The sequence below is a fragment of the Kluyvera genomosp. 2 genome (assembly GCF_036759865.1).
Taxonomy (GTDB): domain Bacteria; phylum Pseudomonadota; class Gammaproteobacteria; order Enterobacterales; family Enterobacteriaceae; genus Kluyvera; species Kluyvera ascorbata_B.
The window spans coordinates 1-55,886 of sequence record NZ_JAPKIA010000019.1 but is presented as its reverse complement, the minus strand read 5'-3'; the positions used below and the strand labels follow the sequence as shown (position 1 = coordinate 55,886).

The following is a 55,886-nucleotide window of genomic DNA, read 5'->3' as shown; positions in this document are numbered from 1 at the left end:
ATTGACGGCGTGCAGGGCAAGCGTTCGCTGGAGCTGATTACCGCCATTTATCAATCCTCAATAACCGGGCGGGTGGTGACGCTGCCCGTCAGCCCGGATGAGCCCTGGTATAAAACCGGAGGCCTGGTTTCCCTCGCCCCTCATTTCTATGAAAAAGGCGCGTCGGTGGAAAATTTCTCTGAGGTGGGCGCAATCCCGCTGGGTAAAGATTTGGACAAAGGAGCATAAACATGAGCATCAAAGACGGTATGAACTACGCCCCGGTGGGCAAACCGCAGCCGGTCGTCGGCGAAGGCGAGTTTATTATTGCCGCCGCCGCGCTGGACCATGGCCATATCTACGGCATGTGTAACGGGCTGATTGAAGCTGGCGCCACGCTCAAGTGGGTTTATGATCCCGACCCCGCGAAAGTTGATAAATTTGTTCAGCAGTACCCGCAGGCGCAGATTGCGCCGACGCTGGAGACCCTTCTCAACGACAGCAGCGTGCAGCTGGTTGCCGGTGCCGCCGTACCGTCCGAGCGCTGCGCGCTGGGGCTAAAGGTGATGGACGCCGGGAAAGACTACTTTACCGACAAAGCACCGTTAACCACCCTCGCCCAGCTGGAAGCCGCTAAACGCAAAGTGGCGGAGACCAGGCGGAAATATGCGGTCTATTACAGCGAGCGTCTGCACGTCGAGAGCGCGGTGTTTGCCGGGCAACTGGTGCAGCAGGGCGCGATTGGCCGGGTGATGCAAACGCTCGGCGTCGGCCCGCATCGCGAGGGGGAAGGCCGCCCGGACTGGTTCTACGAAAAGGAATTCTTCGGCGGCATCCTCTGCGATATCGGCAGCCACCAGATTGAACAATTTCTGTTTTACACCGGCAACAGCGATGCGCGTATCGTTGCCAGCCAGGTGCGTAACGTCAACCATCCGCAGTACCCGCAGTTTGAAGACTTCGGCGACGCGATGCTGGCGGGCGACAACGGCGCAACCGGCTACTTCCGCTGCGACTGGTTTACGCCAGACGGCCTTTCCAGCTGGGGAGATGGCCGTCTGACGCTGCTCGGCACCGAGGGCTACATCGAAATCCGCAAATACGTCGACATCACCCGCGGCGAGCAGGACGTGGTGTACCTGGTCAACAGAGAAGGCGAGTTCCGCTACCCGGTGGCCGGACAGGTGGGCTTCCCCTACTTCGGTCAGCTGATTCAGGACTGTCTGCACCGTACGGAGAATGCCATGACCCAGGCGCACACGTTTAAAGCGGCCGAGCTGTGCGTGAAAGCGCAAATGCTGGCGAACGCAGTGGAATAACAGGAGGCGGCGATGAAAACACGTCATGCAGCGATTATTGGCTGTGGCGCTATCCACACCTGTCACGTGGATGCGCTGCGCCACGTACCGGGCGCGGTGGTGCGCGCGGTAGTCGATATTGATAGTGAAAAAGGGAGCCGGCTGGCGGCCGACTATGGCTGTCAGTTTTATCAGGACTATCATGAAATGCTGCTGGATGCCGCCATTGACGTGGTACACATCTGCACGCCGCATTATCTGCATAAGCCGATGATCCTTGCCGCACTCGCGGCTGGGAAACAGGTATTCTGCGAAAAGCCAGTGGTGATGAACCCGCAGGAGGTAGCCGACATTCAGGCCGCCGCCGCGATGGCCCAACGCCACGTGGGCGTCTGTTATCAGAACCGCCTTAACCCCACGAGCCTGGCGATTCAACGCTGCGTTGAGGAAGGACGGCTTGGCAACCTGCGCGCCATAAAAGCGGTGCTCACCTGGTCACGTTCCGGCAACTACTACGCCGCCAGCCCGTGGCGCGGCAGTTTTGCCACCGAAGGCGGTAGTCTGCTGATTAACCAGGCCATCCATACACTAGACCTGATGCAGTGGTTTGGTGCAGGCGTGCGGTGCCTGAAGGGCGTGGTCGACAGCACTCTGCTGGCCGATGAAATAGAAACCGAAGACAGCGCGATGGTGACGCTGTGCTTTAACAACGGCGCGCGCGGGCTGTTTTACGCCAGTAACTGCCACACCAGCGACTCACCGCTGCTGCTGGAGCTGGAGTTCGAGCACGGTATGCTGCGCCTGACTGACGACGCGCTGTGGCAAGTCTGCGGCGATACGCGCACGCTGATAGCCAGCGATGCCTCGCCGGACGGTATCGGCAAAAGCTACTGGGGGATTGGCCACCAGCAGGCGATACAGCATTTCTACCAGGCGCTCGACAACACCGCCTCCGCCACCTTCTGCGATATTCGCGAAGCGGCAAAATCATTACAGATGGTTAATGCCATTTACCAATCGTCACTATTGAGGAAATGGGTGAATATCACCGAGTGATCGTTATCCGATTTTTCCTGCTGTCAATAATATAAGGTGCAGGGGCAACTCTGCACTGACACCCTACCAGTACAGGAATAATAATATCATGGTGAAACCAACCGAGCGTCGCGTTGGCTATGGCACTGCCATTGGCTACGGCGTGACCGATTTATTTGGCGGCGGCGCCTTTGCCGTTATAGGAACATGGCTTTTATTTTTTTACACTACGTATTGTGGCTTAAGCGTATTAGAGGCCGGCTCAATATTTGCCATTGCGCGTATTATTGATGCTATTTTAAGTCCAGTGATGGGCTACATCACGGATAATTTCGGCAATACCTGGCTTGGTCGTAAATTTGGCCGCCGCCGTTTCTTCCTGCTGATCGGCTCACCGCTGATGTTCCTCTATGCCCTCGTCTGGATAACCGATATGAACTATTGGTACTATCTGGGCACCTATCTTTCTATTGAGCTGCTGTCCGCCATGGTGCTGGTACCCTGGGAGACGCTGGCCGCTGAGATGACCAACCGGTTCAGCGAACGCACGCGACTGTCCGGCGTGCGAATGATGTGCTCCTCGCTCGGCGGCTTTCTGGCCGTGTCGGTTCCCGGCATTATTATGCAATATACCGGTAAGGATAATGCCTTCACCTACACCCTGACTGGCCTCGTTTTCGCAGTCATTTACTGTGTTGCGGTATTAGCAACCTGGGCCTGCACCTGGGAAGCCAAAGACGTACGCGAAGAATATGAATTTCAACCGGATAATCAACGCAGCCGCGGTCTTTTAAATCATTTAAAGTACCTGGTTATTGATCTTATTTCCTCTTTCAAAATAAGGATATTTCGTCAGCATATTTTAATTTATATTTGTTCTTTTACCGCCATGGACGTATTTGGTTCAGTATTTACCTATTACGTTGTTTATGCGCTGCACCGTGATGCGGAAATGGTTTCCGGGCTATTAAGCATTGCCGCTTTTGTCTCTATCCCCGGCACCTTCGGCTTCATGATGCTGATGAACAAATTTAATCTCACCCCTTCCGGCGCGCTGCGGCTTTCCTACAGCAGCATTCTACTCGTTCTGGCGTTTCTGTTTACCGTCTATATCGGCCATCTTCAGGTACCCATGCTGCTGTTCTCTGCGGTGTTCATCCTGCTGGGGCTGGCAAAAGCCGGGCTGTATTATATTCCATGGAATATCTACAGCTTCATCCCCGACGTTGATGAACTGGTCACCCGTCAGCGCCGCGAAGGGATTTTCGCCGGGGTGATGGTCTTAACCCGTAAAAGCACGGTTGCACTAGCCATTATGCTGATTGGCATCGTGCTGGAAGAGAGCGGTTTTGTGAAAGGCGGCGGTACGCAGCCCGCCAGCGCGCTGCACGCCATTATCGGCCTTATGGTGTTCGCCACCGCCGGGCTGCTGGCCGTCAGTTTTTACATGACCTATCGCTTTAAGCTGACGCAGAAAACGCATAGCATCCTGATCAAAGAAGTGGCGCGCCGCAAGCTCGGCGGCCATGCGGAAGACTGCGATGCGGAAACCCGTGAAGTCATTCATGCGCTAACCGGCTATACCTACAACCGAGTATGGGATGCCGACGCGAAAGGGCACCTAAAAACCCACCCGCAACCGACTAACGGTTAACCTCTGGCAGCTTTACAGTCCCTTACGCTATACTAACCTCTGAAATTGCCGGCCCATCTCCTTCGGGCCGGTTTTCAATGTGTATTTCACACGGATTTATCAACTTCCCTTCCGAGGATCTGGCCCCACGGGTTAGATAAAATATGTTAAACAGTATATTCATCATACTTTGCCTGATCGCCGTCAGTGCGTTCTTCTCAATATCTGAGATTTCACTTGCCGCATCGCGCAAAATCAAACTGAAACTGCTTGCCGATGAAGGCAACATCAACGCCCAACGCGTGCTCAAAATGCAGGAAAACCCGGGGATGTTTTTCACCGTGGTGCAAATTGGTCTGAACGCGGTCGCCATTCTTGGCGGTATCGTCGGCGACGCGGCGTTCTCTCCGGCGTTCCACTCGCTGTTCTCTAACTACATGTCGCCGGAACTCTCCGAGCAGCTGAGCTTCATCCTCTCCTTCTCGCTGGTGACCGGTCTATTTATTCTGTTTGCGGACTTAACTCCGAAACGCATCGGTATGATTGCGCCTGAAGTGGTGGCACTGCGTATCATCAACCCGATGCGCTTCTGCCTGCTGGTCTTCCGGCCGCTGGTGTGGTTCTTCAACGGTATGGCCAACATCATCTTCCGCATCTTTAAGCTGCCGATGGTGCGTAAAGACGACATCACCTCCGACGATATCTACGCTGTGGTAGAAGCCGGCGCGCTGGCGGGCGTGCTGCGTAAGCAAGAGCACGAGCTGATTGAAAACGTGTTTGAGCTGGAATCACGTACCGTGCCGTCGTCCATGACGCCGCGTGAAAACGTCATCTGGTTCGATCTGCACGAAGATGAGCAAAGCCTGAAAAACAAGGTTGCCGAACACCCGCACTCCAAGTTCCTGGTGTGTAACGAAGATATCGATCACATCATCGGCTACGTTGACTCCAAAGACCTGCTGAACCGCGTGCTGGCGAACCAAAGCATGGCGCTGAACAGCGGCGTGCAGATCCGCAATACGCTGATCGTGCCGGACACGCTGACGCTGTCTGAAGCGCTTGAAAGCTTTAAAACCGCCGGTGAAGACTTCGCGGTTATCATGAACGAATATGCGCTGGTCGTGGGTATCATCACCCTTAACGACGTAATGACCACGCTGATGGGCGACCTGGTCGGCCAGGGCCTGGAAGAGCAGATCGTCGCACGCGATGAGAACTCATGGCTGATTGACGGCGGCACGCCGATCGACGACGTGATGCGCGTGCTGGATATCGACGATTTCCCGCAGTCGGATAACTACGAAACCATCGGCGGTTTCATGATGTTTATGCTGCGTAAAATCCCGAAACGCACCGATGCCGTGAAGTTCTCCGGCTACAAGTTCGAGGTGGTGGATATTGATAACTACCGCATCGACCAGCTGCTGGTCACGCGCATTGATAACAAGCCAACGGTACTGGTACCGAAGCAGTCGGATATTGTCGAAAGCGGCCAGGGTGCGGCCTGAACTAGCGTGGGCGCCGGCAGATGCCGGGCCTGAAAACATCAACGGCTCCCATAGGGAGCCGTTTTTAATTCTACCGTGTGGTGCCTGCGTTACGCCATTTCGGTCTGGAGACGCAGTACGTGACGGTTTACTTCAGACATCACAGAAAGGTGCTGGATGTCTCTGACTTTTGGGATAAGAATTTTACCCTTATCAAATTCAAAAGCGCCAACGTCCTTGATATACAACCGTCCACGAAACAGGGTTTTAACATACTTCGCAACCTGAAGCGGGTTGTAGCGTTGGAAAATTTTCATTCTAATCTCCTGCGAGTACTACGCCCTAGTTGATCCACATTTGGCTTCAACGCTCCGGGGCGCAAAGTGAAGTACTCGTTAACTATAGTCCATAACAACAGAGGCCCCCTATCGTAGCGGTCCTAATTTACCTTTTTATTACATTAATTCAGAATTTTCTTTTCAGCTATACGACGAAGACAGTATAAGGCTTCATTTTCATAAGATTGTGTGCGTTCCTCCACAAACTGGCACCGTCTTTGCGGGAAAACTTCATCAATCGCACTTATGATTAAAACTATCGGCCAAGTGGTCGGATCACCTGCATAAAAAAAGGAAAAACCATGACTCTACGTACGCTACTGGCGGTTTCATGCCTGTTAATGCCGTTAATGGCTGCCGCACATAATTTCACAAACGGACAACGTGTTGCGCCTGTCGGCGTGGCCGATCGCGGGGAACTCATTCTCGATAATGATAAGTTTAGCTATAAAAGCTGGAATAGCGCGCAGCTGCCTGGCAAAGTGCGGGTAGTGCAACATATTGCCGGACGTTCCTCCGCAAAAGAGAAAAATGCGTCGCTGATTGAGGCGATTAAAGCGGCCAACCTGCCGCATGACCGCTACCAGACCACCACAATTGTGAATACTGACGATGCCATTCCCGGCTCATCAATGTTTGTCCGCAGCAGCATCGAAAGTAATAAAAAGCTGTTCCCATGGTCACAGTTTATCGTCGATAGCGACGGCGTGGTGCGGAAAGCCTGGCAGCTGGATGAAGGCAGTTCGGCCATCGCCGTGCTGGATAAAGATGGCCGAGTACAGTGGGCAAAAGACGGCGCGCTGACGGCCGCAGAAGTGCAGCAGGTGATTGCCCTGCTGCATAAGCTGCTGAATTAATCCAGCACAGATTCGGGAATGCGCTGCGGCCAGCGATAGCCTATATTGACGGCAGACAGCAGCGCGTTCATATCCGCGTAACGCCCTTCATTGCTTGACGAGTGCATCACCACGCAGATCAAATCGCTATCGTCCGGCGCCCGCACGTGCAACAGCAAATGGTTTATTGCCTCCCCTAACGTCCCGGTTTTCCCGCCTACGATATCACCGTTCATCTCATCTACCCCCGTCAGAGAAGTCATGATGATCTTTTTGCGCGCGCGCGCGCCAGTTAACTCTATTGTATGCAAGCGCTTACTCCAGATATCGGTAATTGCCGGATAGCGTAGCGCCGCTATGCCCAGACGGGCGATATCCCGTACACACGAGACCTGCCCTCTGGTCGCCAGACCGTGAGCATTAATAAAATGGCTGTTAAACATGCCAATTGACATTGCAACGCGGTTCATCTGCCGAACAAAACGCTGCTGCGCGTCACCGGTTCCACCTTCAAACCCCAGCAGACGCTCACCCATTGCTCGGGCAACAATCGTCGCCGAAACGTTACTGGATGGGAGCAGCATATTATGCAACGCGTCCCATAGCGTTAACGTGTCACCTGGGCGCAGGTTATTACCTGATCCCTGCGTCTCTTCCCCCTCCAGCATCATGAGCTTCATTCGGATATCAGGCTGAATTTGCAGCGCGGTAATGATCGCCAGCAGTTTTGTCAGCGAGGCTGGCTGCCTGGGGAGCAGTGGATTGTAAAGGAAAAGAGGTTTGCACACCGAACTGGCCATGTAGCAACAGGCAGCGCGCGCGCTCAGTGTTGAGGCAAGTACATGATTCCATTGCGCAGACATTTATCATCTCCATTGATATTGCGCTTCAATAAGCAAAGACGCGAGCTATGCACTCGCGCTCTGCCATTGGTCGATCAAAAAATCGAGACGCGGAAACCGGGGTTGAGGAACGACTCGCGCGGGGTGTAATCCAGCGTTTTACCCTGCCAGTCGTTCACGTGCGCGCCGGCGGCGACCGCGACCGCGTGCCCTGCTGCGGTGTCCCAGATATTGGTCGGCCCGAAGCGCGGATAAAGCTGCGCTTCGCCTTCCGCCACCAGACAGAACTTCAGCGACGAACCAATCGCAGCCGTATCATGCTCGCCAAGCTGCTGCAGATACTCTTTGAGTTCATCATCATTCGCATAGTGAGAGCGGCTCACAACCACCTTCGGCGGGTTTGCATCGCGAACCTGAATCGGCTTGCGCACGCCGCATTCTTCTTTCCACGCTTTGCCGTTGGCCGCGCTATACATGACCTTCAGCACCGGTGCGAACACGACGCCCATCACCGCTTTGCCGTTCTCAATCAGCGCGATGTTAACGGTAAATTCACCGTTGCGCTTAATGAACTCTTTAGTGCCGTCCAGCGGGTCAACCAGCCAATAGCGCTGCCAGTGCTGGCGGACATCCCAGCCCGGCGGATCTTCTTCTGAGAGGATCGGCACGTCCGGCGTCATCGCCTTCAGGCCTTTAACAATCACGTGGTGTGCGGCGATATCGGCCGCAGTCACCGGTGAGTCATCTTTCTTGCTGGCGACGTCTAACGGCTGCTTGCCATCGTACACATCCATGATGGCATCACCCGCGTCGCGCGCAAGTTGACAGACTTGTTCTAACATTTTCCACCTCGTTAAAATTACAGTGGTGTTAACTTATTGTTTTATTTATATCGTATTGCCGCGCAATTCGCTATTCCCATCATTGGTCCGGATAACTGTGAACCGCTGCCGATTTCCCATCCTGATTTTCTGGCATGATTCACATCCTCATAAGCAACAGAAAACAAATACATTTAAATCTGTGTCTTAGATCGATAAAAAGGATGCCTCTGATGATCAAGTTTAGCGCAACGCTTCTGGCCACGCTGATCGCTGCCAGCGTCAATGCCGCCACGGTGGACCTCCGCATTATGGAAACCACCGATCTTCATAGCAATATGATGGATTTTGATTACTACAAAGATACCGCGACCGAGAAGTTCGGCCTGGTGCGCACGGCGAGCCTGATCAATGCCGCCCGCAGCGAGGTGAAAAATAGCGTACTGGTGGATAACGGCGACGTCATTCAGGGCAGCCCGATGGGCGACTATGCGGCTGCGAAAGGGCTGAAACAGGGTGATACCCACCCGGTATACAAGGCGATGAACCTGCTCGACTATACCGTGGGTAACCTCGGTAACCATGAATTCAACTACGGTCTGGATTACCTGCACAAAGCGCTGGCTGGCGCGAAGTTCCCTTATATTAACGCCAATATTATCGACGTTAAGACCCAAAAGCCGATGTTCACACCGTACCTGATCAAAGAGACGGAAGTGACCGATAAAGACGGCAACAAGCATCCGCTGAAAATCGGCTATATCGGCTTTGTTCCGCCACAGATCATGACCTGGGATAAGGCTAACCTCAGCGGTAAAGTGACGGTCAACGATATCACTGAAACTGCACGCCACTATGTACCAGAGATGCGCGCGAACGGCGCGGACGTCGTCGTGGTGATTGCCCACTCCGGCCTCTCTGCCGATCCGTACCAGGCGATGGCGGAAAACTCGGTATATTACTTAAGCCAGGTGCCAGGCGTTGACGCCATCATGTTCGGCCATGCCCACGCCGTGTTCCCAAGTAAAGACTTTGCCGACATCAAAGGCGCGGATATCGCCAAAGGCACCCTCAACGGCATTCCTGCGGTGATGCCCGGCATGTGGGGCGACCACCTCGGCGTTGTCGATCTGGTGCTGAATAACGACAGTGGGAAATGGCAGGTCACCTCCGCCCAGGCACAGGCGCGCCCGATTTACGATGCCGCGACCAAGAAATCACTGGCAGCAGAAGATAACACGTTGGTGCAGGCGCTGAAGGCCGACCACGACGCCACCCGCGAGTTCGTCAGCAAGCCTATCGGTAAATCATCCGACAACATGTACAGTTTCCTCTCACTGGTGCAGGACGATCCGACCGTACAGGTCGTCAACATGGCGCAAAAAGCCTACGTTGAGCACTATATTCAGGGCGACCCGGACCTGGCGAAGCTGCCGGTGCTGTCTGCCGCTGCCCCGTTCAAAGCGGGCGGTCGTAAGAACGATCCGGCCAGCTATGTTGAAGTGGAAAAAGGTCAACTGACCTTCCGCAACGCTGCCGATCTTTACCTCTACCCCAACACTCTGGTAGTGGTTAAAGCCAGCGGCAAAGAGGTGAAAGAGTGGCTGGAGTGCTCCGCCGGGCAGTTCAATCAGATTGACCCGCACAGCAGCAAGCCGCAGTCGCTGATTAACTGGGACGGTTTCCGCACCTATAACTTCGACGTTATCGACGGCGTGAACTATCAGGTTGATGTGACCCAACCGGCCCGCTACGACGGCGAATGCCAGAGCATTAACCCGCAGTCCGAGCGTATTAAGCATCTGACCTTCAACGGTAAGCCGATCGACCCGAACGCCATGTTCCTCGTCGCGACCAACAACTATCGCGCCTACGGCGGTAAGTTCGCGGGCACCGGCGATAGCCATATCGCTTTTGCCTCACCGGATGAGAACCGTTCGGTGCTGGCCGCCTGGATTAGCGCAGAATCGAAGAAAGCGGGCGCAATCCATCCGGCCGCGGACAACAACTGGCGACTGGCGCCTATCCACAGCGACAGCCAGCTGGATATTCGCTTTGAGACCTCACCGTCAGAAAAAGCGGCGGCGTTTATTAAAGAGAAAGCGCAGTATCCGATGAAGCAGGTCGCCACCGATGATATTGGCTTTGCTATTTATCAGCTGGATTTGAGCAAGTAAAAACCGTACCGGGTGACGGCTACGCCTTGCCCGGCCTACTCTTCAGGCCGGATAAGGCGCTGCCGCCATCCGGCAAAAACCTCACCGGGACAGGACGCTCACGCCGGGATCTGCTGCGCCATCACCTGCGGCAAATTCACCTCAATCCAATCCGCCAGCGCCGCCACCTTCTCACTGACCGCTTCGCCGAGCGGTGTCAGGCTATACTCTACGTGCGGCGGCACCACCGGGTAAGACATGCGGTTGATAAAGCCGTCCTGCTCCAGAGCCTGAAGCGACTGGGCGAGCATTTTTTCGCTGACGCCGCCCATTTTCCGGCGCAGATCGCTAAAGCGGTGCGTACCCTCACGCAGCGCCACCAGAATCAGCACGCCCCAGCGGCTGGTCACGTGCTTGAGCACCTCCCGCGACGGGCAGTTGGCCGAGAACAGATCGCCATCGCGCATCTTTTGCGTCAGGGTCGCATTACTTTCTTTCATACTTACCTTTTTGTACGTACTTACTAAAAGTTAGTTATGGTGTTAGCTTACCACAACACCCGATGAACACGAAGGAGAATACCCATGATCGCCATTACCGGAGCCACCGGCCAGCTGGGCCAACACGTGATTGCCAACCTGCTTAACACCACCGCCGCCGCACAATTGGTTGCCGTTGTTCGTAACCCGGCGAAAGCCGCCGCGCTGAGCCAGCAGGGGGTTAGCGTACGCCAGGCCGACTACGGCGACGAAACCGCGCTAACGCAGGCGCTACAGGGCGTCGAGAAGCTGCTGATTATCTCCTCCAGCGAAGTCGGCCAGCGTGCGCCGCAGCACCGTAATATCATCAAGGCGGCAAAGGCGGCGGGCGTTAAATTCATTGCCTACACCAGCCTGCTGCATGCCGACACTTCACCGCTAGGCCTCGCCGTCGAACACATTGAAACCGAAAAAATGCTGGCCGATTCCGGTATCCCTTATGCCCTGCTGCGTAACGGCTGGTATACCGAAAACTATCTGGCCAGCGCGCCGGCAGCCCTGGAGCATGGCGTGTTTATCGGCGCAGCCGGTGAAGGCAAAATTGCCTCTGCGACCCGCGCAGACTACGCCGCCGCCGCCGCACGCGTGATGACGGAAGACGGCCACGCAGGAAAAGTGTATGAACTTGCGGGCGATAACGGCTGGACGCTCAGCGAGCTGGCCGCCGAACTGGCCAAACAGAGCGGCAAAAACGTGGTTTACCAGAACCTGGGCCAGGCCGATTTCGCTGCGGCGCTGAAGAGCGTAGGCCTGCCTGCCGGGCTGGCGGATATGCTGGCTGACTCAGATATCGGCGCCGCCAAAGGCGGTCTGTTTGACGACAGCCATACCCTGAGCACGCTGATTGGTCGCCCGACCACCTCGCTTGCCGACAGCGTCAAAGACCTGCTGTAAGCGTTAAATAATCGTTAAAGAGGGTAGCGCCCCCACGGGTCATCTCGGATAATACAAAGAGGGCCCAGGGGGAGTTTAACGTGCAAGGTGTACCGGAACAGTTCAGCGACGAGAAAGACAGCGCGCGCTTTCGCCACCTGGCGCAGGTGCCGGGTGTCGAGCTGTACCATGCGCATATTTCGCGCTATGCCTTTGAACCCCACACTCACGAAGCCTTCGGCATTGGCGTCATTGAGGCCGGGGCCGAGCGTTTCCGCTACCGCGGCAGCCAGCACGTCGCCCCCGTTCATTCAGTGGTGACCATGAACCCCGACGAGCTGCATACCGGCGAGGCGGAAACCGCCGACGGATGGCGCTATCGGATGATTTATCTGCAGCCCGATCTGCTTGAGGAAGTGACCGGTATCCGCCATTGGTGGTTTGCCGATGCCACCCGCCACGATCCGCAGCGTTCTTTGCTGATTGGCCGCCAAATCCACGCCCTGTGGCATACCGACGATCCGCTGGCACAGAAAGGCCTGCTGCTGGAGATGATCGACACCTTCCGACCGCTCGCCTGCCACGCCCCTGTGCGAACAGAAGCCGTCCATCGCTTTGCCCGCGTACGCGATTATCTTTACGACAACTACATGCATCCCATTACCCTTGATGAATTAGCGGGCGTCGCGGCGCTCAGTCCGTGGCACTTCCAGCGTCAGTTTAAAGCCCATTTTCACGTTACGCCGCACCAGATGCTGATGGCGGTGCGCCTGTGGCGAGCAAAAGAATTTCTCACCCACGGCATGCCCGCCGCCGCCGTTGCCGCCGCGACCGGGCTCACCGATCAGTCGCATCTGACCCGCGCCTTCACCCAGCGCTACGGCATAACCCCGGTGCGTTACCAAAAACAAGTGATCCGTCGCTAATCAGCAATCTCATACAATACGCCGCGCGCTTCACCTCCTACACTTTGCGCATGTTTAACATATCAGGATGTGATGATGATTAGCGGTGTGCTGTACGCCCTGTTAGCCGGTTTAATGTGGGGACTGATTTTTGTCGGACCGCTTATCGTGCCGGATTATCCGGCTGTCTTGCAGTCGATGGGGCGCTATCTGGCGCTCGGGCTGATTGCCCTGCTGTTGGCCTGGCTCGGCCGCGCCCGTTTACGCCAGCTCACGCGCCAGGATTGGTGGACGGCGCTGGCGCTCACCCTGGTTGGCAACCTTATCTATTATGTGTGTCTCGCCAGCGCGATTCAGCGGACCGGCGCGCCCGTTTCCACAATGATTATTGCTACCCTGCCGGTAGTGATCCCCATTTTCGCCAACCTGCTGTATAGCCAGCGCGACGGCAGGCTGTCCTGGCTACGCCTGATGCCTGCGCTGGTGCTGATTGCGAGCGGACTGCTGTGCGTCAACGTGGCCGAGCTGCGTCAGGGCCTGCCGGACTTTAGCGGATGGCGCTATGGCTCAGGCATTGCGCTGGCGACGGTGTCGGTGGTGTGCTGGGCGTGGTATGCGCTGCGTAACGCCCGCTGGCTGCGGGAAAATCCGCATCAGCCGCCGCTTATGTGGGCCACCGCACAGGCGCTGGTGACGCTACCGGTTTCGCTGTTCGGCTACGTTGCGGCCTGCCTGTGGCTACACGCTCAGACGCCCGATTTCGCACTGCCTTTCGGTCCGCGTCCGACGGTATTTATCGGCCTGATGATCGCCATCGCCGTACTCTGTTCATGGGTGGGCGCGCTATGCTGGAACGTGGCGAGTCAGCGGCTGCCGACGGTGATCCTCGGGCCGCTGATTGTTTTTGAAACGCTGGCGGGGCTGCTTTACACCTTCCTGCTGCGCCAGGAGATGCCGCCGATATTAACGCTGAGTGGAATAACGTTATTGGTGATTGGGGTCGTCATCGCGGTTCGGTCAAAACCGCAGAAACCGGCGGTGGTGCCGATTTCAGGTGATGCCTGATGGCGCTTGCCTATCGGGCCTGCACGATTAATATAGGCCCGATAAGGCGTTTACGCCGCCATCCGGCAATCAAGGACCGGCACTCATGCCGGTCTTTGATGCTGGGCCTTAGAACGTTTCCCAGTTTGCTTCGGTCAGCGGCGCCGATTTAGCCGCTGGTGCGGACGTTCTTTTCACCGGTGTTTTCTGCATCGTCTGCTGGCGGCTGATTTTAAACACCGCCACGGTTTGATTCAGACGCGCGGCCTGTTCTTCCAGCGCGGCGGCGGCGCTGGCAGACTCTTCCACCAGCGAGGCGTTTTGCTGAGTCACGCGATCCATCTCGGCGACCGCCTGGCCGACCTGATCGATGCCGCGGCTCTGCTCATCGGAAGCGGAGGCAATTTCGCCCATAATATCGCTCACGCGGGTTACCGCATTCACGATCTCAGCCATCGTCTCTCCGGCCTCGTGCACCAGCGCGGAGCCGGCGTTGACGCGGTTGCCCGAGTCATCAATCAATCCCTTAATTTCTTTTGCCGCCTGGGCGCTGCGCTGCGCCAGCGTGCGGACTTCGCCTGCCACCACCGCAAAACCACGACCCTGTTCACCGGCGCGGGCGGCTTCCACCGCCGCGTTCAGCGCCAGAATGTTGGTCTGGAAGGCAATGCCATCGATCACGTTGGTAATTTGTGCGATTTTGCTGGAACTGGCAGCGATTTCATCCATCGTTCGCACCACGCCGTCGACCACGTTACCGCCCTTCTGCGCGGTCTCGGAGGCATTCTGCGCCAGCTGCGTCGCCTGACGCGCGTTGTCGGCATTTTGTTTCACCGTCGCGGTGAGCTGCTCCATGCTGGCCGCCGTCTCTTCCAGCGATGCCGCCTGCTGCTCGGTCCGCGAAGAGAGATCGTTGCTGCCTGCGGAAATTTCACCCGCGCCGGTATAGATGGTGTCGGCGCCTTCGCGCACCACGCCCACCGTATTCGCCAACGACTGCTGCATGTCGTTGACGTTACGTGCCAGCAGCGCCATTTCGTTACTGCCTTCGGTATTGATGTTGTTGGTCAGATCGCCTTCGGCAATATGGCGGATATGCGCCATCACCTTATGCAGCGGCTTGAGCAGCACGCGTTGCATCGCGACCCAGCTCATCACGATGACCACCACAACCAGCAGCATAATGGCGCCCAGGGTCCACATAATACGCACATAGTCGCTTTCGTTCTGTTGGATGCCAGCGTTGGTCAACGATGCCTGTGCCGCACGCCACTCCTGGTACACCGCCTGCATGGCCTGCTGTTTCTGTTCGGCGTTTTGCTTGAACATCTCTTCCAGCTTGCCCTCTGCCAGCAGTTCGTTCATGCGCGCCAGCGTCGCGGAGTAGATGCCGTATTGCTTCTCAAGGCTGTCCGAGAGATGGCTATTCAACCCCGGCGTTTCCGGCAGCGCGTAATATTTGTCGTAGTGGCGTTTAGCCTCTGCCAACAGGTTGTTCGCCGTATCCACCAGCGTTTTCAGCTCCCCGCCGTTGACGCTACTTGCCATCGTCCCCTGCAGGCGCAGCATGCCACGGTTCAGGGTCACACGTGCCTGGTTAAGGCTAATCCACGCATCGGTAAACTCGGCCACGTTCTGGCTGGAGAGCTGCGAGACGGTAAAGTTCTGCTTGTCGTTATTCAGCGCGCGTACAAATACGCCCGCTGATATCAGCTGCATCGCGCCCAGCGCGACCAGCACGACAATCAGTACGGTAATCACTTTTATTCGTTTAAACATCATTTGCCTTTTTGTGCAGGTGGTCTGAAGTCTCACTATCGGCAGCCCAGCGGGGTTATTTAATCGATTCAGGTCCTACCAGCATGATTATCAATAAGATTCAGCACGTTAAAGGCACAATAATTTTTTGTGACGGCCATCACCTATATCCGCTCCCCATAAAGGGGTATATCCTTGCTGTAAAGATGCATTTAAAATACATCTTATATTATTGATGACGAGGTAACTGCTATGGCCTTTCGCGACCAACCTTTAGGCGAGCTGGCGCTCTCCATCCCGCGCGCATCCGCGCTGTTCCGTAAATATGATATGGATTACTGCTGCGGCGGTAAGCAAACGCTGGCTCGCGCAGCCGCCCGCAAGGAACTGGACGTCGACGTGATTGAAGCCGAACTGGCAAAACTGGCCGAGCAGCCGGTTGAGAAAGACTGGCGCACCGCATCCCTTGCCGAAATCATCGATTACATCATCCCGCGCTACCACGACAGACACCGTGAACAGCTGCCGGAGCTGATTTTACAAGCGACCAAAGTGGAACGCGTTCACGCCGACAAACCGAACGTGCCTAAAGGCCTGGCAAAATACCTGACCATGCTGCACCAGGAACTGTCCAGCCATATGATGAAAGAAGAGCAGATCCTGTTCCCGATGATTAAGCAGGGCATGGGCAGCCAGGCAATGGGGCCTATCAGCGTGATGGAAAGCGAACATGACGAAGCGGGCGAACTGCTGGAAGTGATTAAGCACACCACCAATAACGTCACCATTCCGCCGGAAGCCTGCACCACCTGGAAAGCAATGTATAACGGCATTAACGAAATGATCGACGATCTGATGGAGCACATCAGCCTCGAAAACAACGTGCTGTTCCCACGCGCGCTCAAAGGCGAATAAGATGACTCAGCGCCTCTCCTTGCGGGAGGCGTTTTCTATTACAGCAGCCCTTTCTGGCGGAAGGTTTCCCGCGTCGCCACGTTCAGGTCCATGTCGGCCAGCGCTTCGGGTTTCACCCAGGCGATCGCCTGAAATTCTTCATTGAAAGTGATATCCCGGTTGGCGCTCACGCAGTCAAAGATAAGATAAATCATATAGATCTGTTCGGTCGTTCCGTCGGCGTAGGTTTTTACCCGCACGTCATCGCGGAAGGTCCATGGCTTCACCTCGGTAATCTCCAGCGCTTCGCCCAGCTCTTCACCAATTTCGCGTCTCAGCGCCTCTTCCATGGTTTCGCCCGGCTCCATCCCGCCGCCGGAAATCGCCCACTGGCCGGGAAAAACGCCGCGGTCATCGGCCATTTTACACAGCAGGTATTCGCCCTCGTTTTGAATCACCGGGCAGACAATCGTTCTCTGACGCATTTCATCTCCATACGCTATCCGTTTGTGGCGGGGACGTTAGCACGTTGCGAAAAGTGGGGCTACGAGGCGGGGCTCAAAAATAAAGAAAGCGCCACGATGGGCGCTTTGTGTCGTTTCCCCTCACCTCGTTGGGTAGAGGGTTAGGGGGGAATTTGATTACTTAGCCAGCTTGTTCTTACGCAGGAACATCCAGCCCAGGCCCAGCACGATAAACCAAATCGGCGTTACCATCAGCGCTTCGCGGGTATCCGCTTCCAGCGTCAGCAGCACCAGTACGAAGGCGAAGAACGCCATGCACACCCAGCACATCACTTTGCCCAGCGGCATTTTGTACTTTGAGGATTCGTGCAGATGCGGGCGCTGTTTACGGTACACCAGGTAAGAGCACAGGATAATCGTCCAGACGAACATAAACAGAATCGCCGATACGGTGGTGATCATGGTGAAGGCCGCAATGACGCTAGGGTTCACCATCAGCATAACGACGCCGCCCAACAGACAGATACAGGAGAAGGTCAGCCCTTTCGCCGGTACCGCACGTTTAGACAGCTTGGCAAACAGGCTCGGCGCCACGCCATCCTGCGCCAGGCCGAACAGCATACGGCTGGTAGAGAACACGCCGCTGTTAGCAGATGAAGTGGCGGAGGTCAGCACGACAAAGTTGATGATGCTCGCCGCCGCCGGCAGACCGACCAGCATGAACAGCTCAACGAACGGGCTCTTATCCGGCACCACGGAGCTCCACGGCGTCACCGACATAATGACGATCAGCGCGAAGACGTAGAACATGATGATACGAATCGGAATGGAGTTAATCGCGCGCGGCAGCGATTTTTCCGGATCTTTGGTTTCTGCGGCGGTGGTCCCCACCAGCTCAATACCCACGAAGGCAAACACCGCTATCTGGAAGCCGGCAAAGAAACCGCTGATACCTTTCGGGAACCAGCCGCCGTCGTTCCACAGGTGGGCGAACGACGCTTCGACGCCGGTCGGCGATTTGAAGTGCATCATCACCATCACCAGGCCAACGACAATCAGCGCCACAATAGCGACGATTTTAATCATCGCAAACCAGAACTCCATCTCGCCAAACATCTTCACGGTAGCGAGGTTGAGGCCCAGCAACAGCAGCACGACTGCCAGCGAGGCAACCCAGTCGGAGAGCCCGGGGAACCAGAATTGGGCGTAGGCGGTGATCGCCACCACGTCCGCCATGCCGGTCACCACCCAGCAGAACCAGTAGGTCCAGCCGGTAAAGTAGCCTGCCCACGGACCGAGCAGATCGGCGGCAAAATCGCTGAACGACTTATATTCCAGATTGGACAGCAGCAGCTCGCCCATTGCGCGCATCACGAAGAACAGCATAAAGCCGATGATCATATAAACGAAAATGATCGACGGCCCCGCGAGACTGATTGTTTTTCCGGAGCCCATAAACAGCCCGGTGCCGATGGCCCCACCGATGGCAATCAGCTGAATATGCCGGTTAGTAAGGTTGCGCCGTAGCGACTGTTCAGCCGGCTCCTGCTCTGCGGCAGTAGCGACTTTTATCTGATCAACCATGTGATTTTCTTCCTGTTGTTTCTGTCTGTGTTGTGCGGGCTCTACTGGCCCTTTATGTCGTCATGCAAGACGATCCCATCTATAGGATGTCTCGATATTAGGTAAGAATCGGAGGGATGAATACTATGATTTAAATATAATGTTAATTATATGTTTAAAGTGAGTGTTATATCACCTCACCAATGGGAAACAGCTCACAAAAATACACGCAACAGCGCCATTTGCAAGATAAAATCCCAGGATATATCAAACTTAAGAATTTTGTGCCCTCTCCCCCAATGGAGAGAGGACAAAGGCAGGGCTTACAGGATTTCCAGCAGCTCAACCTCGAAGACCAGGGTGCTGAACGGCGGAATGGAGGCACCCGCGCCGCGCTCGCCGTAGGCCAGGCTGTGAGGGATAGTCAGTTCCCACTTCGAGCCAACCGGCATCAGGGTCAGCGCTTCGATCCAGCCTGCGATAACGCCGTTAACCGGGAACTCAGCCGGTTCGCCGCGCGCGACGGAGCTATCAAACACGGTGCCATCGATCAGTTTACCGGTGTAGTGTACGCGAACGTGGTCGGTACGCGCCGGGATCGGGCCTTCACCCTGAGTCAGTAAGCGGAACTGCAGGCCGGATTCGGTGCTGTTCACGCCTTCTTTCTCACGGTTTTCTTCCAGGTATTTCACGCCATCTTCCGCCATTGCGGCAAAACGCTCGCGACGCACCGCGTCAGCACGTTCATGAATTTCACGCAGCGCGCGATGAACAACGTCAACCGGCACAGCCGGCTGTTTGCCTTCCAGCGCATCGGCGATACCGGCAACCAGCGCTTCCGGCAGTAAACCCTGCAAACCGGACTCGCTCAGCTGCTGTCCTACCTGCAGGCCAATGCCGTAGCTTGCCTGTGCTTCAATGGTGTCAAAAGTCGGGGTGGCCATCGTCTTTCCTTTCTTCGGGTATAAAGTAGCGGGCAGCATAGCAGCCGCGCCGCACAGGGTAAAACTTTGTGTCAGGAAAGATGACAAATTGCCGGGAAAAAGAAACAATACGCTAAGCCCATAGGATATGATGAACATACGCTTTGCCACGTTCATCAGGCAGTTATCTATAATGGATAGCAATGACACGGAGCAGGAGGAAAGCCATGCCCGGGAGATTTGAATTAAAACCTTTGCTGGAGAAAATCTGGCATGCGCCGGACAACCTTCGCATCCTGGATCCGCTGCCGCTCGCGCACCGTCGTGGCGTGATTATCGCTGCTCTGGCCGTCATTGTGGGCTTCTTGTTGCCTTCCGCTGACGACACGCCGGTCGCACCGGTCAGCCGTAGTGCGCAGCTGGACTTCCAGTCACAATCGCAGCCGCAGCCGGATGCGCAGCCGCTGCATGCCCAGCTGATTACGCCGTCGAGCGATCCGGACCAGGTCGCACCGGTCGCGCCAGAGCCGATTCAGGATGAGCAGCCGAGCGAACAGGCTCCTGCGCCGCGCACTCAGCCGTACCAGGAAAGCCGCAGCAGCGGCAACGAATGGCGCACCTATCAGGTAGAGGCCGGCAAAACGCTGGCGCAGCTGTTCCGTGACAATAATCTGCCGCCGACCGATGTCTACGCGATGGCGCAGGTTGAAGGCGCGGGCAAGCCGTTGAGCAACTTGAAAAATGGCCAGAAAGTGCAGATTCGTAAGAACGCCAACGGCGTGGTCACCGGGCTGACCATCGAATCCGACAACGGGCAGGTGCTGTTTACCCGTCAGCAGGACGGTAGCTTTATTCGCGCACGTTAATCATGTAGAGAGCCGGATGGCGGCTTTGCCTTATCCGGCCTACCAAAACCGTGAACGCAGGCCTGATAAGCGCAGCGCCATCAGGCATTACCGCTTCACCTTATTCACCCACCAAATCCCGGAACAGACCAGCACCAGCGCGATCGCGTATTTCCATTCCAGAATGTTTTCGCCCAGAAAAATCGCCGACAGCACGGAGCCCGACACCGGGATCAGGAAGTTAAACGGCGCAATCATCCCCACCCGGTTGTACTTGAGCAGAATACTCCACAGCGCAAACGCAACCGATGAAAGCAGCGTCAGATAACCAAGAATCGCCACCGATGGGAGACCGTGGAAGGTCAGCGTACCGCCGCTCAGATACCCCCCTACCACCAGCGCCAGGCCGCCGATCGCCAACTGGTAGCCGGTCATCACCGTTGGATCGACCGTCTGCGAAATACGTTTACCGTACAGCGACGCCGCCGACAGAATAAACGCCGCCAGCACCACCGAACCGTCGCCCAACAGGCTAAAGCTGAAATCCAGCAGGCCGCTATTAAAATTCACCACCATCACCCCGGCAAAGCCGAGAATACAGCCGAGCGTCTTGTTATAGCTGAGCTTATCGTTCTGGTAGATAAAGTGCGCCAGCAGCACGCTGAAGAAAGTGCCGGTGGCGTTCATGATCGAGCCTTTCACCCCGGTGGTGAAGGCGAGGCCAATGTAGAAAAAGATGTACTGTAGCGAAGTCTGCGTCAAACCCAGCAGCGTCAGTTGGCCAAACTGCCGCGGGGTTAATCGGGCAATCGGTTTGCGCTGTGCCATGGCCAGCAGCAACAGCAGCATGCCGGCGAAGAGGAAGCGGTAGCCGGCAAAAACGATTTTGGTCGGGATGTCGTCGGCGGCGATCTGGAACAGCTCATACCCGCTCTTGATGGCAGGATAGGCGCTCCCCCACAGCAGACAGCAGAATGCGGCACAGAGATAAACGATGTTCTTGCGGGAAAATAGCGGATGCTGGCGGAGAGTTTCCATTCTTTCACCAAAAATTAAAATATTGTTTTAATTTTTAGATTATCGCCAAAAGGATGAAAGATAGCCAGTTGAAAAGCGGTGGGCCAAAAAAGCAAAACGCCGGCACGAGGCCGGCGATTTGTTGTTATCAAAACGTGGGTTGCAGATTACTCAGCAACAACGTTGATGATAACTTTAGCGAACACTTCGCTGTGAACCTGGAAGTCCACTTCGTGCTCACCAGTGGTACGCAGAACGCCGTTCGGCAGACGAACTTCGCTCTTAGCAACTTTAACGCCTGCTGCAGTAACAGCGTCAGCGATGTCGCGAGTACCGATGGAACCGAACAGTTTACCTTCGTCGCCAGCTTTAGACGCGATGGTTACGGATTCCAGTGCGTTGATTGCTTCAGCACGTGCGTTAGCAGCGGTCAGAACGTCAGCCAGTTTAGCTTCCAGTTCAGCGCGGCGTGCTTCGAAGAATTCAACGTTTTTCTTGGTAGCAGGAACAGCTTTACCCTGCGGGACCAGGAAGTTACGAGCGTAGCCCGCTTTAACGTTAACCTGATCACCCAGGCTACCCAGGTTTGCTACTTTATCAAGCAGAATAACTTGCATTACCTTATCCTCTCAAAGTCGTATTAATGGACCGTGACCGATTACTGATGACGATCAGTGTACGGCAGCAGGGACAGGTAGCGAGCGCGTTTGATAGCGCGAGCCAGCTGACGCTGATATTTTGCACGGGTACCGGTGATACGGCTTGGGACAATCTTACCGCTTTCGGTGATGTAGTTTTTCAGCGTAGCGATATCTTTATAGTCGATCTCTTGAACGCCTTCCGCGGTGAAACGGCAGAACTTGCGACGACGGAAATAACGTGCCATATGGCTAGTCTCCAGAATCTATCAATTCAATCTGCTCGGCATGCAGTACCATTTTGCTCAGGCCATTCTTTGCTTTGTGGCAACAGATAAAGCCCTGCACGGTGACTGCGCTACCGACCGTTATACTGTGAGTAATGGCTTGGTTTTCCTGCCCGCTGATTATTACAGGCATTTGGCACCACGCCTGCCGGTGAAACCCGGCTTCCTCCTGCACAGAACGATGCTCAAGCACGAACTGGCAATGAGGAATTCCTGATGGACTGACCTTTCGAAGGGGCATCCTGCACACGGTGCCGGACAACACCAGACGGTTGGTCATCAGAAATTACTCTTCAGAATCCCCAGCTTCAGCATCATCTGCGGTTTCGTTAGCGAAATCATCGCGACGTTCACGACGCTCGTCTTTCGCTTTAACCATCGGAGATGCTTCAGTAACAGCGTGTTTAGTACGCATAACCATGCTGCGGATAACGGCATCGTTGAAGCGGAAAGTAGTTTCCAGCTCATCGATAACTTCCTGCGGTGCTTCAACGTTCAGCAGAACGTAGTGAGCTTTGTGCAGTTTGTTGATCGGATAAGCCAGCTGACGGCGGCCCCAGTCTTCCAGACGGTGGATCTTGCCTTCTGCACCAGTGATGGCAGCAGAGTAACGCTCGATCATGCCCGGAACCTGTTCGCTCTGGTCAGGATGGACCATAAAAACGATTTCGTAATGACGCATCGAATTGCTCCTTACGGATTATTCAGCCTCCTGTCTGGGTCAGCCGCGGCCCATGGAGGCAAGGAACGTGTTAAAGGGCGGCTGAAAAATTGACGCGTCATAATACTTGCGCCCCCCCAGAAACTCAAGTTAATTGCGCAAAAATTCGCACAAAGCGTGAAGCACACCTAAGTTAGTGATTTAAAATTGAACAGTAGCGGATGATGCATTTTTTTGAACGACAGCATCAGAAATGGTCGTGATACCTCTGCGAAAGAGTGGTTACACTTTAATCAGAAGCCCCCCATAGACACAGGAGAGCCGATTACCCCATCAGGACCGTGAGTCAGGAGTTGCGTATGAAAAATATCATTTTTGCCGCCATCGCGATGCTACTGGTTAGCGTTAGCGCACAGGCCGCCATTAAGATCGATAGCCATCAGGCGCGTAACATGGACGATGTCCACAGCCTGGGGGTTATCTATATCAACCACAATATCGCCACTGAGCAAGAGGCCGACCAGGCGCTCAGTCAGGAGAGCGACGCCCAGGGGGCAAAATTCTTCCAGCCTATCCTGGTGCATGAGCCGGGCAGCGGCGGGTTAATCCACGCCAGCGCAGCGCTGTACCGCTAGCCCCGTTCCCAACGCTTCGCCTCCGCCCGGGGGCGAAGTATCAAAAAGGCTCCGGAATCAGACCAGTAACATCCCGAAGGCGTACAAATCCCGGAGCACTATATGATACACGTATCGTCGCCTATTACTGCCCATAGTAGGCGTCAGGGCCGTGTTTGCGCATGAAGTGTTTATTCATCAGATAAGCATCGATAGGCTGTAAGCCGGGGTTAATCCCGCGCGCGATCCACGCCATTCTCGCCACTTCTTCCATCACCACCGCATTGTGTACCGCGTCGTGTGCATCTTTACCCCAGGCAAACGGGCCGTGTTGGTATACCACCACGCCCGGCGTATGCATGGGCTCGCCGTCACCCAATGTTTCGATGATCACCTTGCCGGTATTGCCTTCATAATCGCCCTGCACTTCCGCTTCACTCAGCCCGCGGGTGCAAGGAATATCGCCAAAGAAATAATCAGCGTGGGTGGTCCCGAGTGCCGGGATTGCCAGACCGGCCTGGGCCCAGGCCGTAGCGTGAGTCGAGTGAGTATGCACAATACCGCCAAGCGATGGGAAGCGACGATACAGCGCCAGATGCGTTGCGGTATCAGAGGAAGGCCGGAACGCCCCTTCCACAACGATGCCCTCAAGGTCGACCACGACCATGTCATCCACGCACATCGTCTCATACGCCACGCCGCTGGGCTTAATCACGACAAGACCACGCTGACGATCGATAGCGCTGACGTTGCCCCAGGTGAAGGTCACCAGCCCATAACGCGGCAAATCCATGTTTGCCTCAAAGACCTGCTGTTTCAACGTTTGCATCATGCCGCCTCCACCAGCCCGGCGCGGGCCATCCGCGCTTTGACCCAGTCGCGCGCTTTCGCTACTTCGGCAATCGGATCGGCCGCCGTTTCGCTCCACATCTCAATCAGATACGGCCCGCAATAGCCACTCTCCCGCAGCGTACTGAAGCAACGTTCAAAATCGACAACCCCTTCGCCAAACGGCACGTTCTTGAAGACGCCGGGTTTCGTGTCCTTCACGTGCACGGCCACAATGTGCCCTATACCGGCCTGCAGCTCCATCTGCACATCGTTATCCCAGGCCGACAGGTTGCCGATATCCGGGTAGAGTTGAAACCACGGGTTATTAAGATAATGCGCATAGCCCAGCGCCTTGCTGATGGAGTTCATCAATGGATAATCCATGATCTCCATCGCCAGCGTCACCTGCGCGCGGCTCGCCATTTCAACGCTCTCTTTCAGCCCGTCGCGGAAGCGGCGGCGCGTCTCGTCGTTCGCCTGCTGGTAGTACACGTCATAGCCCGCCAGTTGGATAACGCGAATGCCAATATCCTGAGCAAACTGGATGGCTTTACGCATGATCTCCAGCCCCTGGCGGCGAACATCGTCGTCTTCACTGCCGAGCGGGAAGCGGCGGTGCGCGCTAAGGCACATCGACGGCACCCGTACGCCGGTTTCCGCTATGGCGGCGATCAGCGCTAAACGCTGCTCGCGGCTCCAGTCGAGACGGGCCAGCCGCGCGTCGGTTTCATCCACCGACATTTCCACGAAATCAAAGCCAAGCGTATTCGCCAGCAGCAGTCTTTCCCGCCAGCACTCCCCTCCGGGGAGCGCTTTTTCATAGATGCCGAGCGGCGTCTGTTTCGTCAGCATAACCGCTCCTTAGCCCCAAAGCTGGGCGATGGAGCGTTTAAACTGGCGCGCGGCCTCCACCGGTGAGGCGGCATCGCGGATGCTGCGCCCGGCGATAAAGACGTGGATAGGAATGCCTTTAAACAGCGGTAAATCTTCCAGCGCCAGTCCACCGGTGACGGTGACTTTAAAGCCCATATCCGCCAGGCGTTTGATGGCGCTGATATCCGCCTCACTCCACGCCACGCCAGCCGCCTGCGCATCACGGCTGCGGTGATACACCACCTGCCCGATACCCGCCGCGCGCCACTCTGCCGCCTGCTCCCAGGTCCAGAAGCCGGTCAGCTCAATCTGCACGTCACCGTTGAATTCCTTCGCCACATCCAGCGCGCCTTTCGCGGTGTTGATATCCGCACAGCAGATCACCGTTATCCAATCGGCATTCGCTTCAAAGCACATCCGAGAGAGAATTTTGCCCGCGTCGGCAATTTTGGCGTCCGCCAGCACGATTTTGTTTGGGTACAGCGCCTTGAGGTCGCGAACCGCACGCACCCCTTCCGCCACGCACAGGATGGTGCCGACTTCAATAATATCCACTTCATCGGCAATCAAACGCGTTGTTTCATAAGCTGAAGCCATTGATTGGTTATCCAGCGCAACCTGCAACATCGGTAATGACATTTCACTCTTCCTTTTAAACGGCCGCCGCGTTGGCGTTATCAATTAAATCGAGCACTTCCTGCGCGGTGCGGCAGGCGCGTAAGCGGTCAAAATTAGCTTCGTCATCAAACAGATTGACGATCTGCATGATGCCCACTTCCTGGTGCGTATTGGCGTCGACCGCCGCCATGGTGATCAGGATATCGACCGGATCGTTATCTTCGTGGTTAAACACCAGCGGCGTTTTTAGCGTGACCAGCGCAAAACCGGTTTTCTTCACCCCCTCTTCCGGGCGGCCGTGCGGCATTGCCAGGCCCGGCGCAATCACAAAGTAGGGTCCATGCTGGGCCACGCCATCAAGAATGGCCTGGTAATAGCGCGGCTCAACAACATCGGCCTTAACCAGAAGGTCAACGCCCAGCTTGACCGCTTCCTGCCAGGTTGCCGCGTCGGCCTGTAAAAGAATGGCGTCGTTATCCGCCAACGAATCGCGTAATTTCATGGCGCGTCCTTACTTCACGTCCTGCGGAAAATGTTCTTTGATCACGTCTAACAGCTTCGGACCAAAGTCAGCAGGCGACAGCATGTTGCGCACGCCAACCACGTATTTATTGCCCGACACGGTAATTTCACCGGCAATATGGGTAGAGGCGATAATGATATCGGCCCCGGCCAGCTCGCTTTTGTACTCCCCTACCGCGCAGCTGTTAACCGTATGGTCAATGTTGGACTGCGTCAGGAACTGATCTACTTTCATCTTCATAATCATGGAACTGCCTTGCCCGTTACCACATACGGCCAGAATACGTACGGTCATAGTCAAAACTCCTTATTAAGCAGAGGCGTCTGCCAGTTGTTTTTCAGCATCTTCCTCAGCGCGCAGCGCGCGTCCGGCGAAGACCATATAAGCCAGTGCAATCACAATAATGACGGCCATAAACACGATGCCGACGGAGGCGAAGCCTTGCATCATCGGCGGCGCCAGAATTGACCAGTCAGCCATGCCCATCCAGGCGCTCATGCCGGTCAGCTTCACCGCCCAGACGCAGCCGAAGATTTCAATCATCCCCATCACCAGGCAAATCTTGAGCGCAGCGCGCCAGCCGCCAAAGTGGTTGGCAAACACGCCGATGGTGGCGTTGGAGAAGAACATCGGGATAAAACCGGGAATAATCAGAATAGAGGAGCCGCAGCCCACCAGAATTGCCACGGCAATCAGCTGGCCGATAGTGCCCCACATAAAGCCCCACACCACCGCGTTCGGCGCGAAGCTATAGATAGCCGCACAGTCGATAGCCAGCACCGCACCGGGGATCAGGCGCTGGGAAATACCGTTAAACGCTTCGGACAGTTCCGCCACAAACATGCGCACGCCCTGAGTGATGATGAAGATCGCCACCGCGAACGAGAAACCGGTTTGCAGGATATAGACCGTCCAGTGGGTTTTCCCCGCCATGGCCTGAACCACATCAATGCCGAAGGAGAGCAGGATCGCGCCAAAAAAGAGGGTCATCACAATCGCCGTGGAGACGATGTTGTCATGGAAGATATTCAGCCAGCCAGGCAGCTTGAGATCTTCAACGCTTTCCTCTTTCTTGCCCAGATATGGCGCGACTTTATAGGCAAGCCACGAGGCGAACTGCTGCTGGTGACCAATGGAGAAGCCGCAGCCATCCGTCACTTCCTGCGTCGGCTTATACATCATGTTGGACGTAATGCCCCAGTAGAGCGACACCAGCACCGAAGTGCAAATAATGGTGGTCCACATGGAATATCCACAGATATAGAAGAACACCGCAATCAGACCTGCCTGCTGGAACATAATATGGCCGGTAAGCATGATGGTGCGAATGCCGGTGATGCGCCGCAGCAGCACGTAACAGATATTGAGCGCCAGCGCCAACAGCACCGCGTACCCAACCCAGCTATAGGCGTCGCCCATGCGCTCGATAGTCGCCATCATTGAAGCGTAGGTATCAGAAATGGCGCCATTGATCCCGTAAACCTCGGACATTTTCGCCACAACGGGTTTGAACGTACTGGTCAGGATGCCGGACCCCGCCTGTAAGAGCATAAAGCCGATGATCGTTTTGATGGTGCCTTTGATTATCACGCTCACGCTTTTACGCAGCAGGATGTAGCCGATGCAGGTCACGATACCCAGCAGCAGCGGGGCGTTGGTCATCACCTGATTAAAAAAGACGGTAAAGATGTTGTAGAGGATCTCCATAACGCTCTCCAGTAAATGAGGGAGCTGAACCAACAGCCCTGTTCAGCCGGGTGACACACACTCTAATAATCAAAAATAATCACAACAAGATTTAATTTGATTAAGTGTGATGCACGCCGCAATAATAAACCTACGGTTACAATGGAATAGAGATCCATCGAATACCGTTAAAAATAATCAATTCAAATCAATTAAATAGATAAAAAACATAGATTAAAGCCAGTTTCTATAGTCAGGCTGGCGGTGGTAAAACGTCTCTTCCGCTGAAAACACCCCATTGCAATCGTGAAAAAACGGTGAGATTATCAATCACAATAAATCACCAAATGATCACAAATGACATATTCAAGAGGAAAACACGATGAGCAAAGTAGAGACCATCTCGCGAGAATCCTGGATCCTGAGCACGTTTCCGGAGTGGGGAAGCTGGCTGAATGAAGAAATTGAGCAAGAACAGGTCGCACCAGGCACCTTTGCCATGTGGTGGCTGGGCTGTACCGGAATCTGGCTGAAATCAGAAGGCAGTGCCAATATCTGCGTCGATTTCTGGTGCGGCACCGGGAAACAAAGTCATGGTAACCCATTGATGAAACAGGGCCACCAGATGCAGCGCATGGCAGGGGTCAAAAAATTACAGCCCAACCTTCGCACCACGCCTTTTGTGCTGGATCCTTTTGCTATTCGCCAGATTGATGCCGTGTTGGCCACGCATGACCATAACGATCATATCGACGTGAACGTTGCCGCCGCCGTCATGCAGAACTGCGCCAGCGACGTGCCGTTTATCGGCCCACAAACCTGCGTTGACCTGTGGATCGGCTGGGGCGTGCCAAAAGAGCGCTGCATCGTGGTCAAACCGGGCGACGTGGTGAAAGTGAAAGACATTGAAATTCATGCGCTTGACGCCTTTGACCGCACCGCGCTGATCACGCTGCCGGCAGATCAAAAAGCCGCAGGCGTGCTGCCGGACGGCATGGACGCCCGCGCGGTGAACTATCTGTTTAAAACGCCGGGCGGTACGCTTTATCACAGCGGCGACTCCCACTACTCCAACTACTACGCAAAACACGGCAACGAGCATCAGATTGACGTCGCGCTGGGCTCCTACGGCGAGAACCCGCGCGGCATTACCGATAAAATGACCAGCGCCGATATTCTGCGTATGGGTGAAGCGCTGAACACCAAAGTCGTCATCCCCTTCCACCACGATATCTGGTCAAACTTCCAGGCCGACCCGCAGGAAATTCGGGTGCTATGGGAAATGAAGAAAGATCGCCTGAAGTACGGGTTCAAACCTTTCATCTGGCAGGTTGGCGGCAAATTCACCTGGCCGCTGGATAAAGACAACTTTGAATACCACTACCCGCGCGGCTTTGACGACTGTTTTACCCTTGAACCAGACCTGCCGTTCAAATCGTTCCTGTAATTAGCGCAGTGACTTCCCGGCGTCTCCCGCCACGGTGAGACGCCGTTATCCGCCACCCAGACAATAGTTTTAGTATTTTAGCGACATTTCAAATATCATCTTTACTCATCATTTTTTTTCGGATTAGCTCATGACGGAAGCGCAAAGACATCAGATTCTACTGGAACTGCTGGCACAAGCGGGCTTTGTTACAGTAGAGCAGGTGATTTCCCGTCTGGGGATCTCACCCGCGACGGCACGCAGGGACATCAATAAGCTGGATGAAAGCGGCAAGCTGAAGAAAGTGCGCAACGGCGCCGAAGCCATCAGCCAGCAGGCACCGCGTTGGTCGCCGATGAACATTCACCAGGCGCAGAATCACGACGAGAAGGTACGTATTGCCAAAGCGGCTGCTCAGCTGGTTATGCCGGGCGAAAGCGTGGTGATCAACTGCGGATCGACCGCCTTTCTGGTCGGCCAGGAGATCTGCGGCAAACCGGTACAGATCATTACTAACTATCTGCCGCTGGCGAATTACCTCATCGACAAAGAGCACGACAGCGTCATTATTATGGGCGGGCAATATAATCGCAGCCACGCCATTACGCTCAGCCCGCAGGGCAGCGAGAACAGCCTCTATGCCGGGCACTGGATGTTCACCAGCGGCAAGGGGCTGACGGCAGAAGGGCTTTATAAAACCGATATGCTGACGGCGATGGCAGAGCAGAAAATGTTGAACGTGGTCGGCAAGCTGGCGGTACTGGTTGACAGCAGTAAGGTTGGCGAGCGCGCGGGCATGCTGTTCAGCCGCGCCGAGGAGATCGATCTGCTGATTACCGGTAAGCAGGCTGACGCCCTGATCCTCAAAAAGCTTGAGGATCAGGGCGTTCAGGTGATTCGCGTTTAAAGCCGCTCGCGGAAAAACGCCACTGCACCGTCCAGCGCCTCGGGGGTAATACGATGCCGCACGCCGGCCTGCCAAAGGCAGGTTAATCGCGCATCCAGCCCGGCCTCGCGCAGCGCCTGTTGAAGGCGGAAGGTTTCCCCGGCGGGAACCACATCATCCTCTTCGCCGTGCCACAGCAGCAACGGACGGTCGGCAAGAGCCGCCAGTTGGTGACCCACCTCCCATTTCGCCAGCAGCGGCTGCAGGCGTGCCTGCTGTGCCTCCGGCGCGGGGAAGAGCGTGGTTGCCAACGACGTAAAATAGCCCGAGCCCATCAGGCTGGCCACGCATTTTAACTCGGGATGCTGCGCCATCAGCCCCAATGCGGTCATACCGCCCATTGACGCCCCGGCGACCGCCAGACGCCCCTCGCTGACCAGTCCGCTGGTCAGCAGCGCATCACGCAGTGGGGAGAACTCGTTAAAATTCTGCAGCAAAATCTGCCAGAAACGCTGCAAACGCCCCGCGCTATCGCCGTTAAAACGCTCGCCGTGCTCGGCCGCGTTGGGCATGACCACCCGAAAACCCGCCTGTGCCAGGGCGACGGCAAAATAGCTATACACCACGTTAGAGGACGTAAAACCGTGATAAAACACGATGGTAGGCAACGCTTTTTCTGCACATCCCTTAGGGTAAGCATGCAGAATTTGTTGCCCGGCCAGGGTGCGCGTTTCCAGTTCAATCATAGGGCTTCCTTTAACGATGATGAGATATGATACGAAAATTGATGCACTAATATGACGACAATACCCCTGATTGATAACATTGAGAACCCGGTTACGGTTTCGTGATATTTTCATTCGAAAATAGCGCTATGGTTAACAAATCAGGAACATTAACCCAAAAGGGAAATTTTTCCCCACTACACTATGGCTATCAGGAAACGGGAAATGGCGATAAAACGGTTAATCCCACTGTTGCTGGCGCTCTTGCTGAGCGGTTGTAGTTTACTGGAAGGCTCGCCTGAAGCGCCGCCTCCGGTCACCGACCACCCGCAGGAAATTCGCCGCAACCAGACGGAAGGTTTGCAGCGCATGGGCACGGTTAGCGCACTGGTCTACGGCTCGCCGATGGACGTTGAAGAGACGATTAAGGCGAAAGTCGCCGCGCAGAAAGCGGATTACTACGTGATCGTGATGATAGACGATACCGTCGTGCCGGGGCAGTGGTACTCCCAGGCCATCCTCTACCGTAAGTAACCTTGAGCAGTTTTACATTGGTTTGCACCGTTTCACGTTTCCCTGATGCACAATGACGCCGCTATCGAAAAACAGGATATGCGTCTGCTATGGACTGCCCTACTGGGTTATGTGAAATGGAGCTGACGATGAAACAATCACTTACCTTATCTACCCTGCTTTTGCCGGGCGTTTCGCACGCTGCTGCGGCGCAATCAGCAGAATTCGCCAGCGCAGATTGTGTCACCGGGCTCAATGAGATCGGGCTGATTTCGGTGAACAACGTGACCGGAAGCCTGGAAGACGTCGAACAGGTGATCGCCCGCAAAGCGGATGAACAGGGCGCATCCTGGTATCGCATTGTTCAGATGTACGAAGAACCCCAGCCGGATAACTGGCGTGCACAGGCGATTATCTATGCCTGAGACCAGCCTATAGTGGAAGATGCGTTATTGTGTCACGCCTCTTCCACTCCCCCAATGGTTTACCTTCCCCCGCCCGTTGCCCGATGTAATACTTCGCTTATCACCTGTTCATGCAGCAGCACCCCGCCGCGCGGATCGAGCATCATTCGACACCAGGCCTGAGCCAGCGGTGGAGACGCATAGCGCAGCATTTGTGCTCCCACGCCCAGCAGATAAAGCTGACCGGTGATTTCCCGGCCCTGCGCTTCACCAGGCCGACGTAGCCGCTGCTGAAGCTGACGCCAGTGGCGGTCGAAATGACGGTCCTGGCCTTTCACGTCTGCACACTCGGCGGCCAGCAGCGCGACGGCATCCGGCCGCTTCATCAGTACGCGCAGCACATCGAGGCACATAATATTACCGGAGCCTTCCCAGATACTGTTCACCGGCATCTCACGGTACAGCCGCGGCAGCTCGCTCTCTTCACAGTAACCTACACCCCCGAGCACCTCCATGGCCTCAGCGACAAACGGAATCCCCGCCTTACAAATGGCGAACTTCGCGGCAGGCGTAAACAGCCGCGCCCACAGCGCCTCCTGCGGCACGTTCGGCTGGCCCCAGGCGCTGGCGAGGCGGAACATAAACGCCGTCTGCCCTTCCAGCTGAAGGGCCATTCGGCCCAGCACCTGACGCATGAGCGGCAGGTCAACCAGATTATGGCCAAACGCCTGACGCTGGAAAGCGTGATATAGCGCCACCGAAAACGCGCGGCGCATCAGACTATGGCTGCCCAACGCACAGTCAAAACGCGTCAGACCGCCCATTTTCAGGATCTGGCGAATACCGTCGCCCTCTTCACCAACCGCCCAGCCCAACGCCTGCTGAAACTCCGCTTCGCTGCTGGCGTTCGCGCGATTGCCGAGCTTATCTTTTAAACGCTCAAGACGAATGGCGTTGCGCGAGCCATCGGGCAGAAAGCGCGGGACGAAGAAGCAGGTCAGCCCACCGCGAGCCTGTGCCAGCACCAGATGAGCATCGCTTTGCGGTACCGAGAAAAACCACTTATGTCCGGTAAGCTGGTAGTTTCCCTCGGCAAGACGCTCCGCGCGCGTACTGTTGCTCAACACATCGGAACCGCCCTGCTTTTCGGTCATGCCCATGCCAATCAACAGCCCGCGTTTCTGCACGCCTGGCTGCTGATGCGGATCGTAGCGATCGCTCAATAATGCCGTTCGCCATTCGGCAAACGCCGTCGGCAGCGCCTGGAGCAACAGCGGCGTCGCGGCAAAGGTCATCGTAATCGGGCACAGTGACCCGGATTCCACCTGCGCATGGAGCATAAAGCGTGCGGCGCGCGCCACAAATGCGCCGCTGCGTGCCTCCACGTCCCAGGGAAGGTTATGCACGCGGTTCGCACACAGCCCCTGCATCAGCAGATGCCAGGCGGGATGAAAGCGCACATCGTCCAGCCGCTGGCCCTGCGGATCATAGCGTAAGAGTTCAGGGGGATGAGCGTTGGCGAGCCTGCCGAGCTCCAGCGATTCGGCGGTGCCAAGCTGTTGGCCGATGCTCGCCAGCAGCTCGCTGTCCCAACCAGCATCATAGCGGGTCACCGCATCACGTAGCGCAACGTCAGATAAAAACAGGTTACTGTTATTTAAGGGAATAGGTTGATTAAAAACGGTATGTGTTTGCCAGTTCATTGTGTCTCCCTCCGTCAATGGGCAACCTTTTAAGTATGGACGGTCGGGGGAGATGCACAATAAAAAAGCCACCCGAAAGGGTGGCTTAGGTCATACAGAGCGTGGTTTGACGCAGAACCCGGCGGCGCTTCGCTTGGCCGGGCTACAGGATTTGTAGGCCTGATAAGCGTAGCGCCATCAGGCGGTTAGCTGCGCTGACGTACCGCTTCAAACAGGCAGATGCCGGTTGCTACGGAGACGTTCAGCGACGACACGGTGCCCGCCATCGGAATGCTGATCAGCTCATCGCAGTGTTCGCGAGTCAGACGACGCATGCCTTCACCTTCCGCCCCCATCACCAGCGCCATGGAGCCGGTCATTTTACTTTGGTACAGGGTATGCGTGGCTTCACCGGCAGTACCGACAATCCAGACGTTCTCTTCCTGCAGCATACGCATGGTGCGCGCCAGGTTGGTCACGCGGATCAGCGGGACGCTTTCCGCCGCGCCGCAGGCGACTTTTTTCGCCGTAGCGTTAAGTTGGGCAGAGCGATCTTTCGGCACGATAACCGCGTGCACGCCCGCCGCATCGGCGCTACGCAGGCAGGCGCCCAGGTTATGCGGGTCGGTCACGCCATCAAGAATCAGCAGGAACGGGTTGTCGAGCGAAGCAAGCAGATCCGGCAGATCGTTTTCCTGATACTGACGCCCCGGCTTAACGCGCGCAATGATCCCCTGGTGCACGGCACCTTCGCTTTTCTCATCGAGGTACTGACGGTTCGCCAGTTGGATCACCACGCCCTGCGCTTCCAGCGCATGGATCAGCGGCATCAGACGCTTATCGTCGCGGCCTTTCAGAATAAACACTTCCTGAAAACGTTCAGGCGCGCGCTCCAGCAGTGCCTGCACTGCGTGGATGCCGTAAATCATTTCACTCATTGAACATACTCGTTTGTGGCGGTGTGCGCCGGGTTAATTAGGCCGTGAATCGAGGTCACTTGCGCCTATTATAACCGACAAAGCGTTCAAATCGACTTTTGTCCGCCCCCCACGGGCAATTAACCCAAATGACGCTTCGCCTCCTGCCTCACCCGATGCAGAACCCGATGTTTAATATCGCTGTACTGCGGGTGTTCCGCCAGCGTTTCAATGTCCCGTTCACGCCCAAATGGCAGCACGATCTCTTCGACGATCCTGCCCGGTTTTGCCGACATGATAAGAATGCGATCGGCCAGGAACAGCGCCTCTTCCACGTCGTGCGTCACAAAGAGCAACGTAGTGCCGGTAGAGAGCCAGGCTTCGCGCAGCAGCTCCTGCATCATCAAACGCGTCTGCGCGTCCAGCGCGCCAAAAGGCTCATCCAGCAGCAGCACTTCCGGGCCCGGTAGCCAGGCTCGCGCCAGGGCGACGCGCTGCTTCATGCCTCCGGAAAGCTGCCAGGGCGCGTGATGCTCAAAGCCTTTTAAGCCTACCCGTTCAAGCCACGTTTGCGCCTCGGCGTTGGTTTCCTCTTTGAGGTGTTTACCCAGTCGTGGACCAAAGGTGACGTTCTCCAGCACCGATAGCCACGGAAACAGATTCGGCTGCTGGAAAATCATCCCGCGATCGGGGCCGGGCTGGCGCACCGTTTTCCCGCCGGCCGCCACGCGCCCGCGATCCGGTTTATTAAATCCCGCGACCAGGTTGAGAATGGTCGATTTTCCGCAGCCAGATGGCCCCAGCAGCACCACAAACTCCCCCTGATTGAGGGAAAGATTAATATCTTCCAGCACCGTAAACGGCTGCGGCTTTGCCGCAAAGGTCAGTGAAACGTTTTCCAGCGTAATCGCGCTCATTATTCTTTCCCCGCCCAGGGTACAAAGAGACGCTGCAGCCCGAGAAGCAGCAGATCCAGGAGATAACCAATGCCGCCCAGCAGCAGAATACCCAGCATCACAATATCGGTTCGCAGATAGGCGCTGGCGTTGATCACCATCCAGCCCAGACCGGAGCTGGCGGCCACCATTTCAGCCGCGATAAGCGATGTCCAGCCGATACCAATAGAGAGCCTGACGGTGGTAAAGAGGTCCGGTAACGCGTCCGGCATCACCACGCGCAGGAAAATTTGCTGACGAGATGCGCCCAGCGTTTGGGCCACGCGAATGCGCGCACGCCCGATTCTCTCTACCGCGGCCGCAGCGCCCACGACGACGCTCAAAAACGTGGCGATAAAAATCAGGAAAAATTTCGACGACTCACCGATCCCCAGCCAGACGACCGCCAGCGGGATAAGGGCTATCTTCGGCAGCGGGCGCAGGAACTGAACGAACGGATTCAGTACGGCCGAGAGCCCTTCTGACAGCCCCATCAGCAGCCCGAGCGGAATACCAATAATAATAGCTGCCGCAAAAGCGCTCAGCGCGCGCGCTAAACTCACGGCGACATGCTCCCACAGCGGCACCTGGCGGTAGCCATCCGCCAGTAGCTCTTCCGTGGTCAACCCAATATCAGTGAGCGAAGGCAACAGCAGTGGGTCAACCCACTGCCGCATGGCCGCCACCTGCCAAAGGGTAAAAAAGACCGCCACCGATAGCACGCTGATGGCGATGTGCTGACTTAATCTCATTGCGCCGCCACCGCTGCATCGCGAATGTAGCGGGAGTTAATGGCGCTATCCCAGTTTGCCGGAATATCGCGCTGGCGCAGTTCACCAATACCCGCGAGGAAGTGTGATGTTTTGGTCAACGCTTTACCGATGCCGCTGTTGGTGGTTTGAGTACCATTACCCAGCCAGTCGGCGGTGCCCTGCTGCACCAGCGTCGGGTATTCCAGGCCGCCCAGCGTGTTCGCTGCGGTGGTTACCGGTGCCCCCACCTCTTTTGCCACAATAGCCGCCGCGCGCTCCGGATCTTTTTTGAATTCATCAACCTTCTGCTGATGCACTCGCAGGAACGCGCTTACCGCCTGCGGATACTGTTCGGCAAAGGCTTTGCGCACGACGTAGTTGTTGTAAATCAGATAGCCATCTTTCTGCAGGTCTTTGGTGGCAAACACCTGATGGCCGCCGGACGTTTCCAGCTCCTGAGCAAACGGCGCCCAGACGTAGCCCGCATCAATATCACCGCGTTTCCATGCCGCGACCATTTCCGCCGGGCGCAGCGGCAGTAGCGTAATTTTGCTGCGGTCTAATTTGTTCACGCTGATAGCGGCTTCCAGCGCATATTGCGCCGTGGAATTTGGTGGATAAGCCACGCGTTTACCTTCAATATCCTTGATACTCGTGATGCCTTCTTTACCAATCAGCCGTTCATAGCTGGCAATCACGCCGGACACGCCAATAATCTCCACCGGCAATTTACGTACGATACCGGCGGTTGCCGGGCTCGAACCAAAATTAGCAATATCAATAGCATTACTGGCGAAATAATTTAATGCATCGGCGCCTGAGGCAAATTGCACCCATTTCACTTTGCTGTTTAACGCTTTATCTAAAGAGCCGTCGGCTTTTGCCAGCATTAATACCTGGGAACCACCGCTATAGGCAACGCGGACTTCCGCCGGATTATCCGCAAAGCTGAAATTGGCCCATAGCCCACCCGCAGCGATTAATAAGCTGAGTGCTTTTTTCATTTTATTTATCCTTTTAAGAATTTATTAACCCGATGCCGGGTCGGAAAGTCAGTTACGAAAATCTTATTGATAGGCCTGCCATAAAGACGAACATCGCTCCGCCAGCGCTTGCGACGGGTCGTAGGTCAAATGAAGAAACGGTGCGCGCACAGCCTCCAGCGCTACCGGCACTTCGGTACACGCCAGCACCAGCTTCTGCGCGCCGCGCGCAAACAGCGCGCTTGCCTGATGCCCCAGCAGCTTGCCACCTTCGCGCAGCGCACCGCGCTTGACGGCGTAGCAGCCGGGGACAAACCATTCCCGCAGCTCATCCGCCGTCGGTAGCAGCGATTCAATATCATGAGCGGCCAGCTTTTGCTGATACCAGCCTGCGTTAAGCGTCCCTTCCGTAGCGATAATCCCTACCCGCTGCGGGCGAGTCACCTGCTTAGCCAGTGCATCCAGCGTCGCATCCACGATATGCACAATGGGCGCATCGCTGGCCTCCGCAAGCGCGTCATACCAGTGGTGAGCGGTATTGCAGGGAATAGCAATATGGCTCGCCCCCGCTTCGTTGAGTTTTTTAATACCGTAAATCAGCTGCGGTAAAGGCGATGGCCCCATCCCCGCCAGCGCCTTCTGCCGGTCGGCAATTTGTGGCACGTTCCACACCACTGACGGCAGCTGCTGTTGATCGCTCTGTGCCGGAGTCGCCTCCAGCAAGCGGCGCTGAAAATCGAGCGTCGCAAGCGGCCCCATACCACCGAGTATGCCCAGCAGAAACGTCTCAGACATGTTCCAGCACCTGGCGATAGCCAAACAGCCCCGCCGAACCGCCGGTGTGAATAAACACGACGTTTTCATCCTTGCGGAAATGTCCCTGACGAATAAGGTCAATCAGCCCCGCCATGCCTTTTGCGGAATAAACCGGGTCAAGAAGAATGCTTTCATGGCGCGCCAGTAGCGTCAACGCCTCCACCGTACCGGCCGTCGGCAGGCCGTAGCCATCACCGACATAGTCGCTGTTCGCCACGACCGCATCTCGCGGCAGCTCGCCGGAGACGCCCAGCAGCGCCAGCGTTTTTGATGCCAGGTTCCAGACGTTATCTTCCTGCTTAACCTTCGGCGCCCGGACGCTAATGCCCAGCACGGGAACCCGGCTGTTGGTTGCGGTAAAGCCCGCGACCAGACCCGCCTGTGTGCCGGTGCTGCCGGTCGCATGTACAACGTGGTCAATACGCAGACGGTGTTGCGAAGACTGATACAGCAGCTCTTCGGCGCAGGCAACGTAACCTAACGCACCAATCGGGTTAGAGCCGCCGCCAGGAATCACATAGGGACGATGCCCCTGTTCACGAAGCGTATCGGCATAGGTTTCCATCGCCTGCTGCATGTCGGTGCCGCCGGGCAGATGGGCAACAATTTCGCCACCGAGCAGCGTATCGAGCAGGACGTTGCCATTATGCTGATAATCATCGCCAAAATCAGAAACGCGCTTTTCCAGCAGCGCTTTGGCTTTCAGCCCCAGACGCGCCGCGCCGGCTATCGTCTGACGCACGTGGTTTGACTGCGTCGCCCCCTGGGTGATGATCACATCGGCATTTTTCTCTAGCGCATCAGCCAGTAAAAACTCCAGCTTACGGGTTTTATTTCCTCCACTCGCCAGCCCCGTTGCGTCATCACGTTTGATCCATATTTGGGGGCCGCCCAGTAGCTTGCTTAAATTATTTAATGGCTCCAGCGGCGTCGGGAAATGACCAAGAGAAACTCTCGGAAAGCGGGCCAAATGCATATATGCTCCTTGCTCAAGAAGAGGGCAATCTGAATCGTGGGATTCACTATACACATCTGCGGAATATGGCTAATCAAATAGAACAAATAAGGATTTCACAAAAATAACTAAGCAGGGAATAAGGGGATAAAACGAGAATATCTATGCGGTTATGGAATGTCTTACGTCAAAAAAGAATAACCCCTTCCAGCTGGAAGGGGTTATTCGCAGTGTATTACTTGTCGGCGTTTTTCTTCGCGGCCCGCTTCGCTTTGGTTGCGGCGGCAATTTTCTGCGTTTTAGCGGAAGGCTTTTTGGCCTTCTTCGCACCGCCTTTCTCACCGCCCTTCTCGCCAGAAGCCGGTTTGGCCTTCGCCTTACCTTTCTTCTCGCCGCGGAAGGCGCTGTCTGGCTCGAAGTTTACGCGCTTGCCAACCTGACGACGTTTGCCGCCGCCCGGTTTGCCGTTCGCTTCTTTCTTCGATTTTTCGCGCTCGGTTTTACCGACGTTGCGCGGGCCGCGCTCGCTGGAGATCAGCGAGAAGTCGATCTTACGCTCGTCCATATTCACCGCTTCCACGCGGACTTCTACGCGGTCGCCAAGGCGATAAGTCTGGCCACCGGATTCGCCAATCAGACGCTGGCCAACCTGGTCAAAGCGGTAGTAGTCGTTATCCAGCGAGGAAACGTGCACCAGGCCGTCAATAAACAGTTCGTCCAGACGCACGAAGAAGCCAAAACCGGTCACGCTGGCAATCACGCCTTTAAAGACGTTACCCACCTGATCCTGCATAAAGTCGCATTTCAGCCAGTCGGAAACGTCACGCGTCGCTTCATCGGCGCGGCGTTCGGTCATTGAACAGTGCTGGCCCAGCTGCAGCATCTCTTCCATGGAATAATGGTAGCCGCCGGTTTCCGTGCTGTTACCCTTGTGCCCCTGCTCTTTCGCCAGCAGATACTTGATGGCGCGGTGCAGCGACAGGTCAGGATAGCGGCGAATCGGCGAGGTGAAGTGCGCATAGGACTGCAGCGCCAGACCAAAGTGACCGCGGTTTTCCGGATCGTAGATAGCCTGCTTCATCGAACGCAGCAGCATGGTTTGCAGCATTTCCGCGTCCGGCCTATCGGCAACGGATTCCAGCAGCTCGGCGTAATCGCGCGGCTCCGGCTTATTGCCGCCCGGCAGTTCCAGCCCCAGTTCAGACAGAACGGAACGGAAAGCGGTGATCGCTTCGGTGGTTGGCTTATCGTGAATACGGAACAGCGCCGGCTCTTTGGCTTTCTCAACGAAACGGGCCGCCGAGATATTGGCCAGAATCATGCACTCTTCAATCAGCTTGTGCGCATCGTTACGCTGGGTCTGTTCAATACGTTCAATCCGGCGATCGGCGTTGAAGATAAATTTCGCTTCTTCGCTTTCAAACGAGATCCCGCCGCGCTCGGCGCGCGCCTGATCCAGGACTTTGTAAAGGTTGTGCAGCTCTTCGATAGGTTTGACCAGCGGTGCGTACTGTTCACGCAGCTCCTGGTCGCCCTGTAGCATGTGCCAGACTTTGGTGTAGGTCAGACGCGCATGCGAGCTCATAACCGCTTCATAGAATTTAAAGCCGGTTAAACGCCCTTTGGTTGAGACGGTCATTTCACAGACCATACACAGACGATCAACCTGCGGGTTCAGCGAGCACAGGCCGTTAGAGAGCACTTCCGGCAGCATCGGGACTACCTGCGTTGGGAAGTATACCGACGTCCCGCGGCTACGGGCTTCGTTATCCAGCGGCGTCGGCGGACGAACGTAGTAGCTGACGTCGGCAATGGCCACCCACAGGCGCCAGCCGCCGCCGCGTTTTTTCTCGCAGTAGACCGCATCATCAAAGTCGCGGGCGTCTTCGCCGTCGATGGTAACCAGCGGTAAATCACGCAGGTCAACGCGGCCGATTTTCGCCTCTTCCGGCACCTGCTCTTTCAATCCGGCAACCTGTGCTTCTACCGCTGGCGGCCAGACATGAGGAATTTCATGGGTGCGCAGCGCCATTTCAACGGCCACGCCGGTGCCCATGTTATCGCCGAGAACTTCGACGATTTTACCGATCGCTTTAGTGCGGCGGGTTGGGCGCTGGGTCAGTTCAACCACCACCACAAAGCCCATGCGCGCGCCCATCAGCGATTCAGGCGGGATGAGGATATCAAAACTCAGACGGCTGTCGTCCGGGACCACAAAGCCCACGCCCGCGTCCATAAAGTAGCGGCCGACAATTTGCGCGTTACGCGGCACCAGCACGCGCACGATGCGCGCTTCACGGCGACCTTTACGGTCTGCGCCCAGCGGCTGCGCCAGCACTTCATCGCCGTGCATGCACATTTTCATCTGCTCGCTCGACAGGTACAGATCGTCCTTACGCCCTTCAACGCGCAGGAAGCCGTAACCATCTCGGTGCCCGATAACCATGCCTTTCAGCAGGTCCAGACGCTCCGGCAGCGCGTAGCACTGGCGGCGAGTGAAGACCAGTTGCCCGTCGCGCTCCATCGCGCGCAGGCGGCGGCGAAGCGCTTCGATTTGCTCTTCGCCTTCAATGTTCAGCTCGACGGCCAGTTCTTCACGATTAGCCGGCTTTTCGCGTTTTGTTAAGTGTTCGAGGATAAATTCCCGGCTAGGGATAGGATTAGCGTATTTTTCTGCTTCGCGTTCCTGGAAAGGATCTTGTGACATCTCGGTTCCTCCGTTGTCATCTCTGGTGGAGATATTCGTCATTCCACCAGCAATAATTTGTATAGTGGTTGATTGTGTTCAACCAAATCGGCCAGTGTGTAGTTATCCAGCTCCTTGAGAAAACTTTGCACGGCTTGAGAAAGCGCCTGTTTCAAACGACAGGCCGGCGTAATATGGCAAAATTCGCTGCTGCAGTTCACCAGCGATAGCGGTTCGAGCTCGCGCACCACGTCCCCCACACGAATATCCTTCGCGGGTTTCCCCAGCCGGATACCGCCATTTTTCCCGCGCACGGCCGTTACGTACCCGGCACGGCTCAGCTGGTTGATAATTTTAACCATATGGTTACGCGACACGCCGTAGACCTCGGTCACCTCCGAGATGCTGGTCATATTGCCTTCCGGCAGTGACGCCATGTAAATCAGCGCGCGGAGTCCATAATCGGTAAAACTTGTTAACTGCACATCAACCTCAAGGAAAAGGGGAAAACAGGGTGAGCCTGTTGATATTAATTATATTGATGATAAACCAGCCAGCCTGTGAGCCGCTAATTTATTTCTTTCGAGAAGGGAAAAAGCGAGGGTTTAACGCACGATAAAGCCGGATAGCGACGCTTTGCGTCTTATCCGGCCTACAAAGCGAGTAAGCCTGATAAGCGCAGCGCCACAGGGCGCTGCACCTTGAACCAGAATTACGCGTCGAACGGGTCGCGCAGAATCATGGTTTCAGTACGATCCGGGCCGGTTGAAATAATATCAATCGGTACGCCGGTCAGTTCTTCAATACGCTTGATGTAGTTCAGCGCCGCCTGCGGCAGGCCGCTACGCTCTTTCACGCCAAAGGTGGTTTCAGACCAGCCCGGCATGGTTTCGTAGATTGGTTCGATACCTTCCCAATCATCCGCCGCCAGCGGGGTGGTGGTCACTTCGCGGCCATCCGGCATGCGGTAGCCCACGCAGATCTTCACTTCTTTCAGGCCGTCCAGAACGTCCAGCTTGGTCAGGCAGAAACCAGACAGGGAGTTGATCTGTACAGCGCGACGCACGGCAACGGAGTCCAGCCAGCCGGTACGACGACGACGGCCGGTAGTCGCGCCATATTCGTTACCCTGCTTGCAGAGGAACTCGCCGGTGTCATCAAACAATTCGGTCGGGAACGGACCGGCGCCCACGCGAGTGGAGTAAGCTTTGATGATACCCAGCACGTAGTCAACATAGCGCGGGCCAAGGCCAGAACCGGTTGCTACGCCACCTGCGGTGGTGTTGGAAGAGGTCACGTACGGATAGGTACCGTGGTCGATATCCAGCAGCGTACCCTGCGCGCCTTCGAACATCACGAAGTCACCGCGTTTACGCGCCTGATCCAGCAGGTCGGAAACGTCAACCACCATGCCGGTCAGGATGTCGGCAACGGCCATCACATCGTCCAGCACCTTCTGGTAGTCAACCGCGTCGACTTTATAGAAGTTCACCAGCTGGAAGTTGTGATACTCCATCACTTCTTTCAGTTTTTCAGCGAAGGTCGCTTTATCGAAGAGATCGCCCACACGCAGACCGCGACGAGCCACTTTATCTTCATAAGCTGGGCCGATACCACGACCGGTAGTACCGATAGCCTTAGAACCACGTGCTTTTTCGCGAGCGTTATCCAGCGCGACGTGATAGTCGAGGATTAACGGGCATGCTTCGGAAAGCAGCAGACGTTCGCGAACCGGGATACCACGGTCTTCCAGGCCTTTCATCTCTTTCATCAGCGCAGCCGGAGACAGCACAACACCGTTACCGATGATGCTGGTAACATTCTCACGGAGAATACCTGATGGAATAAGATGGAGGACGGTTTTTTCACCGTTGATTACGAGAGTATGGCCCGCGTTGTGGCCACCCTGATAGCGAACAACATATTTTGCACGCTCAGTCAGAAGATCGACGATCTTCCCTTTACCTTCGTCACCCCATTGGGTGCCCAGTACGACGACGTTGTTTCCCATTTTTCAAAATCACCGATTGCTTAAAAATGGATTCTACCATCGCTTTTTCAGATATACAGCACTTTTTAACCACAAAATGGCGCTTTAACGCTGTCTTTTTAATCAGCCAATCGTTTTCGTCAACATGTAGTAGATGACAACGCCAGCAACCACAAGACCGCCACCAAATCGACGCAACATCGTATCCGGTAATTGGGTCATCGTAGAAATCATCTTGCGCCAGGCCTTCGGATAAAGCATCGGCCCCAGACCCTCAAGCACTAACACCAGCGCAAGCGCCAGCCAGATCGTCGAATTCATTTTTCATCCTTATAAAAGAAAACCACCGGCTCCCAAAGGAGGCGGTGGTTTTTATCAGGCTACCGCGCGCTTAGCGAGCGGTGGTCCCCGGGTTTTTCATGTAGCGGAAGAAATCGCTATCCGGGCTCAGGACCATCACGTCCTGGTTGCTATCGAAGCTGGCTTCATAAGCGCGCAGGCTACGAATAAAGGCATAGAAGTCCGGATCCTGGCTAAACGCATCGGCGAACAGCTTGGCTGCTTCGGCATCGCCTTCACCACGCAGGATACGACCCTGACGCTCCGCTTCTGCCAGCGTCTTCGTCACTTCATAGTCGGCGGTCGCACGCAGTTTTTCTGCCTCTTCCTGACCCTGAGAACGGTGACGACGGGCAACGGCTTCACGCTCAGCGCGCATACGGTTGTAAATCGCTTCCGAGACTTCGGTCGGCAGGTTGATCTGCTTGATACGCACATCGACCACTTCAATCCCTAACGCCGCCATACTGTTCGGGTTAATGGTTGGCCCTTTGATGTTTGCCTGCTGCTCTACGCGCTCTGCGGCTTCCGCAATCGCGCTATCGGCTGCCGGCGTAGCCACTTCATCTTCCGCGCCGGAAGAACCGGAGTTCAGGGCATCGCGAACTTCCAGGGTCAGACGACCGCGGGAGTCGGTCACGATGTCTTTCACGTCCAGACGACCAATCTCAGAACGCAGACGGTCAGAGAACTTACGTTTCAGCAGCACTTCGGCCTGGGAGACGTCGCCGCCGCCGGTCGCCAGGAAGTAACGGCTGAAGTCGCTGATGCGCCACTTGATGTAAGAGTCGACGATCAGGTCTTTCTTCTCTTTCGTGACGAAACGATCGGCCTGGTTATCCATGGTCTGGATACGGGCATCAAGCATTTTCACCGACTGAATGAACGGCACCTTGAAGTGCAGGCCCGGCTCATAAATCAACGGTTTCTTATCGCTGTCGCGCACCACGCTGCTGAACTGGAACTTAATTCCGCGCTCGCCTTCTTTAACCACAAAGATAGAGGTATACAGCACTACCAGCACGATGATGATAATCGCAATAACTGACTTACGCATCGTTATTCCCCCTGACGCTGGTAGTCGTTACGCTGCGCGTTAGCGCGGCGTTGGTCCATGATATTGCCCTGACTGGCAGACGAGGTGTTGCTCGCGCTACTGCTGGAAGAGGACGCAGGCGGCAGGCGCAACAGGTTATTGGCACCACTGCTATCGCTCTTTGCTGCCGGCGCATTGCCGCTTTTCAGCATCTGATCCAACGGCAGTACCATCAGGTTGCCATTCTTGTTGTCGCTAACCAGCACTTTGCGGGTATGGCTCAGCACTTTTTCCATGGTCTCGATATACAGACGCTCGCGGGTAATCTGCGGTGCGGCCTTATATTCCGGCAGGATCTTGGCAAAGCGCGCCACTTCACCCTGTGCTTCCAGAACGGTCTGAGTCTTATACGCACGCGCTTCTTCCAGAATACGCTGCGCCTGACCGTTAGCACGCGGCTGAACTTCGTTGGTGTACGCTTCCGCTTCACGGATGTACTGCTGCTCGTTCTCACGTGCGGCAATCGCATCATCGAAGGAAGACTTCACCTCTTCCGGCGGACGAGCGGCCTGGAAGTTGACGTCCAGCAGGGTGATGCCCATGTTGTACGGACGGATGGTCTCTTCCAGCTCGCGCTGGGTATCGCTACGAATAACGGTACGACCTTCGGTCAGAATACGGTCCATGGTGTATTTACCGATGACGCCACGCAGGGCGCTGTCGGTGGCCTGGCGCAGACTGTCGTCGGCGCTGGTCACGCTAAACAGGTAGCGCTGCGGATCGGTCACACGGTACTGCACGTTCATTTCAACGCGCACGACGTTTTCGTCGGAAGTCAGCATCACGCCAGACGCGGCCAGTTCGCGTACGGCTTCTACGTTCACCGGCGTCACTTCGTCGATGAAGGTTGGTTTCCAGTTCAGGCCCGGCTCAACCAGGTGGCTGAACTTACCAAAGCGCGTCACAACGCCACGCTCGGCTTCTTTAATGGTATAGAACCCGCTGGCCGCCCAAATGACGACCACGGCAGCCGCTGCAATACCGACAATGCGCCCGCCCATCGGGCTACGCGGCCCTTGAGACGAACCGCTGCCGGAACCGCCTTTACCGCCCCCAAAACCACCGAGCTTTTTGCTCAGCTTACGGAAGATATCATCCAAATCCGGCGGCCCCTGATCGCGACCGCCTTTATTTCCATTCCCCCCGGAGTTGCCGCCTTGATTATTGCTGCTTCCCCACGGGTCGCGGTCTTGTCCGTTATTACCGGGCTGATTCCACGCCATGTTTATGCTCCATATTTGTTATGCGGTGATATACCTTTTCCCAGTCCAGATCATTTGGCTGATAACCGCGACGCCGTCCTGGTTGTCGCGGTCGCGCGGAGGCGACCTGAACCGCTGGGTGCCCAAAGGGCTAATGTTTTCAGGCAAGCTGCACGGTCAGACGACGTAGTCTGCCAGTGTCGGTTCTTGTTTACAGAGGCGACGCCAGTCGACAATCGGCATACGAACCTGCAAATTGACGCAGCCGTCTTCCTCCATCCACTCTTTTTCGATTGCCTGAAGCTGATAAAAGCGGCTACGCAAACGCCCTTCCTGCGGAGGTAAACGCAGCGTGTGCTGCGCCACTTCGCCGGACAGTCGTTCGGTCAACGCCTGAAAAAGGAGTGGTATCCCTACCCCGGTTTGCGCGGACAGCCACACCCGGATAGGTTTGTTCTCTTCATCACGATCGATACGCGGCTCAAAATCATCCAGCATATCGATTTTATTCATCACCAGCAGGGTTGGAATCTCGTGCGCGTCGATCTCTTCGAGAACGGTATTCACTGCATCGATATTTTCCTGCACGCGCACATCCGCTGCGTCAATCACGTGCAGCAGCAGCGTGGCTTCACGGGTTTCCTGCAATGTGGCTTTAAACGCCGCAACCAGGTCGTGCGGCAGGTGACGAATAAAGCCTACGGTATCGGCCAGCACCGTTTCCCCGACATCCGCTACGTCAATACGTCGTAGCGTTGGGTCGAGGGTCGCAAACAGCTGGTCAGCGGCGTAGACCTCCGCCTGCGTAATATGGTTAAACAGCGTCGATTTCCCGGCGTTGGTGTAGCCCACCAGCGATACCGTTGGCACATCGGCCTTCACGCGGGCGCGGCGCCCCTGCTCGCGCTGTTTCTCCACGCGCTCAATGCGCGAGAGGATTTGCATAATACGGTTACGCAGTAAACGACGGTCAGTTTCGAGCTGGGTTTCACCCGGGCCGCGCAAACCGATACCGCCTTTTTGTCGTTCAAGGTGCGTCCAACCGCGCACCAGGCGCGTCGCCAGATGGCGAAGCTGCGCCAGCTCAACCTGCAGCTTACCCTCATGGGTACGCGCACGTTGGGCGAAAATGTCTAAGATCAGACCGGTACGATCGATAACCCGGCATTGACACAGGGCTTCAAGGTTACGCTCCTGGGCTGGGCTTAGTGCATGATCAAACAGCACAACGGAAGCACCTGTCGCTTTAACGGCTTCCGCAATTTCGACAGCCTTACCTTCACCAACAAAATATTTTGGGTGCGGCGCTTTACGGCTACCGGTAATCACCTGCATTGCGTCGACACCAGCGGAAGAGACCAGAGATTCAAACTCCTGGAGGTCTTCCATATCTTTGTCTTGCGTAAAATAGATGTGTACCAGCACCGCCTGCTCACCGGCGTCATAACGGTCAAACAAGCGTTATATCTCCTGAAATACCAGCGGGGAACCCGTATACTCCGGCTCCCCGACATGGATAGACAGCCACCAAACTTATTCGGTTTCTTCGCTGTCTTGCTGTGCAGAACCCTGCGCGTTGCTACCGTGATGGTAGTTGCTACCGGTGCCGCCGCCAGCATTGTTGCTGTGATGGGAAACCGGACGGGACGGAACAACGGTAGAAATTGCGTGCTTATAGACCATCTGACTGACCGTGTTTTTCAACAGGATCACGAACTGATCGAAAGACTCAATTTGCCCTTGCAGCTTAATACCATTCACCAAATAAATAGAAACTGGAACACGTTCCCGACGCAGTGCGTTCAGGAACGGATCTTGTAAAGATTGCCCCTTAGCCATTCTCTCTTTTCCTTATATGCTTATTTGTACTTATACACGTCATCCCTCAAGCCACTTCTGCGTTATCTGCTTTGATTCAGCTCGAACGATGTTGCGTATGAACCTTACGATTCCGAAAATTGCGCACGATACGACTCAATTGTACACATTCAGTCTACACTAGCACCCACTACCTGTAATAGTTGGTTAAACGACTGCTCCGGCTGTTCACTATCTAACCAATGAACCCCTTCCCAACCGCGTAACCACGTCACCTGGCGCTTGGCTAGCTGTCTCGTGGCACAAACTCCTCTATAAACCATTTCATCGTATGAAATCTCGCCTTCGAGGTATGACCACATCTGGCGGTATCCCACGCAACGAATGGAAGGCATATCCGTATGCAAATCTCCACGGGCAAATAGCGCCCGCACTTCTGCTTCAAAACCCGAAGCCAACATCTGATGAAAACGCTGCTCAATGCGCTGATGGAGCAGTTCACGGCTCGCCGGGGCGATGGCGAACTGATGCACCTTGTAGGGCAGAGCGTCTCCTGACGTTTGCGTCAGCTCCGTTAAAGTTTTACCCGAAATGAAAAAAACTTCCAGTGCTCGGGAAAGTCTTTGCGGATCATTCGGATGAATGCGCTCTGCGGCGACGGGGTCAATTTCCCGTAGCTGCTGATGCAGCGCCATCCATCCGTGCTCTGCTGCCTGCTGCTCTATCCTGGCCCGGACGTCCGGGTCTGCCGACGGCAGCGGTGATAAACCTTCAAGCAACGCCTTGAAATACAACATGGTTCCACCGACCAGCAGTGGAATTTTCCCTGCTGCGACGATCTCCGCCATATGCGCCAGCGCATCGCGGCGGAAGTCCGCCGCCGAATAGGCCTGCGCAGGGTCAAGAATATCCAGCAGCCGATGCGGCGCAGCGCGCTGCTCTTCCGCGCTCGGCTTAGCGGTGCCGATGTCCATCCCTCGATAAATGAGGGCGGAATCCACACTAATCAACTCTACGGGCAAAACTTTACGCAGCGCAATGGCCAGCGCCGTCTTGCCCGAAGCGGTTGGCCCCATTAAAAAAATTGCCTTAGGCAGGCTTGCCTCGGTTACGTCACTCATGTCTCAGGGCGTTCATCGCAGAATCTAAATCAACGGGTTGTAACAAACCACCCGGCGGAGCTTTGACCAACTGCGGGCAAAGACGTTCAACCTCTGCCAGCATCGCGATGGCCTGCGCGGTATTCCACTGCGCGTGGTCGCTTGCCAGATGACGGGCTAACCACTGTGCCACGTCCTCAGCATCAACCTGAGATTTATCCACCAGGTAGCCTATCAGTTCAGGAATCAAGATTTGTAAATTTTGTTGTCGTAAGGGTAAAGGCACCGCGCGAATCGTCACATGCTGCCCTTCAAGAAGGATTTCAATGCCCAACTGACTGAGCATTTCCCGCGTATTTTCAAGGGTTTTACGTTCATTCTCAGCAGTTTTCAGCCGCAGCGGAATCAGCAACGGCTGAGCGCAGATGGTTGCTTCACCCGGCGTTAGCTGAGCCTGACGCAGCCAGCGCTCCGCCACCGGTAATGACAGCAGATTCAGTTTACCGTGACGCTCCAGCAGCGCACAGCAATCGTCAATGATTGCCAGCACGCGGCCAAAGCTCTGAGCATGCCCGGCAAGGTTCTCGGAGGTCGGCTTAACGGGCTCTGGTCGGCTGGCCGGCGTATCAAGCAGTTGGCGATAAAGCGCCCCTTGCTGCTTTTGATAGCCCGGCTGCGCATTCGGCCAGCTTACGCCCGCGCTGCGCCCGCTGCCTCCGGTAGCGGAGGGATAGCGTGGAGCCTCCGGTTCACGCGCCGTCGCGGGCTCGGCAAACTGGTTACGCCCGGCCGCGATGCGGTTTTCCGGCAGCGCGCGCGGGGCGGGCTCATCGTCTTCAGCCAGCGGTAACGGCGCGTCCAACTGCTGTTGCAGCACGCTCAGTACCCCCTGGTAGATAAAATCATGTACCAGCCGCGACTGATGAAAACGGACCTCATGCTTCGCCGGGTGAACGTTGACATCCACCTGGTGCGGATCGATCTCCAGGTACAGCACAAACGCCGGCTGCTGGTCTGCACCGAGCTTGTCTTCGCAGGCCTGACGAATGGCGTGATTAATCAACCGGTCGCGCATCATGCGGCCATTAACGTAGCAATACTGAATCTCCGCCAGCGCCGCGGTGGTATGTTTCGGGTCTGCCACCCAGCCGTGCAGTGCCAGATCGCCGTGCTGCCATTCGATGGCCAGCGCCTGTTCGAGGAACGGCGTACCGCAGATGGCTCCCAGACGACGCTCTTTTGAAGCGCCCTCTGCCACCGCACGATACTGGCGGATCATTTTGCCGTTATGGGTCAGGTTGAAGCTCACATCGAAGCGCGCCAGCGCGATGCGGCGAATGATCTCATCGATATGATTAAATTCGGTTTTTTCGGTGCGCATAAACTTGCGGCGCGCCGGCGTGTTGTAGAACAGATCCAGCACTTCCAGCGTGGTGCCGACCGGATGCGCCGCGGGTTTAACGGTCACATCCTGATCGCGCCCCTCCGCGTAGGCCTGCCAGGCCTCCTGCTGCTGCTCCGTGCGTGAGGTGAGCGTCAGGCGGGATACCGAACTGATACTCGCCAGGGCTTCGCCGCGAAAGCCGAGGCTAATAATGGCTTCCAGATCGTCGAGCGAAGCAATTTTACTGGTGGCATGGCGGGCCAGCGCGAGGGCCAGCTCGTCTTTTTTGATACCGCAGCCGTTATCGCGAATGCGGATAAGCTTGGCCCCACCGCGTTCGATATCCACATCGATGCGGGTGGCGCCCGCATCGAGGCTGTTCTCTACCAGCTCTTTCACTACCGATGCAGGCCGTTCAACCACTTCACCCGCGGCAATCTGGTTCGCAAGCTGCGGCGGTAAAACCTGAATCGGCATGAAAACTCCTTAGTTAACGAGCGTCCTGTCTGATGACGCGGCGCTGGCGGTCTGCGACTGTTCGTCACGCGGGCCGGATTGTATCGGATGCGCCGTAAAATAGTTACGTAAACCGTTATAAATGGCTTCCGCGATCTTCTGCTGATAGTCATCGCTGCCCAGCAACTGCTCTTCGCCGCTATTGCTGATAAAGCCGGTCTCGACCAGAATCGACGGGATATCCGGCGAGCGCAGCACGCCGAGGCTGGCGTGTTCCGGGCGACGTTTATGCAGATTGCCCACCCGCTGCAGCTGGCTGATGACGTTAGTCGCCACATCATACCCTACGCGCTGAGAATGGCCGAACTGCAGATCCAGCACCGCCTGGCTGAGGTACGGGTCCGCCTGACTGTTCGCCAGCACGTCGCCCGCGCCGCCCAGCAGCTCAGACTGTTTCTCATGCTGCTCCAGCCAGCCCGCCATTTCGCTGTTGGCACGACGGTTAGACAGCACCCACACCGAAGCACCGGTGGCATCCCGGTTCGGCGCGGCATCGGCGTGAATCGACACCAGGAAGTGGGCATTTTGCTTACGCGCCACGTCAGAGCGCCCCATTACCGAAATAAAATAGTCGCCGTCGCGGGTCAGTACGCCACGGAACATCGGGTCGTCGTTAAGCAGCGTCCGCAGCTTACGCGCAATCGCGATAGTGACGTTTTTCTCACGGGTCCCGCCCGGACCAATAGCGCCAGGATCCTGACCACCGTGCCCCGCATCAATAGCGATAATGACCTTGTCGCCGGAAACGCTGCGCGCGCGGGCCGCCGGACGCGGCGCGGGGGCCGTACTGCTGGCTATCGCCGGCTGGCGTTCATGACTGGCGCTGCCGCCGCTGCTGCTGTTAAACGGATTACGCGCGGGTTGACTCGGCACCGGCGCGGGCGTGACGATGGGGGCTTCGACACGCTTAGCCACCACCGGTGGCGGCGGTGGCGGCGGAACATCGGCGTTGATGGTAAACACCACGGTATAGTTAGCGCCGTTTTGCTGTTTCACCGCGCGGGTTTTACCATTTTCAGTGAGATCGACCACCAGCCGCAGCGACTGATCGTCTTTCGGTGTGCCTGCGTGGATCGCTTTGACCAGGTTATTGCCGCTGAAGCGCAGCGGCAGCCCCTGAATAACGCCCGTTTGCTTGATGTCGAGCACCACGCTGCGTTTGTCATCCTGACTAAAATTGTATTCCGGGTCGCCCATAAAGCTAAAGGTGATCCGCGCCTGCGTTTCACTGTTAGCCACCTGAATATCGGACAAACTCGCCGCCATTGCCGGTGCGCCGATCAGCATCAGCGCCGCCATCAACCACCCTTTTGCGCGAAAAATCATCCTGGGATCCCTTAAATTAACCGGCCAACCGCGCCAGAAGAGACTCACCTAATGAGGAGACCGCGGCAATGCGCGCCTCACGCCCTTGCGCCTGGTAATCTAAGTGTATTTCGATATCCGGCTCGGGCAGAACACCTGCGCCCTGTTGCGGCCATTCCACCAGGCAAATGGCATCGTTAGCAAAATAATCGCGGATCCCCATAAATTCGAGCTCCTCAGGATCCGCAAGACGGTAAAGATCGAAGTGATAAACCATCAGGCTATCGAGCTGGTATGGCTCGACCAGCGTGTAGGTCGGGCTTTTGACGTTGCCGCCGTGGCCCAGCGCCTGCAGGAAGCCGCGGCTGAAGGTGGTTTTACCCGCGCCTAAATCGCCGTACAGATAGATGACCGTGGCCCCTGCGCAGGCCTTCGCCACTCGGTTGCCAAGGTCCAGGGTTGCCTGCTCGTCTGGTAAAGGAATTACTCGATTAATCATGGTCTACGTCAATCACATCCGGGTTAACAACACGCCGCAGCGTGGAAAAGAGATCGGTCGCCAGCATTCCGCGGGTACCCTCGCGCGCGGCCAGCCTGTCAGCCGCCGCGCCGTGGGCGATACAGCCCGCGCACGCAGCATCATACGGCGATAAGGCCTGCCCCAGCAATGCGCCGATGATACCCGACAGCACATCGCCCATTCCGCCGCTGGCCATACCGGCGTTACCGGCATCAATGATGCTAAGGGTGCCCTGTTTATCGGCCACCACGGTTCCCGCCCCCTTCAGCACCGCCACGCCACCGTACCGTTGTACCAGACGCTGTGCAGAAAGTAAGCGATCGTTCTCAATTTCTGCCACCGGGCAGTTGAGCAAACGCGCGGCCTCGCCGGGGTGCGGCGTGATCACGCGATTGTGACGTTTATCCGGATTGAATGCCAGCAGGTTCAGCGCATCGGCGTCCCAAAGCATCGGCTTGCGGATGTTTTCCACTTTGCGCAGCGCCTGCTTCCCCCATTCAGCCTGACCCAACCCGGGGCCAATGATCACCACATCCGCCCACGCCAGAGCATCCTCCAGCGACTGCGGCGTCAGTTCGTGCACCATCAGTTCCGGCCGCGCGGTAACGATCGGCGCGACGTTTTCCGCACGGGTCAGCACGCGCACTAACCCCGCGCCTGCCCGCAGCGCGGCTTCACCCGCCATACGGATAGCCCCGCCGGTGCCATGGTCGCCGCCAATCACCACCAGGCGACCGTGATCGCCTTTGTGCGAGGTCGGGCGGCGCGGAGGCAGCCACTGTGCCAGCTGTGAGGCATCCAGTCGGTGAATAGCGGTAGGATGTTCTGCCAGCCAGGACTCTAATCCCAGCGCATGGTGATGCAGCGTTCCGACCACATCACGCGCTTTACCGGTCAGTAGCCCCGGCTTCAGGGCAATAAAGGTGACGGTATGCGCCGCGTGGATAACCGCGCCCGGCGTCGTACCGGTCTGGGCGTTAAGTCCAGAGGGAATATCCAGCGCGATAATCGGTGCCGGGTAACGATTCGCCCGCGCGATCGGGCTGGCCATGTCATCGCGCGGCGCATTCTGCAGGCCGGTTCCCAGCAGGCCGTCAATGATCAGATCGCCATCCTGCGGCCACGGCATGTCCGTCGACTGAATGACGCCGTCGGCCTCAAGCCAGGCCGCGCGTGCGGTATACGCCTCTTCCGGCAGCGGCCTGTCGCTTACCTGCGCCAGCAGCGTGACGCGAATACCTGCCGCCTGCGCAAGGCGTGCCACCACATAGCCATCGCCGCCATTATTACCGTGACCGCAGAGAATCAGCCAGTGGCGTGACGCAGGGTATGCCGCACGAGCCACATCGAATGCCGCCTTACCGGCACGCTGCATGAGTTCGTAGAGGGAGATGCCGAGGCTTTGCGCCGCCGTTTTTTCCGCACGACGCAGCGCATCCGCAGGCCAAATGGAGTGTGGTATACTGTGGAGGTTTCTTGTCAATGTATGGTCCGTCATGTCACAGCCCCTCGATCTCAATCAATTAGCGCAACAAATCAAACAATGGGGCACTGAACTGGGCTTTCAGCAGGTCGGCATTACCGATACCGATCTCAGCGCCTCCGAGCCCAAGCTACAGGCATGGCTGGATAAACAATACCACGGCGAGATGGAATGGATGGCACGTCACGGCATGATGCGTGCGCGCCCCCACGAACTGCAGCCCGGAACGCTCCGGGTGATTAGCGTTCGTATGAACTACCTTCCCGCCAATGCGGCCTTTGCCCGCACGCTAAAAAACCCCGAGCTGGGTTACGTCAGCCGTTATGCCCTGGGGCGTGATTATCATAAGCTATTGCGTAACCGCCTTAAAAAGCTCGGCGAAATGATTCAGGAACAGTGCGTCTCGCTGAATTTTAGACCGTTTGTCGACTCTGCGCCTATTCTTGAGCGGCCATTGGCGGAAAAAGCGGGTATTGGCTGGACAGGTAAGCACTCACTTATCCTTAACCGCGACGCAGGATCGTTCTTTTTTCTCGGCGAACTGCTGATTGATATCCCCCTGCCCATCGACCAACCCGTCGCCGAGGAGTGCGGGCGCTGCGTCGCCTGTATGACCATCTGCCCCACCGGTGCCATCGTAGAGCCCTATACCGTCGATGCGCGTCGCTGTATCTCTTACCTGACGATTGAGCTGGAAGGCGCTATTCCCGAAGAATTTCGGCCGCTGCTCGGCAACCGCATCTACGGCTGCGACGACTGCCAGCTGATCTGCCCGTGGAACCGCTTCTCTCAGCTCACCGACGAAGCCGACTTCAGCCCGCGTCAGGCGCTCCACGCCCCAGACCTGATTGAACTGTTTGCCTGGAACGAAGCCCATTTTCTGAAAGTGACGGAAGGGTCCGCCATTCGCCGCATTGGCCACCTGCGCTGGCTGCGAAATATTGCCGTTGCGCTGGGTAATGCACCGTGGAGCGAAGCCGCGCTCAATGCGCTGGAAAGTCGCCGAGGTGAGCACCCACTTCTCGACGAACACATTACGTGGGCGGTTGCGCAGCAGCTTGCCCGGCGAAAAGAGGGGGCCGTAGAGGTCCAGCTACCGAAGAAACAGCGCCTGGTCAGGGTGGTAGAAAAAGGCCTGCCGCGCGATGCCTGATATATTCACAGCCTGTGAGTAAAAATAAAAAGGCATTGCGTTTCAACACGCCAAAGTTCGTCAAGCGATCTTGCTAACATTTTGAAATGATATATCTCTTTATAAATCATAGAGATAAAAAATAATGTAAAAATCTCAAAAAAGTTAGCGTGCGAAGAAACGGACCACAGCCTGTGGATAAGTCTGTTTACAAGAGTATTTCAGGAACGAAAAAAACGACCTCAACGGCGATTGCGTTGTGGAAGCGATTTTGTTTTGGAAGAAAATTTGGAGCGGGAAACGAGACTCGAACTCGCGACCCCGACCTTGGCAAGGTCGT

General features: G+C 56.1%; 58 protein-coding genes (1 of these 58 running past the window's edge). 18 read left to right on the top strand and 40 right to left on the bottom strand.

The window, feature by feature from the left end:
- From V6942_RS19230 to V6942_RS19210, 5 genes are all read left to right on the top strand, one after another.
- On the top strand, positions 1 to 228 hold the end of the coding sequence (locus V6942_RS19230; RefSeq protein ID WP_106927537.1) for a Gfo/Idh/MocA family protein. Its footprint begins 951 nt before the window's first position; only the last 228 of its 1,179 coding nucleotides appear in the window; its start codon lies beyond the left edge, outside the window; its stop codon occupies positions 226 to 228.
- Positions 229 to 230: 2 nt separating this feature from the next.
- Positions 231 to 1,298, top strand: a complete 1,068-nt coding sequence (locus V6942_RS19225; RefSeq protein ID WP_333501675.1) for a Gfo/Idh/MocA family oxidoreductase — start codon at positions 231 to 233, stop codon at positions 1,296 to 1,298.
- Between the two features lie 12 nt (positions 1,299 to 1,310).
- A complete protein-coding gene (locus V6942_RS19220; protein WP_333501674.1) occupies positions 1,311 to 2,333 on the top strand; it encodes a Gfo/Idh/MocA family oxidoreductase in 1,023 nt (340 codons plus the stop codon).
- A gap of 88 nt (positions 2,334 to 2,421) precedes the next feature.
- Complete coding sequence (locus V6942_RS19215) at positions 2,422 to 3,966, top strand: MFS transporter (protein ID WP_182929587.1); 1,545 nt, start codon at positions 2,422 to 2,424, stop codon at positions 3,964 to 3,966.
- A gap of 143 nt (positions 3,967 to 4,109) precedes the next feature.
- Positions 4,110 to 5,453 (top strand): hemolysin family protein, encoded by a 1,344-nt coding sequence (locus tag V6942_RS19210; RefSeq protein WP_106927529.1) that lies wholly within the window; start codon positions 4,110 to 4,112, stop codon positions 5,451 to 5,453.
- Positions 5,454 to 5,542: 89 nt separating this feature from the next.
- Here V6942_RS19210 and V6942_RS19205 read toward each other — a convergent pair whose 3' ends face one another.
- The gene (locus V6942_RS19205) at positions 5,543 to 5,749 is read right to left on the bottom strand and encodes a DUF1107 domain-containing protein (protein WP_064546918.1); all 207 of its coding nucleotides are present in this window, start codon (positions 5,747 to 5,749) and stop codon (positions 5,543 to 5,545) included.
- A gap of 323 nt (positions 5,750 to 6,072) precedes the next feature.
- On the opposite strand from V6942_RS19205, the gene V6942_RS19200 reads away from it, so the two are divergent.
- Positions 6,073 to 6,627, top strand: a complete 555-nt coding sequence (locus V6942_RS19200; RefSeq protein ID WP_106927527.1) for a YtfJ family protein — start codon at positions 6,073 to 6,075, stop codon at positions 6,625 to 6,627.
- Here V6942_RS19200 and V6942_RS19195 read toward each other — a convergent pair.
- Entirely contained in the window at positions 6,624 to 7,469 is an 846-nt protein-coding gene (locus tag V6942_RS19195; RefSeq protein WP_333501673.1) for a hypothetical protein, read from the bottom strand. The two genes, V6942_RS19200 and V6942_RS19195, sit on opposite strands and share 4 nt — an antisense overlap.
- 74 nt (positions 7,470 to 7,543) lie before the next feature.
- Entirely contained in the window at positions 7,544 to 8,290 is a 747-nt protein-coding gene (cysQ, locus tag V6942_RS19190) for a 3'(2'),5'-bisphosphate nucleotidase CysQ (RefSeq protein WP_106927525.1), read from the bottom strand.
- Between the two features lie 212 nt (positions 8,291 to 8,502).
- Between cysQ and V6942_RS19185 the strand changes: the two genes are divergently transcribed.
- Positions 8,503 to 10,446, top strand: coding sequence for a bifunctional 2',3'-cyclic-nucleotide 2'-phosphodiesterase/3'-nucleotidase (locus V6942_RS19185; RefSeq protein WP_106927523.1), 1,944 nt, complete (start codon positions 8,503 to 8,505; stop codon positions 10,444 to 10,446).
- Positions 10,447 to 10,544: 98 nt separating this feature from the next.
- On the opposite strand, the gene V6942_RS19180 is transcribed toward V6942_RS19185, so the two are convergent.
- Positions 10,545 to 10,925: a winged helix-turn-helix transcriptional regulator gene (locus V6942_RS19180; RefSeq protein WP_106927521.1), complete on the bottom strand. Its 381-nt coding sequence runs from the start codon at positions 10,923 to 10,925 to the stop codon at positions 10,545 to 10,547.
- A gap of 84 nt (positions 10,926 to 11,009) precedes the next feature.
- Here V6942_RS19180 and V6942_RS19175 point away from each other — a divergent pair, with 84 nt between their 5' ends.
- The 3 genes from V6942_RS19175 to V6942_RS19165 all read left to right on the top strand — a co-directional run bounded on the left by V6942_RS19175 (position 11,010) and on the right by V6942_RS19165 (position 13,807).
- Complete coding sequence (locus V6942_RS19175; protein ID WP_333501672.1) at positions 11,010 to 11,858, top strand: SDR family oxidoreductase; 849 nt, start codon at positions 11,010 to 11,012, stop codon at positions 11,856 to 11,858.
- Between the two features lie 80 nt (positions 11,859 to 11,938).
- Entirely contained in the window at positions 11,939 to 12,763 is an 825-nt protein-coding gene (locus V6942_RS19170) for an AraC family transcriptional regulator (RefSeq protein WP_333501671.1), read from the top strand.
- A 72-nt stretch (positions 12,764 to 12,835) separates the two neighbouring features.
- Positions 12,836 to 13,807 (top strand): DMT family transporter, encoded by a 972-nt coding sequence (locus V6942_RS19165; protein ID WP_333501670.1) that lies wholly within the window; start codon positions 12,836 to 12,838, stop codon positions 13,805 to 13,807.
- 108 nt (positions 13,808 to 13,915) lie between these two features.
- Here the strand turns inward: V6942_RS19165 and V6942_RS19160 are convergent, their stop codons facing one another.
- On the bottom strand, positions 13,916 to 15,565 hold the full coding sequence (locus tag V6942_RS19160) for a methyl-accepting chemotaxis protein (protein WP_182968053.1): 1,650 nt from the start codon (positions 15,563 to 15,565) through the stop codon (positions 13,916 to 13,918).
- A 231-nt stretch (positions 15,566 to 15,796) separates the two neighbouring features.
- Here V6942_RS19160 and ytfE point away from each other — a divergent pair, with 231 nt between their 5' ends.
- On the top strand, positions 15,797 to 16,459 hold the full coding sequence (ytfE, locus tag V6942_RS19155; protein WP_106927511.1) for an iron-sulfur cluster repair protein YtfE: 663 nt from the start codon (positions 15,797 to 15,799) through the stop codon (positions 16,457 to 16,459).
- A 38-nt stretch (positions 16,460 to 16,497) separates the two neighbouring features.
- Here ytfE and nudI read toward each other — a convergent pair whose 3' ends face one another.
- The 3 genes from nudI to fklB form a co-directional block, all read right to left on the bottom strand.
- Positions 16,498 to 16,923: a nucleoside triphosphatase NudI gene (gene nudI, locus V6942_RS19150; RefSeq protein ID WP_106927509.1), complete on the bottom strand. Its 426-nt coding sequence runs from the start codon at positions 16,921 to 16,923 to the stop codon at positions 16,498 to 16,500.
- 156 nt (positions 16,924 to 17,079) lie between these two features.
- On the bottom strand, positions 17,080 to 18,486 hold the full coding sequence (cycA, locus tag V6942_RS19145; protein WP_106927507.1) for a D-serine/D-alanine/glycine transporter: 1,407 nt from the start codon (positions 18,484 to 18,486) through the stop codon (positions 17,080 to 17,082).
- Between the two features lie 302 nt (positions 18,487 to 18,788).
- On the bottom strand, positions 18,789 to 19,409 hold the full coding sequence (gene fklB, locus V6942_RS19140) for an FKBP-type peptidyl-prolyl cis-trans isomerase (protein WP_333501669.1): 621 nt from the start codon (positions 19,407 to 19,409) through the stop codon (positions 18,789 to 18,791).
- Positions 19,410 to 19,615: 206 nt separating this feature from the next.
- On the opposite strand from fklB, the gene V6942_RS19135 reads away from it, so the two are divergent.
- Positions 19,616 to 20,254, top strand: a complete 639-nt coding sequence (locus V6942_RS19135; protein WP_106927503.1) for an OapA family protein — start codon at positions 19,616 to 19,618, stop codon at positions 20,252 to 20,254.
- A gap of 87 nt (positions 20,255 to 20,341) precedes the next feature.
- Here the strand turns inward: V6942_RS19135 and V6942_RS19130 are convergent, their stop codons facing one another.
- The 5 genes from V6942_RS19130 to rpsF form a co-directional block, all read right to left on the bottom strand.
- Positions 20,342 to 21,271, bottom strand: a complete 930-nt coding sequence (locus V6942_RS19130; RefSeq protein WP_182966398.1) for a DMT family transporter — start codon at positions 21,269 to 21,271, stop codon at positions 20,342 to 20,344.
- Positions 21,272 to 21,417: 146 nt separating this feature from the next.
- Positions 21,418 to 21,867: a 50S ribosomal protein L9 gene (gene rplI, locus V6942_RS19125; RefSeq protein WP_106927499.1), complete on the bottom strand. Its 450-nt coding sequence runs from the start codon at positions 21,865 to 21,867 to the stop codon at positions 21,418 to 21,420.
- Positions 21,868 to 21,908: 41 nt separating this feature from the next.
- A complete protein-coding gene (gene rpsR / locus V6942_RS19120) occupies positions 21,909 to 22,136 on the bottom strand; it encodes a 30S ribosomal protein S18 (RefSeq protein ID WP_000135199.1) in 228 nt (75 codons plus the stop codon).
- Positions 22,137 to 22,140: 4 nt separating this feature from the next.
- Entirely contained in the window at positions 22,141 to 22,455 is a 315-nt protein-coding gene (priB, locus tag V6942_RS19115) for a primosomal replication protein N (protein WP_064546888.1), read from the bottom strand.
- A 6-nt stretch (positions 22,456 to 22,461) separates the two neighbouring features.
- Entirely contained in the window at positions 22,462 to 22,857 is a 396-nt protein-coding gene (gene rpsF / locus V6942_RS19110; RefSeq protein ID WP_042321529.1) for a 30S ribosomal protein S6, read from the bottom strand.
- Positions 22,858 to 23,195: 338 nt separating this feature from the next.
- Between rpsF and V6942_RS19105 the strand changes: the two genes are divergently transcribed.
- Positions 23,196 to 23,471, top strand: coding sequence for a DUF1471 domain-containing protein (locus V6942_RS19105; RefSeq protein WP_106927495.1), 276 nt, complete (start codon positions 23,196 to 23,198; stop codon positions 23,469 to 23,471).
- Between the two features lie 124 nt (positions 23,472 to 23,595).
- Here V6942_RS19105 and V6942_RS19100 read toward each other — a convergent pair whose 3' ends face one another.
- Genes V6942_RS19100 through ulaA form a run of 6 tightly spaced genes read right to left on the bottom strand, consistent with a single transcriptional unit; the run spans position 23,596 to position 28,002 of the window.
- Entirely contained in the window at positions 23,596 to 24,279 is a 684-nt protein-coding gene (locus V6942_RS19100) for an L-ribulose-5-phosphate 4-epimerase (protein ID WP_182930677.1), read from the bottom strand.
- Positions 24,279 to 25,133: an L-ribulose-5-phosphate 3-epimerase gene (locus V6942_RS19095; protein ID WP_106927493.1), complete on the bottom strand. Its 855-nt coding sequence runs from the start codon at positions 25,131 to 25,133 to the stop codon at positions 24,279 to 24,281. The genes V6942_RS19100 and V6942_RS19095 overlap by 1 nt, the downstream gene beginning before the upstream one ends.
- 9 nt (positions 25,134 to 25,142) lie before the next feature.
- Positions 25,143 to 25,793 (bottom strand): 3-keto-L-gulonate-6-phosphate decarboxylase UlaD, encoded by a 651-nt coding sequence (locus tag V6942_RS19090; protein WP_106927491.1) that lies wholly within the window; start codon positions 25,791 to 25,793, stop codon positions 25,143 to 25,145.
- A 13-nt stretch (positions 25,794 to 25,806) separates the two neighbouring features.
- Positions 25,807 to 26,274, bottom strand: coding sequence for a PTS ascorbate transporter subunit IIA (ulaC, locus tag V6942_RS19085; RefSeq protein WP_106927489.1), 468 nt, complete (start codon positions 26,272 to 26,274; stop codon positions 25,807 to 25,809).
- 9 nt (positions 26,275 to 26,283) lie between these two features.
- Entirely contained in the window at positions 26,284 to 26,589 is a 306-nt protein-coding gene (gene ulaB / locus V6942_RS19080) for a PTS ascorbate transporter subunit IIB (protein WP_106927487.1), read from the bottom strand.
- A gap of 15 nt (positions 26,590 to 26,604) precedes the next feature.
- The gene (ulaA, locus tag V6942_RS19075) at positions 26,605 to 28,002 is read right to left on the bottom strand and encodes a PTS ascorbate transporter subunit IIC (RefSeq protein ID WP_181358010.1); all 1,398 of its coding nucleotides are present in this window, start codon (positions 28,000 to 28,002) and stop codon (positions 26,605 to 26,607) included.
- A 361-nt stretch (positions 28,003 to 28,363) separates the two neighbouring features.
- Between ulaA and ulaG the strand changes: the two genes are divergently transcribed.
- Together ulaG and ulaR are read left to right on the top strand one after the other, a co-directional pair.
- On the top strand, positions 28,364 to 29,428 hold the full coding sequence (gene ulaG / locus V6942_RS19070) for an L-ascorbate 6-phosphate lactonase (protein ID WP_182929592.1): 1,065 nt from the start codon (positions 28,364 to 28,366) through the stop codon (positions 29,426 to 29,428).
- Between the two features lie 130 nt (positions 29,429 to 29,558).
- Positions 29,559 to 30,314 carry an HTH-type transcriptional regulator UlaR gene (ulaR, locus tag V6942_RS19065; RefSeq protein WP_106927481.1) on the top strand — a complete coding sequence of 252 codons (756 nt, stop codon included), beginning with the start codon at positions 29,559 to 29,561 and terminating at the stop codon, positions 30,312 to 30,314.
- Here ulaR and yjfP read toward each other — a convergent pair.
- Entirely contained in the window at positions 30,311 to 31,039 is a 729-nt protein-coding gene (gene yjfP, locus V6942_RS19060) for an esterase (protein WP_182929594.1), read from the bottom strand. The two genes, ulaR and yjfP, sit on opposite strands and share 4 nt — an antisense overlap.
- A gap of 204 nt (positions 31,040 to 31,243) precedes the next feature.
- Here yjfP and bsmA point away from each other — a divergent pair, with 204 nt between their 5' ends.
- Together bsmA and yjfN are read left to right on the top strand one after the other, a co-directional pair.
- Positions 31,244 to 31,552, top strand: coding sequence for a biofilm peroxide resistance protein BsmA (gene bsmA / locus V6942_RS19055; RefSeq protein WP_219906269.1), 309 nt, complete (start codon positions 31,244 to 31,246; stop codon positions 31,550 to 31,552).
- A gap of 128 nt (positions 31,553 to 31,680) precedes the next feature.
- On the top strand, positions 31,681 to 31,956 hold the full coding sequence (yjfN, locus tag V6942_RS19050; protein ID WP_219906268.1) for a DUF1471 family protease activator YjfN: 276 nt from the start codon (positions 31,681 to 31,683) through the stop codon (positions 31,954 to 31,956).
- Positions 31,957 to 32,015: 59 nt separating this feature from the next.
- Here the strand turns inward: yjfN and V6942_RS19045 are convergent, their stop codons facing one another.
- The 20 genes from V6942_RS19045 to nnr form a co-directional block, all read right to left on the bottom strand.
- Positions 32,016 to 33,638 (bottom strand): isovaleryl-CoA dehydrogenase, encoded by a 1,623-nt coding sequence (locus V6942_RS19045; protein ID WP_333501668.1) that lies wholly within the window; start codon positions 33,636 to 33,638, stop codon positions 32,016 to 32,018.
- A 185-nt stretch (positions 33,639 to 33,823) separates the two neighbouring features.
- Positions 33,824 to 34,555, bottom strand: coding sequence for a 23S rRNA (guanosine(2251)-2'-O)-methyltransferase RlmB (gene rlmB / locus V6942_RS19040; RefSeq protein ID WP_106927471.1), 732 nt, complete (start codon positions 34,553 to 34,555; stop codon positions 33,824 to 33,826).
- Positions 34,556 to 34,674: 119 nt separating this feature from the next.
- Entirely contained in the window at positions 34,675 to 35,451 is a 777-nt protein-coding gene (locus tag V6942_RS19035) for an ABC transporter ATP-binding protein (protein ID WP_106927469.1), read from the bottom strand.
- Positions 35,451 to 36,221, bottom strand: a complete 771-nt coding sequence (locus tag V6942_RS19030) for an ABC transporter permease (RefSeq protein ID WP_182929597.1) — start codon at positions 36,219 to 36,221, stop codon at positions 35,451 to 35,453. The genes V6942_RS19035 and V6942_RS19030 overlap by 1 nt, the downstream gene beginning before the upstream one ends.
- A complete protein-coding gene (locus V6942_RS19025) occupies positions 36,218 to 37,225 on the bottom strand; it encodes a glycine betaine ABC transporter substrate-binding protein (RefSeq protein ID WP_182929598.1) in 1,008 nt (335 codons plus the stop codon). The genes V6942_RS19030 and V6942_RS19025 overlap by 4 nt, the downstream gene beginning before the upstream one ends.
- Positions 37,226 to 37,288: 63 nt before the next feature.
- Positions 37,289 to 37,999 carry an aspartate/glutamate racemase family protein gene (locus V6942_RS19020; protein WP_106927463.1) on the bottom strand — a complete coding sequence of 237 codons (711 nt, stop codon included), beginning with the start codon at positions 37,997 to 37,999 and terminating at the stop codon, positions 37,289 to 37,291.
- Positions 37,992 to 38,996, bottom strand: coding sequence for a D-cysteine desulfhydrase (locus tag V6942_RS19015; protein WP_333501667.1), 1,005 nt, complete (start codon positions 38,994 to 38,996; stop codon positions 37,992 to 37,994). Before V6942_RS19015 ends, V6942_RS19020 begins: the two co-directional genes overlap by 8 nt.
- Before the next feature lie 214 nt (positions 38,997 to 39,210).
- Complete coding sequence (rnr, locus tag V6942_RS19010; protein ID WP_182929600.1) at positions 39,211 to 41,682, bottom strand: ribonuclease R; 2,472 nt, start codon at positions 41,680 to 41,682, stop codon at positions 39,211 to 39,213.
- A gap of 38 nt (positions 41,683 to 41,720) precedes the next feature.
- Positions 41,721 to 42,146, bottom strand: coding sequence for a nitric oxide-sensing transcriptional repressor NsrR (nsrR, locus tag V6942_RS19005; RefSeq protein WP_064546863.1), 426 nt, complete (start codon positions 42,144 to 42,146; stop codon positions 41,721 to 41,723).
- 227 nt (positions 42,147 to 42,373) lie between these two features.
- Complete coding sequence (gene purA / locus V6942_RS19000; protein ID WP_333501666.1) at positions 42,374 to 43,672, bottom strand: adenylosuccinate synthase; 1,299 nt, start codon at positions 43,670 to 43,672, stop codon at positions 42,374 to 42,376.
- A 102-nt stretch (positions 43,673 to 43,774) separates the two neighbouring features.
- A complete protein-coding gene (locus V6942_RS18995) occupies positions 43,775 to 43,972 on the bottom strand; it encodes a DUF2065 domain-containing protein (RefSeq protein ID WP_064546860.1) in 198 nt (65 codons plus the stop codon).
- A gap of 70 nt (positions 43,973 to 44,042) precedes the next feature.
- Entirely contained in the window at positions 44,043 to 45,047 is a 1,005-nt protein-coding gene (gene hflC / locus V6942_RS18990; protein WP_106927455.1) for a protease modulator HflC, read from the bottom strand.
- A 2-nt stretch (positions 45,048 to 45,049) separates the two neighbouring features.
- Positions 45,050 to 46,309: an FtsH protease activity modulator HflK gene (gene hflK, locus V6942_RS18985; RefSeq protein ID WP_182929601.1), complete on the bottom strand. Its 1,260-nt coding sequence runs from the start codon at positions 46,307 to 46,309 to the stop codon at positions 45,050 to 45,052.
- A 156-nt stretch (positions 46,310 to 46,465) separates the two neighbouring features.
- Positions 46,466 to 47,746 (bottom strand): ribosome rescue GTPase HflX, encoded by a 1,281-nt coding sequence (gene hflX / locus V6942_RS18980; protein WP_106927451.1) that lies wholly within the window; start codon positions 47,744 to 47,746, stop codon positions 46,466 to 46,468.
- A 75-nt stretch (positions 47,747 to 47,821) separates the two neighbouring features.
- Positions 47,822 to 48,127, bottom strand: a complete 306-nt coding sequence (gene hfq / locus V6942_RS18975) for an RNA chaperone Hfq (RefSeq protein ID WP_052284691.1) — start codon at positions 48,125 to 48,127, stop codon at positions 47,822 to 47,824.
- Positions 48,128 to 48,276: 149 nt separating this feature from the next.
- The gene (gene miaA / locus V6942_RS18970; protein ID WP_106927449.1) at positions 48,277 to 49,227 is read right to left on the bottom strand and encodes a tRNA (adenosine(37)-N6)-dimethylallyltransferase MiaA; all 951 of its coding nucleotides are present in this window, start codon (positions 49,225 to 49,227) and stop codon (positions 48,277 to 48,279) included.
- Positions 49,220 to 51,067: a DNA mismatch repair endonuclease MutL gene (mutL, locus tag V6942_RS18965; protein WP_106927447.1), complete on the bottom strand. Its 1,848-nt coding sequence runs from the start codon at positions 51,065 to 51,067 to the stop codon at positions 49,220 to 49,222. The genes miaA and mutL overlap by 8 nt, the downstream gene beginning before the upstream one ends.
- A 9-nt stretch (positions 51,068 to 51,076) precedes the next feature.
- Positions 51,077 to 52,432 (bottom strand): N-acetylmuramoyl-L-alanine amidase AmiB, encoded by a 1,356-nt coding sequence (gene amiB / locus V6942_RS18960; protein WP_106927445.1) that lies wholly within the window; start codon positions 52,430 to 52,432, stop codon positions 51,077 to 51,079.
- A 16-nt stretch (positions 52,433 to 52,448) separates the two neighbouring features.
- Complete coding sequence (gene tsaE / locus V6942_RS18955) at positions 52,449 to 52,910, bottom strand: tRNA (adenosine(37)-N6)-threonylcarbamoyltransferase complex ATPase subunit type 1 TsaE (protein ID WP_106927443.1); 462 nt, start codon at positions 52,908 to 52,910, stop codon at positions 52,449 to 52,451.
- Complete coding sequence (nnr, locus tag V6942_RS18950; protein WP_333501665.1) at positions 52,903 to 54,429, bottom strand: bifunctional ADP-dependent NAD(P)H-hydrate dehydratase/NAD(P)H-hydrate epimerase; 1,527 nt, start codon at positions 54,427 to 54,429, stop codon at positions 52,903 to 52,905. Before nnr ends, tsaE begins: the two co-directional genes overlap by 8 nt.
- Here nnr and queG point away from each other — a divergent pair.
- Complete coding sequence (gene queG / locus V6942_RS18945; RefSeq protein ID WP_182966415.1) at positions 54,428 to 55,567, top strand: tRNA epoxyqueuosine(34) reductase QueG; 1,140 nt, start codon at positions 54,428 to 54,430, stop codon at positions 55,565 to 55,567. The genes nnr and queG overlap by 2 nt on opposite strands.
- Positions 55,568 to 55,886: the final 319 nt, after the last annotated feature.

Excerpts from the sequence above, each read along its gene's own strand:
- V6942_RS19225 (WP_333501675.1), top strand. The coding sequence starts at position 231 with ATGAGCATCAAAGACGGTATGAACTACGCCCCGGTGGGCAAACCGCAG.
- V6942_RS19220 (WP_333501674.1), top strand. The coding sequence starts at position 1,311 with ATGAAAACACGTCATGCAGCGATTATTGGCTGTGGCGCTATCCACACC.
- V6942_RS19215 (WP_182929587.1), top strand. The coding sequence starts at position 2,422 with ATGGTGAAACCAACCGAGCGTCGCGTTGGCTATGGCACTGCCATTGGC.
- V6942_RS19210 (WP_106927529.1), top strand. The coding sequence starts at position 4,110 with ATGTTAAACAGTATATTCATCATACTTTGCCTGATCGCCGTCAGTGCG.
- V6942_RS19205 (WP_064546918.1), bottom strand. The coding sequence starts at position 5,749 with ATGAAAATTTTCCAACGCTACAACCCGCTTCAGGTTGCGAAGTATGTT.
- V6942_RS19200 (WP_106927527.1), top strand. The coding sequence starts at position 6,073 with ATGACTCTACGTACGCTACTGGCGGTTTCATGCCTGTTAATGCCGTTA.
- V6942_RS19195 (WP_333501673.1), bottom strand. The coding sequence starts at position 7,469 with ATGTCTGCGCAATGGAATCATGTACTTGCCTCAACACTGAGCGCGCGC.
- cysQ (WP_106927525.1), bottom strand. The coding sequence starts at position 8,290 with ATGTTAGAACAAGTCTGTCAACTTGCGCGCGACGCGGGTGATGCCATC.
- V6942_RS19185 (WP_106927523.1), top strand. The coding sequence starts at position 8,503 with ATGATCAAGTTTAGCGCAACGCTTCTGGCCACGCTGATCGCTGCCAGC.
- V6942_RS19180 (WP_106927521.1), bottom strand. The coding sequence starts at position 10,925 with ATGAAAGAAAGTAATGCGACCCTGACGCAAAAGATGCGCGATGGCGAT.
- V6942_RS19175 (WP_333501672.1), top strand. The coding sequence starts at position 11,010 with ATGATCGCCATTACCGGAGCCACCGGCCAGCTGGGCCAACACGTGATT.
- V6942_RS19165 (WP_333501670.1), top strand. The coding sequence starts at position 12,836 with ATGATGATTAGCGGTGTGCTGTACGCCCTGTTAGCCGGTTTAATGTGG.
- V6942_RS19160 (WP_182968053.1), bottom strand. The coding sequence starts at position 15,565 with ATGTTTAAACGAATAAAAGTGATTACCGTACTGATTGTCGTGCTGGTC.
- ytfE (WP_106927511.1), top strand. The coding sequence starts at position 15,797 with ATGGCCTTTCGCGACCAACCTTTAGGCGAGCTGGCGCTCTCCATCCCG.
- nudI (WP_106927509.1), bottom strand. The coding sequence starts at position 16,923 with ATGCGTCAGAGAACGATTGTCTGCCCGGTGATTCAAAACGAGGGCGAA.
- cycA (WP_106927507.1), bottom strand. The coding sequence starts at position 18,486 with ATGGTTGATCAGATAAAAGTCGCTACTGCCGCAGAGCAGGAGCCGGCT.
- fklB (WP_333501669.1), bottom strand. The coding sequence starts at position 19,409 with ATGGCCACCCCGACTTTTGACACCATTGAAGCACAGGCAAGCTACGGC.
- V6942_RS19135 (WP_106927503.1), top strand. The coding sequence starts at position 19,616 with ATGCCCGGGAGATTTGAATTAAAACCTTTGCTGGAGAAAATCTGGCAT.
- V6942_RS19130 (WP_182966398.1), bottom strand. The coding sequence starts at position 21,271 with ATGGAAACTCTCCGCCAGCATCCGCTATTTTCCCGCAAGAACATCGTT.
- rplI (WP_106927499.1), bottom strand. The coding sequence starts at position 21,867 with ATGCAAGTTATTCTGCTTGATAAAGTAGCAAACCTGGGTAGCCTGGGT.
- rpsR (WP_000135199.1), bottom strand. The coding sequence starts at position 22,136 with ATGGCACGTTATTTCCGTCGTCGCAAGTTCTGCCGTTTCACCGCGGAA.
- priB (WP_064546888.1), bottom strand. The coding sequence starts at position 22,455 with ATGACCAACCGTCTGGTGTTGTCCGGCACCGTGTGCAGGATGCCCCTT.
- rpsF (WP_042321529.1), bottom strand. The coding sequence starts at position 22,857 with ATGCGTCATTACGAAATCGTTTTTATGGTCCATCCTGACCAGAGCGAA.
- V6942_RS19105 (WP_106927495.1), top strand. The coding sequence starts at position 23,196 with ATGAAAAATATCATTTTTGCCGCCATCGCGATGCTACTGGTTAGCGTT.
- V6942_RS19100 (WP_182930677.1), bottom strand. The coding sequence starts at position 24,279 with ATGCAAACGTTGAAACAGCAGGTCTTTGAGGCAAACATGGATTTGCCG.
- V6942_RS19095 (WP_106927493.1), bottom strand. The coding sequence starts at position 25,133 with ATGCTGACGAAACAGACGCCGCTCGGCATCTATGAAAAAGCGCTCCCC.
- V6942_RS19090 (WP_106927491.1), bottom strand. The coding sequence starts at position 25,793 with ATGTCATTACCGATGTTGCAGGTTGCGCTGGATAACCAATCAATGGCT.
- ulaC (WP_106927489.1), bottom strand. The coding sequence starts at position 26,274 with ATGAAATTACGCGATTCGTTGGCGGATAACGACGCCATTCTTTTACAG.
- ulaB (WP_106927487.1), bottom strand. The coding sequence starts at position 26,589 with ATGACCGTACGTATTCTGGCCGTATGTGGTAACGGGCAAGGCAGTTCC.
- ulaA (WP_181358010.1), bottom strand. The coding sequence starts at position 28,002 with ATGGAGATCCTCTACAACATCTTTACCGTCTTTTTTAATCAGGTGATG.
- ulaG (WP_182929592.1), top strand. The coding sequence starts at position 28,364 with ATGAGCAAAGTAGAGACCATCTCGCGAGAATCCTGGATCCTGAGCACG.
- ulaR (WP_106927481.1), top strand. The coding sequence starts at position 29,559 with ATGACGGAAGCGCAAAGACATCAGATTCTACTGGAACTGCTGGCACAA.
- yjfP (WP_182929594.1), bottom strand. The coding sequence starts at position 31,039 with ATGATTGAACTGGAAACGCGCACCCTGGCCGGGCAACAAATTCTGCAT.
- bsmA (WP_219906269.1), top strand. The coding sequence starts at position 31,244 with ATGGCGATAAAACGGTTAATCCCACTGTTGCTGGCGCTCTTGCTGAGC.
- yjfN (WP_219906268.1), top strand. The coding sequence starts at position 31,681 with ATGAAACAATCACTTACCTTATCTACCCTGCTTTTGCCGGGCGTTTCG.
- V6942_RS19045 (WP_333501668.1), bottom strand. The coding sequence starts at position 33,638 with ATGAACTGGCAAACACATACCGTTTTTAATCAACCTATTCCCTTAAAT.
- rlmB (WP_106927471.1), bottom strand. The coding sequence starts at position 34,555 with ATGAGTGAAATGATTTACGGCATCCACGCAGTGCAGGCACTGCTGGAG.
- V6942_RS19035 (WP_106927469.1), bottom strand. The coding sequence starts at position 35,451 with ATGAGCGCGATTACGCTGGAAAACGTTTCACTGACCTTTGCGGCAAAG.
- V6942_RS19030 (WP_182929597.1), bottom strand. The coding sequence starts at position 36,221 with ATGAGATTAAGTCAGCACATCGCCATCAGCGTGCTATCGGTGGCGGTC.
- V6942_RS19025 (WP_182929598.1), bottom strand. The coding sequence starts at position 37,225 with ATGAAAAAAGCACTCAGCTTATTAATCGCTGCGGGTGGGCTATGGGCC.
- V6942_RS19020 (WP_106927463.1), bottom strand. The coding sequence starts at position 37,999 with ATGTCTGAGACGTTTCTGCTGGGCATACTCGGTGGTATGGGGCCGCTT.
- V6942_RS19015 (WP_333501667.1), bottom strand. The coding sequence starts at position 38,996 with ATGCATTTGGCCCGCTTTCCGAGAGTTTCTCTTGGTCATTTCCCGACG.
- rnr (WP_182929600.1), bottom strand. The coding sequence starts at position 41,682 with ATGTCACAAGATCCTTTCCAGGAACGCGAAGCAGAAAAATACGCTAAT.
- purA (WP_333501666.1), bottom strand. The coding sequence starts at position 43,672 with ATGGGAAACAACGTCGTCGTACTGGGCACCCAATGGGGTGACGAAGGT.
- V6942_RS18995 (WP_064546860.1), bottom strand. The coding sequence starts at position 43,972 with ATGAATTCGACGATCTGGCTGGCGCTTGCGCTGGTGTTAGTGCTTGAG.
- hflC (WP_106927455.1), bottom strand. The coding sequence starts at position 45,047 with ATGCGTAAGTCAGTTATTGCGATTATCATCATCGTGCTGGTAGTGCTG.
- hflK (WP_182929601.1), bottom strand. The coding sequence starts at position 46,309 with ATGGCGTGGAATCAGCCCGGTAATAACGGACAAGACCGCGACCCGTGG.
- hfq (WP_052284691.1), bottom strand. The coding sequence starts at position 48,127 with ATGGCTAAGGGGCAATCTTTACAAGATCCGTTCCTGAACGCACTGCGT.
- miaA (WP_106927449.1), bottom strand. The coding sequence starts at position 49,227 with ATGAGTGACGTAACCGAGGCAAGCCTGCCTAAGGCAATTTTTTTAATG.
- mutL (WP_106927447.1), bottom strand. The coding sequence starts at position 51,067 with ATGCCGATTCAGGTTTTACCGCCGCAGCTTGCGAACCAGATTGCCGCG.
- amiB (WP_106927445.1), bottom strand. The coding sequence starts at position 52,432 with ATGATTTTTCGCGCAAAAGGGTGGTTGATGGCGGCGCTGATGCTGATC.
- tsaE (WP_106927443.1), bottom strand. The coding sequence starts at position 52,910 with ATGATTAATCGAGTAATTCCTTTACCAGACGAGCAGGCAACCCTGGAC.
- queG (WP_182966415.1), top strand. The coding sequence starts at position 54,428 with ATGTCACAGCCCCTCGATCTCAATCAATTAGCGCAACAAATCAAACAA.
- nnr (WP_333501665.1), bottom strand. The coding sequence starts at position 54,429 with ATGACGGACCATACATTGACAAGAAACCTCCACAGTATACCACACTCC.